55 protein-coding genes (1 of these 55 running past the window's edge) are annotated in these 54,567 nt (G+C 64.1%); 24 read left to right on the forward strand and 31 right to left on the reverse strand.

Annotation, left to right across the window (positions count from 1 at the left end; genetic code table 11):
* The 7 genes from HYN69_RS02520 to HYN69_RS02545 form a co-directional block, all read left to right on the forward strand.
* Positions 1 to 602, forward strand: the 3' portion of a protein-coding gene (locus HYN69_RS02520) for a DUF1285 domain-containing protein (RefSeq protein WP_108434356.1). It extends 22 nt beyond the left edge of the window; the window shows 602 of its 624 coding nt (coding positions 23–624); the start codon falls outside the window, past its left edge; the stop codon is at positions 600 to 602.
* Complete coding sequence (locus HYN69_RS02525) at positions 602 to 1,378, forward strand: hydroxypyruvate isomerase family protein (protein ID WP_108434357.1); 777 nt, start codon at positions 602 to 604, stop codon at positions 1,376 to 1,378. The genes HYN69_RS02520 and HYN69_RS02525 overlap by 1 nt, the downstream gene beginning before the upstream one ends.
* Positions 1,379 to 1,450: 72 nt before the next feature.
* Positions 1,451 to 1,636 carry a zinc-finger domain-containing protein gene (locus tag HYN69_RS02530; RefSeq protein WP_108434358.1) on the forward strand — a complete coding sequence of 62 codons (186 nt, stop codon included), beginning with the start codon at positions 1,451 to 1,453 and terminating at the stop codon, positions 1,634 to 1,636.
* 186 nt (positions 1,637 to 1,822) lie between these two features.
* Positions 1,823 to 2,161 carry a phasin family protein gene (locus HYN69_RS02535; protein WP_108434359.1) on the forward strand — a complete coding sequence of 113 codons (339 nt, stop codon included), beginning with the start codon at positions 1,823 to 1,825 and terminating at the stop codon, positions 2,159 to 2,161.
* Positions 2,162 to 2,456: 295 nt separating this feature from the next.
* On the forward strand, positions 2,457 to 2,867 hold the full coding sequence (locus HYN69_RS21875; RefSeq protein WP_407925240.1) for a 5'-3' exonuclease: 411 nt from the start codon (positions 2,457 to 2,459) through the stop codon (positions 2,865 to 2,867).
* Complete coding sequence (gene polA, locus HYN69_RS02540; RefSeq protein ID WP_407925241.1) at positions 2,864 to 5,257, forward strand: DNA polymerase I; 2,394 nt, start codon at positions 2,864 to 2,866, stop codon at positions 5,255 to 5,257. The genes HYN69_RS21875 and polA overlap by 4 nt, the downstream gene beginning before the upstream one ends.
* Positions 5,257 to 5,832 (forward strand): YdeI/OmpD-associated family protein, encoded by a 576-nt coding sequence (locus HYN69_RS02545; protein ID WP_108434360.1) that lies wholly within the window; start codon positions 5,257 to 5,259, stop codon positions 5,830 to 5,832. Before polA ends, HYN69_RS02545 begins: the two co-directional genes overlap by 1 nt.
* Positions 5,833 to 5,838: 6 nt before the next feature.
* On the opposite strand, the gene HYN69_RS02550 is transcribed toward HYN69_RS02545, so the two are convergent.
* The 3 genes from HYN69_RS02550 to HYN69_RS02560 all read right to left on the reverse strand — a co-directional run bounded on the left by HYN69_RS02550 (position 5,839) and on the right by HYN69_RS02560 (position 8,491).
* Positions 5,839 to 6,297, reverse strand: a complete 459-nt coding sequence (locus tag HYN69_RS02550; protein ID WP_108434361.1) for a DUF1203 domain-containing protein — start codon at positions 6,295 to 6,297, stop codon at positions 5,839 to 5,841.
* A 225-nt stretch (positions 6,298 to 6,522) separates the two neighbouring features.
* On the reverse strand, positions 6,523 to 6,903 hold the full coding sequence (locus tag HYN69_RS02555; RefSeq protein ID WP_108434362.1) for an HIT domain-containing protein: 381 nt from the start codon (positions 6,901 to 6,903) through the stop codon (positions 6,523 to 6,525).
* 10 nt (positions 6,904 to 6,913) lie between these two features.
* A complete protein-coding gene (locus HYN69_RS02560) occupies positions 6,914 to 8,491 on the reverse strand; it encodes a DUF5928 domain-containing protein (RefSeq protein WP_108434363.1) in 1,578 nt (525 codons plus the stop codon).
* Positions 8,492 to 8,665: 174 nt separating this feature from the next.
* Here HYN69_RS02560 and HYN69_RS02565 point away from each other — a divergent pair, with 174 nt between their 5' ends.
* Entirely contained in the window at positions 8,666 to 9,484 is an 819-nt protein-coding gene (locus HYN69_RS02565; protein WP_108434364.1) for a sulfotransferase family protein, read from the forward strand.
* A 303-nt stretch (positions 9,485 to 9,787) separates the two neighbouring features.
* Here HYN69_RS02565 and HYN69_RS02570 read toward each other — a convergent pair whose 3' ends face one another.
* Both HYN69_RS02570 and nth read right to left on the reverse strand, forming a co-directional pair.
* Entirely contained in the window at positions 9,788 to 10,771 is a 984-nt protein-coding gene (locus tag HYN69_RS02570; RefSeq protein ID WP_108434365.1) for an adenosine kinase, read from the reverse strand.
* Complete coding sequence (nth, locus tag HYN69_RS02575; protein ID WP_108434366.1) at positions 10,758 to 11,411, reverse strand: endonuclease III; 654 nt, start codon at positions 11,409 to 11,411, stop codon at positions 10,758 to 10,760. Before nth ends, HYN69_RS02570 begins: the two co-directional genes overlap by 14 nt.
* 113 nt (positions 11,412 to 11,524) lie before the next feature.
* Between nth and HYN69_RS02580 the strand changes: the two genes are divergently transcribed.
* The 3 genes from HYN69_RS02580 (at position 11,525) to HYN69_RS02590 (ending at position 14,053) form a co-directional block, all read left to right on the forward strand.
* Positions 11,525 to 12,361, forward strand: coding sequence for a methylated-DNA--[protein]-cysteine S-methyltransferase (locus HYN69_RS02580; protein ID WP_108434367.1), 837 nt, complete (start codon positions 11,525 to 11,527; stop codon positions 12,359 to 12,361).
* 119 nt (positions 12,362 to 12,480) lie between these two features.
* Positions 12,481 to 13,143, forward strand: a complete 663-nt coding sequence (locus HYN69_RS02585; protein WP_407925253.1) for an OmpA family protein — start codon at positions 12,481 to 12,483, stop codon at positions 13,141 to 13,143.
* A gap of 142 nt (positions 13,144 to 13,285) precedes the next feature.
* Positions 13,286 to 14,053 carry an FCD domain-containing protein gene (locus HYN69_RS02590; protein WP_108434369.1) on the forward strand — a complete coding sequence of 256 codons (768 nt, stop codon included), beginning with the start codon at positions 13,286 to 13,288 and terminating at the stop codon, positions 14,051 to 14,053.
* A 57-nt stretch (positions 14,054 to 14,110) separates the two neighbouring features.
* On the opposite strand, the gene HYN69_RS02595 is transcribed toward HYN69_RS02590, so the two are convergent.
* From HYN69_RS02595 to HYN69_RS02625, 7 genes are all read right to left on the reverse strand, one after another.
* Positions 14,111 to 14,524, reverse strand: coding sequence for a DUF805 domain-containing protein (locus HYN69_RS02595; protein WP_108434370.1), 414 nt, complete (start codon positions 14,522 to 14,524; stop codon positions 14,111 to 14,113).
* Between the two features lie 71 nt (positions 14,525 to 14,595).
* Positions 14,596 to 14,991: a DUF805 domain-containing protein gene (locus HYN69_RS02600; protein ID WP_108434371.1), complete on the reverse strand. Its 396-nt coding sequence runs from the start codon at positions 14,989 to 14,991 to the stop codon at positions 14,596 to 14,598.
* 101 nt (positions 14,992 to 15,092) lie between these two features.
* Positions 15,093 to 15,704 (reverse strand): glycerol-3-phosphate 1-O-acyltransferase PlsY, encoded by a 612-nt coding sequence (gene plsY / locus HYN69_RS02605; protein ID WP_108434372.1) that lies wholly within the window; start codon positions 15,702 to 15,704, stop codon positions 15,093 to 15,095.
* 3 nt (positions 15,705 to 15,707) lie between these two features.
* Positions 15,708 to 16,979 carry a dihydroorotase gene (gene pyrC, locus HYN69_RS02610; protein WP_108434373.1) on the reverse strand — a complete coding sequence of 424 codons (1,272 nt, stop codon included), beginning with the start codon at positions 16,977 to 16,979 and terminating at the stop codon, positions 15,708 to 15,710.
* Positions 16,976 to 17,419: a hypothetical protein gene (locus HYN69_RS02615; RefSeq protein WP_108434374.1), complete on the reverse strand. Its 444-nt coding sequence runs from the start codon at positions 17,417 to 17,419 to the stop codon at positions 16,976 to 16,978. The genes pyrC and HYN69_RS02615 overlap by 4 nt, the downstream gene beginning before the upstream one ends.
* A complete protein-coding gene (locus HYN69_RS02620; protein ID WP_108434375.1) occupies positions 17,416 to 17,946 on the reverse strand; it encodes a hypothetical protein in 531 nt (176 codons plus the stop codon). The genes HYN69_RS02615 and HYN69_RS02620 overlap by 4 nt, the downstream gene beginning before the upstream one ends.
* Positions 17,943 to 18,905, reverse strand: a complete 963-nt coding sequence (locus tag HYN69_RS02625) for an aspartate carbamoyltransferase catalytic subunit (protein ID WP_108434376.1) — start codon at positions 18,903 to 18,905, stop codon at positions 17,943 to 17,945. The genes HYN69_RS02620 and HYN69_RS02625 overlap by 4 nt, the downstream gene beginning before the upstream one ends.
* Before the next feature lie 167 nt (positions 18,906 to 19,072).
* On the opposite strand from HYN69_RS02625, the gene HYN69_RS02630 reads away from it, so the two are divergent.
* From HYN69_RS02630 to moaB, 3 genes are read left to right on the forward strand one after another with little or no spacing between them, the layout of a single operon-like run.
* On the forward strand, positions 19,073 to 19,882 hold the full coding sequence (locus HYN69_RS02630; RefSeq protein WP_108434377.1) for a uracil-DNA glycosylase: 810 nt from the start codon (positions 19,073 to 19,075) through the stop codon (positions 19,880 to 19,882).
* The gene (locus HYN69_RS02635; RefSeq protein WP_108434378.1) at positions 19,879 to 20,502 is read left to right on the forward strand and encodes a LysE family translocator; all 624 of its coding nucleotides are present in this window, start codon (positions 19,879 to 19,881) and stop codon (positions 20,500 to 20,502) included. The genes HYN69_RS02630 and HYN69_RS02635 overlap by 4 nt, the downstream gene beginning before the upstream one ends.
* Before the next feature lie 4 nt (positions 20,503 to 20,506).
* A complete protein-coding gene (gene moaB, locus HYN69_RS02640) occupies positions 20,507 to 21,049 on the forward strand; it encodes a molybdenum cofactor biosynthesis protein B (RefSeq protein ID WP_108434379.1) in 543 nt (180 codons plus the stop codon).
* On the opposite strand, the gene HYN69_RS02645 is transcribed toward moaB, so the two are convergent.
* Entirely contained in the window at positions 20,980 to 21,903 is a 924-nt protein-coding gene (locus HYN69_RS02645; RefSeq protein ID WP_230426466.1) for a protein-disulfide reductase DsbD domain-containing protein, read from the reverse strand. The genes moaB and HYN69_RS02645 overlap by 70 nt on opposite strands.
* Before the next feature lie 139 nt (positions 21,904 to 22,042).
* Between HYN69_RS02645 and HYN69_RS02650 the strand changes: the two genes are divergently transcribed.
* Positions 22,043 to 22,609: a YqgE/AlgH family protein gene (locus tag HYN69_RS02650; protein WP_108434380.1), complete on the forward strand. Its 567-nt coding sequence runs from the start codon at positions 22,043 to 22,045 to the stop codon at positions 22,607 to 22,609.
* Positions 22,610 to 22,764: 155 nt separating this feature from the next.
* Here the strand turns inward: HYN69_RS02650 and HYN69_RS02655 are convergent, their stop codons facing one another.
* The 9 genes from HYN69_RS02655 to HYN69_RS02695 form a co-directional block, all read right to left on the reverse strand.
* A complete protein-coding gene (locus HYN69_RS02655) occupies positions 22,765 to 25,095 on the reverse strand; it encodes an aldehyde dehydrogenase family protein (RefSeq protein WP_108434381.1) in 2,331 nt (776 codons plus the stop codon).
* Between the two features lie 4 nt (positions 25,096 to 25,099).
* Positions 25,100 to 26,098, reverse strand: coding sequence for a deoxyribose-phosphate aldolase (gene deoC, locus HYN69_RS02660; RefSeq protein WP_174213592.1), 999 nt, complete (start codon positions 26,096 to 26,098; stop codon positions 25,100 to 25,102).
* Positions 26,083 to 26,565: a cation:proton antiporter gene (locus HYN69_RS02665; protein WP_230426467.1), complete on the reverse strand. Its 483-nt coding sequence runs from the start codon at positions 26,563 to 26,565 to the stop codon at positions 26,083 to 26,085. The genes deoC and HYN69_RS02665 overlap by 16 nt, the downstream gene beginning before the upstream one ends.
* On the reverse strand, positions 26,562 to 26,846 hold the full coding sequence (locus HYN69_RS02670) for a K+/H+ antiporter subunit F (RefSeq protein ID WP_407925242.1): 285 nt from the start codon (positions 26,844 to 26,846) through the stop codon (positions 26,562 to 26,564). The genes HYN69_RS02665 and HYN69_RS02670 overlap by 4 nt, the downstream gene beginning before the upstream one ends.
* A complete protein-coding gene (locus HYN69_RS02675) occupies positions 26,843 to 27,334 on the reverse strand; it encodes a Na+/H+ antiporter subunit E (protein WP_108436997.1) in 492 nt (163 codons plus the stop codon). The genes HYN69_RS02670 and HYN69_RS02675 overlap by 4 nt, the downstream gene beginning before the upstream one ends.
* Complete coding sequence (locus HYN69_RS02680) at positions 27,331 to 28,797, reverse strand: monovalent cation/H+ antiporter subunit D (RefSeq protein WP_108434382.1); 1,467 nt, start codon at positions 28,795 to 28,797, stop codon at positions 27,331 to 27,333. The genes HYN69_RS02675 and HYN69_RS02680 overlap by 4 nt, the downstream gene beginning before the upstream one ends.
* A complete protein-coding gene (locus HYN69_RS02685) occupies positions 28,794 to 29,141 on the reverse strand; it encodes a Na+/H+ antiporter subunit C (protein WP_108434383.1) in 348 nt (115 codons plus the stop codon). The genes HYN69_RS02680 and HYN69_RS02685 overlap by 4 nt, the downstream gene beginning before the upstream one ends.
* A 2-nt stretch (positions 29,142 to 29,143) precedes the next feature.
* Entirely contained in the window at positions 29,144 to 31,981 is a 2,838-nt protein-coding gene (locus HYN69_RS02690) for a monovalent cation/H+ antiporter subunit A (protein WP_108434384.1), read from the reverse strand.
* Between the two features lie 118 nt (positions 31,982 to 32,099).
* Complete coding sequence (locus HYN69_RS02695; RefSeq protein WP_407925243.1) at positions 32,100 to 33,326, reverse strand: ROK family transcriptional regulator; 1,227 nt, start codon at positions 33,324 to 33,326, stop codon at positions 32,100 to 32,102.
* 254 nt (positions 33,327 to 33,580) lie between these two features.
* Here HYN69_RS02695 and HYN69_RS02700 point away from each other — a divergent pair, with 254 nt between their 5' ends.
* From HYN69_RS02700 to HYN69_RS02710, 3 genes are all read left to right on the forward strand, one after another.
* Positions 33,581 to 34,555 carry a sugar ABC transporter substrate-binding protein gene (locus HYN69_RS02700; RefSeq protein ID WP_230426539.1) on the forward strand — a complete coding sequence of 325 codons (975 nt, stop codon included), beginning with the start codon at positions 33,581 to 33,583 and terminating at the stop codon, positions 34,553 to 34,555.
* A gap of 142 nt (positions 34,556 to 34,697) precedes the next feature.
* A complete protein-coding gene (locus HYN69_RS02705; protein WP_108434386.1) occupies positions 34,698 to 35,795 on the forward strand; it encodes an ABC transporter permease in 1,098 nt (365 codons plus the stop codon).
* Positions 35,795 to 36,565: an ATP-binding cassette domain-containing protein gene (locus HYN69_RS02710; RefSeq protein WP_108434387.1), complete on the forward strand. Its 771-nt coding sequence runs from the start codon at positions 35,795 to 35,797 to the stop codon at positions 36,563 to 36,565. Before HYN69_RS02705 ends, HYN69_RS02710 begins: the two co-directional genes overlap by 1 nt.
* Before the next feature lie 185 nt (positions 36,566 to 36,750).
* Here HYN69_RS02710 and HYN69_RS02715 read toward each other — a convergent pair whose 3' ends face one another.
* Positions 36,751 to 37,665 (reverse strand): DMT family transporter, encoded by a 915-nt coding sequence (locus HYN69_RS02715; RefSeq protein WP_108434388.1) that lies wholly within the window; start codon positions 37,663 to 37,665, stop codon positions 36,751 to 36,753.
* A 109-nt stretch (positions 37,666 to 37,774) separates the two neighbouring features.
* On the opposite strand from HYN69_RS02715, the gene ade reads away from it, so the two are divergent.
* Together ade and HYN69_RS02725 are read left to right on the forward strand one after the other, a co-directional pair.
* Positions 37,775 to 39,478: an adenine deaminase gene (ade, locus tag HYN69_RS02720; protein WP_108434389.1), complete on the forward strand. Its 1,704-nt coding sequence runs from the start codon at positions 37,775 to 37,777 to the stop codon at positions 39,476 to 39,478.
* Between the two features lie 130 nt (positions 39,479 to 39,608).
* On the forward strand, positions 39,609 to 40,271 hold the full coding sequence (locus tag HYN69_RS02725) for an exopolysaccharide biosynthesis protein (RefSeq protein WP_108434390.1): 663 nt from the start codon (positions 39,609 to 39,611) through the stop codon (positions 40,269 to 40,271).
* A gap of 109 nt (positions 40,272 to 40,380) precedes the next feature.
* Here the strand turns inward: HYN69_RS02725 and HYN69_RS02730 are convergent, their stop codons facing one another.
* Positions 40,381 to 41,460, reverse strand: coding sequence for an ABC transporter substrate-binding protein (locus HYN69_RS02730; RefSeq protein WP_174213594.1), 1,080 nt, complete (start codon positions 41,458 to 41,460; stop codon positions 40,381 to 40,383).
* A 198-nt stretch (positions 41,461 to 41,658) separates the two neighbouring features.
* Entirely contained in the window at positions 41,659 to 41,892 is a 234-nt protein-coding gene (locus tag HYN69_RS02735) for a hypothetical protein (RefSeq protein ID WP_108434391.1), read from the reverse strand.
* A gap of 340 nt (positions 41,893 to 42,232) precedes the next feature.
* Here HYN69_RS02735 and HYN69_RS02740 point away from each other — a divergent pair, with 340 nt between their 5' ends.
* The 3 genes from HYN69_RS02740 to HYN69_RS02750 all read left to right on the forward strand — a co-directional run bounded on the left by HYN69_RS02740 (position 42,233) and on the right by HYN69_RS02750 (position 46,371).
* Positions 42,233 to 44,044 (forward strand): ABC transporter ATP-binding protein, encoded by a 1,812-nt coding sequence (locus HYN69_RS02740; RefSeq protein ID WP_108434392.1) that lies wholly within the window; start codon positions 42,233 to 42,235, stop codon positions 44,042 to 44,044.
* 192 nt (positions 44,045 to 44,236) lie between these two features.
* On the forward strand, positions 44,237 to 45,148 hold the full coding sequence (locus tag HYN69_RS02745; RefSeq protein WP_108434393.1) for a class I SAM-dependent methyltransferase: 912 nt from the start codon (positions 44,237 to 44,239) through the stop codon (positions 45,146 to 45,148).
* A gap of 2 nt (positions 45,149 to 45,150) precedes the next feature.
* On the forward strand, positions 45,151 to 46,371 hold the full coding sequence (locus tag HYN69_RS02750) for a glycosyltransferase WbsX family protein (protein ID WP_108434394.1): 1,221 nt from the start codon (positions 45,151 to 45,153) through the stop codon (positions 46,369 to 46,371).
* 78 nt (positions 46,372 to 46,449) lie between these two features.
* Here HYN69_RS02750 and ilvD read toward each other — a convergent pair whose 3' ends face one another.
* Genes ilvD through HYN69_RS02765 form a run of 3 tightly spaced genes read right to left on the reverse strand, consistent with a single transcriptional unit; the run spans position 46,450 to position 49,986 of the window.
* On the reverse strand, positions 46,450 to 48,180 hold the full coding sequence (ilvD, locus tag HYN69_RS02755; RefSeq protein ID WP_108434395.1) for a dihydroxy-acid dehydratase: 1,731 nt from the start codon (positions 48,178 to 48,180) through the stop codon (positions 46,450 to 46,452).
* Positions 48,181 to 48,190: 10 nt separating this feature from the next.
* Positions 48,191 to 49,009, reverse strand: coding sequence for a DUF6671 family protein (locus HYN69_RS02760; RefSeq protein ID WP_108434396.1), 819 nt, complete (start codon positions 49,007 to 49,009; stop codon positions 48,191 to 48,193).
* A gap of 2 nt (positions 49,010 to 49,011) precedes the next feature.
* Positions 49,012 to 49,986, reverse strand: coding sequence for a sodium-dependent bicarbonate transport family permease (locus HYN69_RS02765; RefSeq protein ID WP_108434397.1), 975 nt, complete (start codon positions 49,984 to 49,986; stop codon positions 49,012 to 49,014).
* A 108-nt stretch (positions 49,987 to 50,094) separates the two neighbouring features.
* On the opposite strand from HYN69_RS02765, the gene HYN69_RS02770 reads away from it, so the two are divergent.
* Positions 50,095 to 50,955 carry a LysR family transcriptional regulator gene (locus HYN69_RS02770; protein ID WP_108434398.1) on the forward strand — a complete coding sequence of 287 codons (861 nt, stop codon included), beginning with the start codon at positions 50,095 to 50,097 and terminating at the stop codon, positions 50,953 to 50,955.
* A gap of 166 nt (positions 50,956 to 51,121) precedes the next feature.
* Here HYN69_RS02770 and HYN69_RS02775 read toward each other — a convergent pair whose 3' ends face one another.
* From HYN69_RS02775 to HYN69_RS02785, 3 genes are all read right to left on the reverse strand, one after another.
* Positions 51,122 to 51,667: a YaeQ family protein gene (locus tag HYN69_RS02775; RefSeq protein ID WP_108437000.1), complete on the reverse strand. Its 546-nt coding sequence runs from the start codon at positions 51,665 to 51,667 to the stop codon at positions 51,122 to 51,124.
* Between the two features lie 93 nt (positions 51,668 to 51,760).
* On the reverse strand, positions 51,761 to 52,789 hold the full coding sequence (locus HYN69_RS02780; protein ID WP_108434399.1) for an LLM class flavin-dependent oxidoreductase: 1,029 nt from the start codon (positions 52,787 to 52,789) through the stop codon (positions 51,761 to 51,763).
* 107 nt (positions 52,790 to 52,896) lie between these two features.
* Entirely contained in the window at positions 52,897 to 53,541 is a 645-nt protein-coding gene (locus HYN69_RS02785) for an NADPH-dependent F420 reductase (protein WP_108434400.1), read from the reverse strand.
* Between the last annotated feature and the right edge of the window lie 1,026 nt (positions 53,542 to 54,567).

Here is a 54,567-nt window from a genome sequence, read left to right on the forward strand (position 1 = left end):
TCGGCAAAGGCGAAATCGGCAAGGCCGGTTTGGCCGGACCTCTTGCCGAGGGGCTGGCGTCGGCAGCGGGTGCCGCGTCGAAGCGCGGTTTGCCGCCGGTCCATCTGTGGAACCCGCCCTATTGCGGCGAGATCGACATTCGCATCGCGCGGGACGGGACCTGGTTTCACGAGGGCACGCCGATCGGGCGGGCGGGGCTGGTCAAGCTGTTTTCCGGCATCCTGAAACGCGAGGGGGACCGGTTCTTCCTTGTCACTCCGGTCGAGAAGGTGGGCATCCGTGTGGACGACGCGCCCTTTGTCGCGGTGGATTTCACAGTGCTCGGGGAAGGCGCCGCGCAGGTGCTGCGCTTTGTCACGCAGGTGGGCGACGAGGTGGTCGCCGGGCCGGAAAATCCGATCCGCGTCCAGCGCGACGGGGCCGAGGGGCAACCTGCGCCTTATGTCCATGTGCGCGCCGGGCTGGAGGCGCTGATCGACCGCAAATCGTTCTACCGGCTGATCGAACTGGGAGTGCACGAGAGCCATGAGGGAAAAAGCTGGTTTGGCTTGTGGTCCTCGGGCAGGTTCTTTCCGGTGATTCCAACGAGTGACCTGACCTGATGCCGCGTTTTGCCGCCAATGTGACGATGCTGTTTACCGAGGTGCCCATGCTGGCGCGGCCCGATCTTGCGCGCGAGGCGGGGTTCGACGGGGTCGAGGTGCTGTTTCCCTATGACCATCCGCTGAAGGACTGGCAGACGGCACTGGCGGGGATGCCGCTTGCGCTGATCAACGCGCCGCCGGGCGACTGGGCGGCGGGGGACCGCGGCTATGCGGCGGTGCCGGGGGCGGTGGGCGATTTCCGGCAGAGCTTTCTGCGCGGTGCGGATGTGGCGGCGCAACTGGGCGCTGCGCGGCTGCATGTGATGGCAGGGGTCGCCAAGGGCGAGCAGGCCGAGGCGGTCTACCGCGAGAATCTGGCCTGGGCCGCCGCGCAGGCACCGGACCTGTGCCTGTGCATCGAGCCTTTGAATGCCGACGACATGCCGGGGTATTTCCTGAACGATTTCGATCAGGCGGCACGTATCGTCGACGATCTGGGGATCGCCACTTTGGGGATTCAGTTCGATCTTTGGCACGCGGCGCGCATCCATGGCGATGCCGATGCGGTCTGGGCCAAGCACAAGGGCCGCGTGAACCATATCCAGATCGCGGGCTTTCCCGGCCGGAATGAACCGGGCGGTGGCGGGTTCGACCTGACGGGGCTGTGTTCCGAGTTGGATACGGGGGAGTGGTCGGGCTGGGTGGCGGCGGAATACCTGCCGCAGCGGGCCACGGTGCACGGGCTGATGTGGCTCAATGCGCTGAAAAGCCGGGCGCGGCTGATCGGGGCCTGAGCGCGGTGTCGGGGCTTGCCCCTGCCGTGGGCTGGGGTAAAATGATGCGGCTGTGCCAGAGGAAGACCGAAAATGACGATTGAAGCCCCCGAGACCCAAGTCGTGACCACGTGGAAGGTCGCCTGTGACGGGGGCGAGGGTGCCTTGGGCCATCCCCGTGTCTGGCTGTCGATCCCGCAGGAGACGGGGTTTGTCGAATGCGGCTATTGCGACAAGCGCTATGTGATCGACCGTGATCACGCGCATGACGAGCATTGACCTGACCTGAGCAGTTGTAACCGGCCCCCCCCACCCCATCCCTCCCCCATGGAGGGGGAGGGGGTGATCATTCTTTGGGCGTTGCGCTGCCGCGATTGCGAAAATCCGCCAGGCTTTTGATCGTGATCAACGCAGATTTCTTTAAGTTGTGTTAACTTGCTTTCGGCAACCGAAGGAGAGTGACAGATGGCAAAGCCTTCCCCGACCGACGCGGCAGGCGCAGGCATGTCGCGTGGCGTCATGCAGGCGCAGGTGCGGATGATGGATGCGGTCCTCAGGCAGAACATCGAGGCGCTGGATTTCCTCAAGACCCGTTTCGAAAAGGACCGGGCGATGCTGGGCGAACTCGCCGTAGCGCAGGATGCGACGGCGGCGGGGGCGGTGCTGACCAGCTTTTGGCAAAGGCTGGCGTCGGATTACATGCAGGAAGCCGGACGGCTCGGGTCGCTGATGCAGGCCACCGCGCAGGAAATGGGCGAGGGGATGGCCGACGAGGCGCGGGCTGCGACGGGTACCAAGCTTTAGACGGTTCGTTCGTTCGTGCGGACGTTGGACGGGGGCTGTCTGCCCCCAGCGGCGCATGCCGCGCCGCCCCCCGAGGATATTTTTCCAGCGTGAAAGCTTGATGGCGGCTTCGCTTTCATGCTGGTCCAAATATCCTCGGGGGAGCCCCGCAGGGGCGAGGGGGCGGAAAGCCCCCTTTGTCCGCAGGTGGCCAAGGGTGGTTCTGTCTGGGCGATGAACCCGTCGGTACGTGCCATCCGCCCTTTGCCCTGTCCGCCTGCCGTGCCATAACCTGCCCAAGCAGAGGAGACGCGGCATGGCTTTCGGCAAGGGTTGCCATCTACACCTGATCGACGGATCGGCTTTCATCTTCCGCGCCTATCATGCGCTGCCGCCGCTGACGCGGAAATCTGACGGGCTGCCTGTGGGGGCGGTTGCCGGTTTCTGCAACCTTTTGTGGAGCGAGTTGACGACGACCCGGTCGCAGGAAGCGCCGACCCATCTTGCGGTGATCTTCGATGCGGGATCGGTGACTTTCCGGAACGATATCTACCCCGAATACAAGGCCAACCGTCCCGAATTGCCCGAAGACCTGCGCCCGCAGTTCATTTTCACGCGGGAAGCCACCCGGGCCTTCAACGTGCCCTGCATCGAGATCGACGGATACGAGGCCGATGACATCATCGCCACCCTGTCGCGCCGTGCGCGCGAGGCGGGGGGACGGTGACGATCATCAGTTCCGACAAGGACCTGATGCAATTGGTTGGCAACGGGGTCGACATGCTCGACCCGATGAAGAACAAGCGGATCGGGCTGGACGAGGTGTTCGAGAAGTTCGGCGTCACTCCCGACCGCGTGGTCGACGTGCAGGCACTGGCGGGGGATTCGGTCGACAACGTGCCCGGCGCGCCGGGGATCGGGATCAAGACCGCCGCCTTGCTGATCAACGAGTTCGGGTCATTGGAGGCCTTGCTCGAGCGGGCGGGGGAAATTCCGCAGCCCAAGCGGCGCGAGGCTTTGGTGAACAATGCCGAGTTGATCCGTATTTCGAAGCGGTTGGTTTCACTCGACGGGGATATGCCGCTGGATGTGGCGCTGGAGGCGCTGGAACTGAAGGAGCCGGAGGCGGAGACGATCCTCGGGTTCCTGAACGATATGGAGTTTCGCACCCTGACGCGGCGGGTGGCCGAGCGGTTGAAGGTCGACGCGCCGGTTCTGGCGGCGGAAAAAGGGACCGAGGTTCACGAAAAGAGCCATCAAGCGCCGACGCTGCCGTTCCCCTATGACGATTACCAGACGGTGCGGGATGCGGCGGCGTTGCAGGTCTGGGTCGGGCATATCCGCGAGCGGGGCTATGTCGCGGTCGATACCGAAACCACCAGCCTGGACGAGATGCGCGCGGGTCTGGTGGGCATTTCGCTTTGCGTCGAGGCGGGGGTGGCCTGCTACATACCGGTCGGGCATCGCAGCGGCGTGGACGATCTGTTCGGGTCGGCACAAAGGGCCGAGGGGCAGATGACCGAGGACGAGGCGCTGGCGATCCTGAAGCCGGTGCTGGAAGACCCGTCGATCCTGAAGATCGGCCAGAACATGAAATATGACGCCAAGATTTTCGCCCGCCGTGGCGTGCATGTGGCGCCGATCGACGACACGATGCTGATGTCTTACGCGATGCATGCGGGCATCCATAACCACGGGATGGATGCGCTGTCGGAGGCCTATCTGGGCCATGTGCCGATTCCGATCAAATCGCTTCTGGGCACGGGCAAGGCGCAGGTGACATTCGACCGCGTGCCCGTCGATCAGGCCACGCGCTACGCGGCGGAAGATGCCGATGTGACGCTGCGGCTTTGGCTGCGCTTCAAGCCGATGCTGCACAAGGCGCGGGTGACCACGGTCTACGAGACGCTGGAACGCCCCTTGGTGCCGGTGCTGGCCGAGATGGAGATGGCGGGGATCATGGTCGACCGCGATACGCTGTCGCGCATGTCTAACGCCTTCGCGCAAAAGATGGCGGGGCTGGAGGCCGAGATACACGAGCTTGCGGGCGGATCGTTCAACGTGGGCTCGCCCAAGCAGTTGGGTGAAATCCTGTTCGACCGGATGGGTCTGGCGGGCGGCGAAAAGGGCAAGACGGGGGCCTATGCGACGGGGGCTGACATTCTGGAAGACCTCGCCAGCGAGGGGCATGCCCTGCCTGCCCGCGTGCTCGACTGGCGGCAGTTGGCCAAGCTGAAATCGACCTATACCGATGCGTTGCAGGACCATATCAACCCCGAGACGGGGCGGGTGCATACGAGCTATTCGATCACGGGGGCGGTGACGGGGCGGCTGTCGTCGAACGATCCGAACCTGCAGAACATTCCCGTGCGGTCCGAGGAAGGGCGGCGCATCCGCGAGGCCTTTGTCGCGCCCAAGGGGCGGGTGCTGGTCAGCCTCGACTACAGCCAGATCGAGTTGCGTATCCTCGCGCATGTGGCCGATATCGCCGAATTGCAGCAGGCGTTCCGCGAAGGTGTCGATATTCACGCGCTGACGGCTTCGGAAATGTTCAACGTGCCCTTGGAGCAGATGACCCCCGATATCCGCCGTCAGGCCAAGGCGATAAACTTCGGGGTGATCTACGGGATTTCGGGCTTTGGTCTTGCGCGCAACCTGCGGATACCGCGGGCCGAGGCGCAGGGGTTCATCGACCGCTATTTCGAGCGGTTTCCGGGGATACGCGGCTATATGACCGATACGGTCAAAAGGGCGCAGGCGACGGGCTATGTAGAGACGCTGTTCGGTCGCAAGATCAACACGCCCGAGATCAACGCCAAGGGGCCGACCGCAGGCTTTGCCAAGCGTGCCGCGATCAACGCGCCTATTCAGGGCACGGCCGCCGATGTGATCCGCCGCGCGATGATCCGGATGCCCGCGGCGATTGCGGACCTGCCCGCGAAGATGCTGTTGCAGGTGCATGACGAACTGCTGTTCGAGGTCGATGAGGACGCAGCCGACACGCTTGCCGCCCGCGCCCGCGAGGTGATGGAGGGCGCGTCGCATCCTGCGGTGAGTTTCAAGGTGCCGCTGGTGGTGGAAGCCGGCATGGGCCGCAACTGGGCAGAGGCGCATTGATGAGACCCCAAGCCCCCGCCCCGATGACATTCGCAACGCCCGACGAATGGAACGCATGGCTTTCGGTCAAGCATGACAAGGCACGCGAGCTTTGGCTGCGCATCGGCAAGAAGGGCAGCGGCACCGTATCGATCGACTGGGAGCAGGCGGTGGAAGAGGCCTTGGTCTGGGGCTGGACCACGGCGCAGAAAAAGCCTGATGGGCCGGACCACTGGCTGCACCGCTTTACCCCGCGCAAGGCGGGTGCTCCTTGGACGCCGAAGGATCGCGCCACTGCAGAACGTCTGATCGCGGGCGGCTGGATGGAAGATGCGGGGCTGGCTGAGGTGGAAAAGGCCAAGGCGGACGGGCGCTGGGCAGCGGCGGCGGCAGGCGAGAAGACTGCCGACATCCCGGACGAATTCCTGACTGCGCTGGAAGCTGCGCCCGAGATTGCGACGGTGACCTTCAACGCCATGCCCGCCACGGCCAAGGCGGCGCTGGGCTTCCGGCTGACCACGGCGAAAACGCCCTCGGCCCGCGCGAAGAGGATGGCCGATTACATCGCCGCCCTGTCGCGGGGCGAGCGGCCCTAGGCAGGGTCACGCACGGTCGATCCTGACCTGAAAGCAGTTGTTGCGCGCCGAGCGGACATGCAGATAGGCGATGCGCGCGTCTTGCAGGCGGCTGGCGGCTTCGTCCATCAGGCGGGCGGTGGGCACCACCGCGCCGCTGCCATAGACGATGCGGTTGTCGGCCGAATAGCCGCGCAAGATGTAATCGGGCGAGGACAGGATTTCGGGCAGACCTTTCCCGCCCCCCGCAGGGCAGGCATCGGCACAAAGAAAGACCGGTCCGGTTTCGGCATAGGGCTGCAGATCGGGAAAGGGGCGGTGGGCAAGGATCAGCATCCCCGCGCCTGCGGGAATATGGCGCAGACAATGACGGCAGGGGTTGCCAGTGCCATCGCTGACACCCCGTTCAGGGGGCAGGCCGTAGGCATCGGCCCCGCCCAATTGATAATGCCGCGCAAGGTCGGTCGGAATCGGTGTAAAGCGCATGGGGGGCCTCTTGTCGCTGTCCTGCCGCAGATTGCCGACTTGCCCTGCGCCATGCGACCCGATTCCTGCTGTTTTTGCCGCTTTCACGCTGGCACAAATATCCTCAGGGGGGAGGGTCGCGCCCTTGCGCGGCCCGCTGGGGGCGGAACGCCCCCTCAGCCCCGGATCCGCGCCCCTGCGCGGAACCGGGAGAAATGGCTTGCGGCGGGACGCCGCTCCGCTGGATCAGGCCTTGGCCAGCATCGGCCCCAAGGGGCGACCGGCAAGGATGTGCAGGTGGTAATGCGGCACTTCCTGCCCGCCGTGATCGCCGGCGTTGGTGATTGCGCGGTAGCCCGGCCCGCCCGAGGCAAGGCTGGCGCCCAGCATGTCGCAGATCCTGGCAGCGGTGCGGTGGAAATCGACCAGTTCCGCCTCGGAGGCTTCGGCGCAGAAATGGTCGAAGGTGGCGTAGGCACCCTTGGGAATCACCAGAATATGATCGGGCGCTTGTGGTGCTATGTCGTGGAAGGCCAGCGTGTGGGGCGTTTCCAGAACGGTCTTGTTGGGGATTTCACCGCGCAGGATGCGGGCGAAAATGTTGGTCGGGTCGTAAGCATGCGCCATGATCGGGCCTTTAGTCGGTGAAGAGATGCGGGGTCGCTGCGAGTTCGCGCGCCTTGACTATCGGAATACCAAGGAAATGCGCCAGCGGCACGGCGTTTTCTTCAGGCTCGGCCTGTTCGCGGATGCGGTGGTAGCCGCCAAAGCCCGCGTCGCGGATACGGTCGCTTTCGAAGCGCACGTCGTAGCGGATGGTGGGCAGAAGCCGGTCCAGCGTCTCGCGCGGGGTGTTCTCGCCCGCCAGCCCCACGCGGCGGGCATGGCCTATGATATAGTCGTCGGTGAAGTCGCAGTCGATTTCCAGCAGGCGCACCACGGCGCGGTCGTTGTAGAAATCCTGCATCAGGTCGATGTTGGCAGGATCGATGCAGAAGAGAAGATGATCGGTCTTCCAGTAATCGAACAGCATCCTGACCAGCGCCCTGCGGTGGCGTGTGCGCTTTTCCAGCGTGGTCTGGATGCCACCCAGATCGGGAAGCTCGGTCGCGGTTTCGTTGAACAGGTAGTTCATCGCCGGAATATCCGTCACTTCGCGCACACGTTCGACCAGACGCTTGGCGACATGCCATTTCTTGCAGGTCACCATCAGAAGCGTCCGCTCGCGCCCGACCGAGGTTTCCCGCTCCCAGAAGCGGGGCGCGAAGCGGCGGCCGATGCGGCCACGCCCCGTGAGGAAGCCGAACAGGCTGCGCCCTTCGTTCGAGATGGAAAACCGCACGCCGGTTGCGGCGTAAAGCTTGCCGAGCCGGTCCTTGAGCTCTTTCGCATCGGGCGAGATCTTGCGGGCGAAGATATAGTCCTGCGACAACAAGAGGTCGTAATGGTCGTTGTAGAAGGTCAGCGGCATCCCGTAATCGGTGAACATGAGGAAGGTCGGCGTACGCGGCCTGATTTCATGTTCGGGCACCAGATGGCGCACAAGCGTCTGGAAAAAGGTCTCGTCCGGAATCCACGTGGTCTTGAAAAAGCGCACGATGTCGGGGCGCGTCCGGCACAGATCGAGGATCGCCTCGACCGTGCGGCGGCGCAGGCACCACCACTGGCTGCCGATCTGGATTTGCAGGTCGGCGGGGATGGCGCGGTCGAGATGCAGTTTCTTTTGCAGCCGCATCGAGGCGTAGAACAGCGATTTATGCGTGCGCTCGTTGAACCAGTGGCGGTAGATCAGGCGTTCTTCCTTGATGCCGGTCTTGATCCAGTCGGAATTGAAGAAATCGAAGCTTTCGATGTAGTCGGCTTCTTCGCGGTCGAAGAAGGCATGGGCGTATTCGGCCGATTTGATCGGCATGCAATCGCCCGAGAGCATGTAGAAATGCGTGGCGCGTGGGAAGGCTTCGACGGCGGCGCGCACGGCAAGAAGGGTGGCGGCGACAAGGCTCCATTCGCCCCAGCCGCATCTGACGCGGCGTCTGGCGAAGGTCACGCCGGGGTTGTCGGCAAGCACGCTGCGGATGCGGTCGAAGGCGTCGCGCGGGGCGCGCTGGTCGAAATGGATCGACACGTAATCGCCTGCAGCCGTCAGCCGTTCGGACTGGGCGATGATCCCTTCGGGATCTTTGTGGCACAAGAGAATGTAGGCGATCTTGGCCATGAAAAACCAGTTGGGACAGGGGCAAACAGACGGACGCGGCGCGCCGGACCGGGCGCTTGGTGACAAATAACGGCAACAGTCATTGAAAAGACAGTCTTTCTTTGCTTCTTTATGCGCGAAAGATCGCGGCAGCGGGCAAAAGGCCGGACAAAGCGCGGCGAGTGGAGGCGAGTTATGGGTTTTCCGGGCACCTGGATGACGCAAAGCGAGAGTGTGGTTTACCGTGTGGTGCCGAAATGCGCCTGCTCGACCATAGGGCAGGTCATGTATTATTCGGACCACGGGCGGTTTTTCGACGGTGATATCCACGATTCGACGAAGGGCCTGCACAAATGGGCGCAGGAAGAAAGCCAGCCATTGATCGAGGCGAATGTGAAGGCGCATAAATCCTATGCCTTCACCTGCGTGCGGAACCCCTATACCCGCGTCCTGTCGTCGTTCTTCGACAAGATCTGCGGGATCCAGAGGAACGGGAAACGCTACCGTGGCAACCTCGTGCCTATGCTTGTGCAGAAATACGGTGTCGAGGTGGGCGGCGACGACGGTCAGGCCGAATTCGACCAGATCGCCAGCTTCCGCCGCTTTTTGTTGTTCGTGCGCGATACGATCCGCTTCCGCAAACCGATGGAGCCGGACATCCACTGGTCGGCGATGGCAGGGCATATCTCGACGTTCATCGTGAATGGCGGGCGCTACGACCACATCTTCTTCACCGAAGATTTCAATGACGGCATGCAGGTCGTGCTTAACAACATGAAGATGAAGCACAAGGTCGACCTCAAGACGATCCCGCGCTTCAACGAGAGCGAAGGGCATGGGCCCAAACGCCTGCATCCGGTCGAGGATTATTTCGACGACCTGTCGCGGCATCTGATGTGGGAAATCTACAAGCGCGATTTCCAGCTGTTCAAATACGACTTCGAAAATCCGGCCAACAAACTGCCCAAGGGGCCGGTGGATCTGGATGAGGTCCACGCCAAGCTTGGTGACTGACACCGGGCGGGCGGCTTGCTCAAGCTCCCCAAGGGGAGCCATCGCGCGCCGCCTGCTGCCGCGAAACCGACCTGCAAAGGGCTGAACGGGGGGCCGTCTGCCCCCCGCGCCCCCCGAGGATATTTGCGCCAGCGTGAAAACACGATCTGTCCCGCTTTCACGCTGGGGTAAATATCCTCCGGGGGTCCGGGGGTGGAAAACCCCCGATCGGTGCAGCACGTGCTGGCTTGTCAGGATTGCTGCCGGCAGGGGCGGGGTGCGATGGCTCCCCTTGCGGGGAGCTTGAGCGCGCCGCCAACCTGTTCAGATCAACGATTCGGTGCGGAAGAGCGCCTTGAGGTCGGTTTCGGGGCGGGCACCGAAATGGCTGATGACTTCGGCTGCGGCGGTGCAGCCCATGCGGCCTGCGGTGGCGAGGCCCTGACCGGTGGCGAGCCCGTAGAGGAAGCCCGCGGCGAACTGGTCGCCTGCTCCGGTGGCATCGACCGGCACCACGCGGCGGACGGGGACTGTGACTGTCTCGGTGCCGCGCACGAGGATGACTTCGTCGCCCGAGCGGGTGCAGACGACGGTGCCTGCGTCCTGTGCTGCCTGTTCGAGGGCCGAAGAGAGGTCGGTCTGGTAGAGGGACGACCATTCGTGTTCGTTGCCGATCACGTAGTCGAGTTCCTTGACGAGGCGGCGGAAATCGCCCCGGTGGCGGTCGACACAGAAGGGGTCTGAGAGGGCGATGCCTGCCTTGCCGCCGGCCTGCTGGCAGAGTTTGGCTGCACGTTCGAAGGCCTGTTTGCCCTTGGGCTTGTCGTAGAGATAGCCTTCGAGGAACAGGAACGCGGCCTCGCCTGCCACATCGTCCGCCACGTCTTCGGGGCCGAGTTCCGACGAGATGCCGAGATAGGTGTTCATCGACCGCTCGCCATCGGGCGAGACGAAGATCATCGAGCGCGAGGTGGGAAGTTCGCCCCCCGCGACGGGCGGGTTGGGAAAATCGGTGCCCGCGTCGGCCATGGTGCGGGCGTAAAAGCGCCCCAGCGCGTCGTCATGCACCCGCCCGATAAAGGCGGTCCGCAGACCGAGGTTGCCCAAGCCCGCGATGGTATTGGCGACCGACCCGCCCGGTGCCTGCACACGGTCTTTCATCGCCCCATAGAGCACCTCGCCGCGTTCGCGTTCGACGAGCTGCATGATGCCTTTTTCGATGCCCATCATCTCGATGAAGCTGTCGTCGGCTTGGGTGAATACATCGACGATGGCATTGCCGATGCCGATCACGTCATACTTTTTCATCGGTCTTGTCCTCGTACAAACAAAGGTCACGGATCGGGCAGATGCCGCATTTGGGGCTGCGCGCCACGCAGATATAGCGGCCGTGCAGGATAAGCCAGTGGTGCGCGTGCAGTTGGAATTCGGCGGGGACGTTGTCTTCGACGGCGCGTTCCACCGCCGTCTCGTCCTTGCCCGGGGCGATGCCCGTGCGGTTGCCGACGCGGAAGATATGGGTGTCGACCGCTTGGGCGGGTTGGTGGAACCACATGTTCAAGACCACATTTGCGGTCTTGCGCCCCACGCCCGGAAGCGATTGCAGAGCCGCGCGCGAGGACGGCACCTGCGATCCGTAGCTTTCCACAAGGATGCGCGAGAGCTTGATGACGTTCTTGGCCTTGTTGCGGAAAAGGCCGATGGTCTTGACATACTCGGTCAGACCTTCTTCGCCCAGGGCCAGCATCTTTTCGGGCGTGTCGGCGATCTGGAACAGCGGCCCCGTCGCGCGGTTCACGCCCGCATCGGTGGCCTGTGCCGACAGAGCCACGGCGACAAGCAGGGTAAAGGCGTTGGTGTGGTGCAATTCGCCCTTCGGTTCAGGCTCGATCGCCTGAAACGTGGTGAAGACGGCCTTCATCTCGGGGTATGTGAGTTGGCGCACCATGCGTTCGGGATTAGGCGAGCACTGGCTGCGAGGCAAGCGCGAAGGTGAAAGCGCAGAATTCGGGTCGCGGGGGTGTCACGCTTTCGCTTATGGTCGGGGCAAGGAGACCTGCCATGAACGACCAGAGCCCCGGATACCACTACGCCGTCATCGAGCGTGCGCTGCGCGAGATCGATGCGGGCGGCCCTGCGCTGACGCTTGACGAATTGGCGGCGCGCATGGGGATGAGCGTGGCGCATTTCCAGCGGGTTTTTTCGCAATGGGTGGGTGTGTCGCCCAAGCGCTACCAGCAATATCTGACGCTGGATCATGCCAAGCGGCTGCTGGCCGAGCGGTTCACGGTTCTGGATACCGCGCTGGCGTCGGGCCTGTCGGGCGGCGGGCGGCTGCATGACCTGTTCCTGCGCTGGGAGGCGATGTCGCCGGGGGATTATGCGCGGGGCGGCGAGGGGGTGGTGATACGCTGGGGGTGGTTCGACACGCCCTTCGGTCGCGCGATCGTCATGGGAACCGAGCGGGGCATTTGCGGGATGGGCTTTGCCGCCGAGATGGGAGAGGCAGAGGCGGCGGACGATTTGCGGCGGCGCTGGCCGCGGGCGCGTTTCGTCGAGGATGGGGCAGCGCTGGCCGGATGGGTGGCGGCGGCATTTGGCGGCGGCGGCGGCGAGGTGCCGCTTTACCTGATCGGCGCGCCGTTCCAGATCAAGGTCTGGGAGGCCCTGTTGCGGGTGCCCGATGGCCATGTGACCAGCTATTCGCAATTGGCGGGGGCGGTCGGTTTGCCCAAGGCGGTGCGGGCTGTGGGCACGGCGGTGGGGCGCAATCCGGTGTCGTTCCTGATCCCCTGCCACCGCGCCTTACGCAAGACTGGCGAGTTGGGCGGGTATCACTGGGGGCTTCCGGTCAAGCGGGCAATCCTTGCGTGGGAGGCGGCCCGCACCCAAATGTGATGGGCGGAAACCTGCCAGTCGCGGGCGCGGGCTATCTGTTGCCCGTCATGGCTGGTATATCCTTCGCCCGAGCCCGAAACACGGGCCAGAAAAACAGTCGAGGCGCGAGAACGATGAGCATCAAAGTTTCCATTTCCCTTTCCGTGTTGGCCGTATTGGGCCTGACTGCCTGTACCGACCCGAACATGGGCGTGCCCTCGGCCGGATCGGTGGCTACGAACCCGAACGCCAACCGCAACGCGGGCGCGGTGATCGGCGGTTTGCTGGGCGCTGCTGCGGGGGCCAATGCAGACAACGACTCGTTTGCCAAGGCTGTCGTGGGCGGTGCCCTCGGCGCGGCTGTCGGCGGTGCGATCGGCAATTCGCTTGACCAGCAGGCGGCGGAATTGCGCGGGATCAACGGGTCGTTCAGCGTGACGAACATGGGCGATTACCTGATCGTCAACCTGCCGCAGGACGTGCTTTTCGCGGTGGACAGCGCGTCACTGCGGCCAGATCTGGCCGAGGATATCGGCGCGATTGCGGGCAACCTGCAACGCTATCCGAACAGCCGGATCGAAGTGATCGGCCATACCGACAACAGCGGCACGGCGGCTTACAATCAGGACCTGTCGCAGCGCCGCGCCGTTTCGGTGGCGGGCGTGTTGCGCGCCAATGGCGTGCCGAGCCCGCGCATCACCGCCTATGGCCGTGGCGAGGATCAGCCCGTTGCGTCGAACCTGACGCCGCAGGGCAAGGCGATGAACCGCCGCGTGGAAATCATCATCCGCCCGACGCGCTAAGCCTTTGCAAGGGTAGGGGAAGGCCGGGCCTGCGGGTCCGGCCTTTTCCTTTGCGGGTTTCGGTTTGTGAAGCGGCGGTTTTGGTCATAGTTTCAGACCAGATTGCCAAAGTGCAATGCCGGGGTGCAATGCCGGGGGTGCCATGCCGTTCCAGAAGGTCCAGACCGAGAAGCTGTCGCAAAGCGTGGTGCGGCAGATCGAGTTGTTGATCCTGCGCGGCATTTTGCGGCCCGGCGAGCGGCTGCCGTCTGAACGCGAATTGGCCGAGCGGATGGATGTGTCGCGCCCCAGTCTGCGCGAGGCGGTGGCCGATCTGTCCGAGCGGGGGCTGCTTGTCGCGCGGCCCAATGCGGGGATCTATGTGGCTGATGTGCTCGGGTCGGCCTTTGCGCCTGCGCTGGTCGATCTGTTCGCGCGTCATGACGAGGCGGTGTTCGACTATCTTGCCTTTCGCCGCGATATGGAGGGGTTGGCCGCCGAGCGCGCGGCACGACTGGGGTCGGATACCGATCTGGCGGTGGTCGATGCGGTGTTTCGCAAGATGGAGGCCGCGCACGGCAAGCGCGATCCATCGGACGAGGCGGGTCTGGATGCCGAATTCCACATGGCGATCATCGAGGCGAGCCACAATGTGGTGATGCTGCATATGCTGCGGTCGATGTTCGATCTGCTGCGGCAGGGGGTGTTCTACAACCGCCAGATGCTGTTTCGCACCCGCACCACGCGCGATGTGCTGCTGGACCAGCACCGCGCGATCAACAGCGCCTTGCAGGCGCGTGATCCTGCGGCGGCGCGCGCGGCGGTCGAGGCGCATCTGGGTTTCGTCGCGGGCGCGCTGGAGGACCAGTTGAAAGCCGACCGCTTCGAGGCGATCGCGCTCCAGCGGCTGCAGCATGAACGGGGAAGGTAGGGCTGGTTGCCCCCCCCCCCGTCCCTCCCCCACCGGGGGGAGGGAGACGCTTTTGCTTTAGGTCGTTGTAATAGGGTCGGCGCCGAAGCGGTTGGTGCCTGCGCTGCCGCGTTTGCAGGTAAAGACCAGCAAGACGATCCAGCCGAGCAGCGGTACGATGGAGAGGAGAAGCATCCAGCCGGATTGGCCGACATCGTGCAGGCGGCGTGCGCCAAGGGCAATGGCGGGCAGGACCGTGGCAAGGGTCCACAGCCCTCCGAGAAGGCCGAGGTTCAGACTGAAGCCAATCCCGCCGTCGCCCGCTGTGGATTGCAGATCGCCCGAGCCCAGTAAGGTAAGGTCGATATAGGTCAGAATCCCCGAGACGATGATCGAGAAAAGCACCCACCACCAGAATTCCGAGCGCGATGCGCGGCCCGAGAAGGTGGCGTAGTTCGAAAAGACGGATTTGACCGCCTGTATCATGTTCATTATGTGTCCGATTACTGGCTACGAAAGGCGATCTGCCTGCCCGAAGGGTTGGAGCAGAACAGCACGTTCGGTCAAGCGGTTTGCGGTTCGGTCACCGGATCGGGGCCGAAGCGGTTGGGGCCAATCGTGCCGCGGGTGCAGGCCCAGACCAGAAGCAGGATCCAGCCGATCAGGGGCAGGAAAACGATCAGCAGCCACCAGCCGGTGCGGTCGATGTCATGCAAGCGGCGCACGCCGACCGCGATGCTTGGAAGCAGGGTAAGCAGCGTGAAGACAGCAGAAAGCGGGCCGCTTCCGTCCATATGCTGCATCATGTTCCGCCCGAAGATCGCGCCGTCAAGGATGCCGAGGGCGAGGTTTGCCAGCACGCAGAACAGCGCCCAAAACCAGTATTCGGCGCGGCGGGCGCGACCGGAGAAGGTGACGTAATTGAAGAGGACGGACCTGACAGCGTGTTGAAAGTTCATTCCGGTTCTCTCTCGTCTTCTTGTACGATGCCGATTGCTGTGACTGCGCTAAACCTGCCGCAGATGATGGGGCCGGTCAACGTTACGGGTGGAACGAAAGTTCAGCCCTTTTTCGCGCCGATCTTCGGTTCGGTCCCGTCGCGCAAGCGGCGCAGGTTGGCCGCGTGGCGCAACCAGACGAGGGCGGCGAGCAGCGTGCCGAGGATGACCATTTCGCCCTGGTCGAACAGGATCAGCCAGACGGGGGCGAGAGCGGCGGCGACGAGGGCCGAGAGCGAGGAGATGCGCGATATGGCGGCGGTGGCGGCCCAGGTGGCGCATACGGCAAGGCCAGCGGGCCATGCGAGCGCGAGCAGCGTGCCGAGACAGGTTGCAACGCCCTTGCCGCCCTTGAACCCGAGCCAGACGGGGAAAAGGTGGCCGAGGAACGAGAAAAGAGCTGCGATCTGAGCGGCGTCTTCGCCCACCAGCGCGCGGGCGACGAGCACGGCGATACCTCCCTTGGCCGCATCAAGGAGAAGCGTGGCGAGGGCTGCGGGCTTGTTTCCGGTGCGCAGGACGTTGGTTGCGCCGATATTGCCCGATCCGATCTGGCGCAGGTCGCCAAGGCCCAGAAGGCGCGTGATCACAAGGCCGAAGGGGATGGAGCCGAGCAGGTAGGCAAGCGCCGCGGTCAGGGCCAAGGCCAGGGTCGCACTGGTGAAATCGGGCATGGGTCAGGCCTTGAATACTTGGGCACCGGCGACGAAGGTCGCGAGCACCTTACCCTCCATCCGCTGGCCGTCAAACGGGGTGTTCTTCGATTTGGAGCGCAGGGTGAAGCGGTCCATTACAAAGGGGGCGTGGGGGTCGAACAGGATCAGGTCGGCGGGGGCGCCTGCCTGCATCCGGCCTTGGGGCAGGTTCAGGCGGCGGGCGGGGTTCAGTGCCATGGCGCGGAAAAGGTGGGGCAGGTCGATGTGACCTGCGTGAAACAGGCGCATGGCGGCAGGGAGGAAGGTTTCGAGCGCCACGGCGCCGGAAGCGGCTTCTTCGAAGGGCAGGCGCTTGGATTCTTCATCCGCCGGGGTGTGCATCGAGCTGATGGTGTCGATCAGGCCCGAGCCTACGGCTTCGACCATGGCGAGGCGGTCTTCTTCCGACCTGAGCGGGGGGGTGAACTTGAAGAAGGTGCGATAGTCGCCCACGTCGATTTCATTCAGCGTCAGATGGTGGATCGAGGTACCTGCGGTGACATCGAGGCCTGCCGCCTTGGAGCGTTCCAGCGCGGGTAGCGCGTGGCGCGTGGTGATCTGGTCGGCGTGGTAGCGCGCGCCTGTCATTTCCACCAGCGCAAGGTCGCGGTCCAGCCCCATGCGTTCGGCGATGGGCGATACGGCGGGCAGGCCGCGCAAGCTGGCGAATTTGCCCGAGGTGGTGGCGGCGCCCTTGGACAGGCCCGGTTCCTGCGGGTGGCCGATGACCAAGGCCCCAAGGCTGCGGGCATAGGTCAGGGCGCGCGACAGTGCCTTGGTGTCGGTCGAGACGTGGAAGGCATCGGTGAAGGCCACGGCGCCCGCGTCGAGCAGAAAGCCGATCTCGGTCATCTCGCGCCCTTCGCGGCCCTTGGTCAGGGCTGCCATGTGGCGGATGCGGACGGGTGACGCCTCGGCTGCACGGCGGGTGACGAATTCCAGCGTTTCGGGGGTGTCGATGGCGGGGGTGGTGTCGGGGCGGGCGATGATTGTGGTGACGCCCCCTGCGGCGGCGGCAAGGCCCGCCGAGCGGAAGGATTCGCGGTGACGTTCGCCCGGTTCGCCGATCTTGACGCCGATGTCGACGATGCCGGGCGCAAGGTAATGGCCGCCGCAGTCGATTTCGGTGGCGGTTTTCGGGCGCGGGCCGTTGATCGCGGCGATCAGGCCTTTGGACAGGGTGACCGAGCCTGTGGTGACGGTGCCCGCTTCGGGGTCGATCAGCTGCGCGTTGGTCAGGTGAAGCGTGGTCATGCGCGATTGCCCGATAGGGTTGCGGCGACGCGTGATGCATCGGCCATGTATTTCATCAGGTGTTTGTCACCCGAGTGGGTGATGATCTGCACGTCGCCGAGGAAGGGACGGGCGGCGGCGATATCGGCCAGCGGGATGCTTCGCAAGGCGGGGCCGAGCAGACGGAGGTCGGTCAGGCGCCAGCGCTGGGCCATGGCTTCGGACCGCAGATAGAGGGCGCGGAGGGCGATGGCGGGGACAGCGGCGACGGGGCCTGTCCAGGCGTAGGGATTGCCCATGGCCGTCAATGCGAGGCCCGCGATAAGCCCGCCGACGAGCGCAAGGATGCCGTGGCCGCGCCAATAGGCGGCGGGGTCGGGGCTGAATTCGCGGAGCAGGGTTTCGCCGGGCTGAAGCGGTGCTTCGCCGCCAAGGATCGGGTCGCGGGTGATCGTGGTCATGACGCGAGCCAGACGAAGAGGGCCGTGAAGACGAAGATCAGGATCAGGACGACGGTTGCGATGCGGCCCGACATCGCAGCATCCGACGGTCCGGCGCGGGGGCCTTCCAGCACGCCACTGGCCGAGGGGGTTTCAGGCATGGGCAAAGGCAGGGCGGGGGCGGGTTCGGCGTAATGGCCGATGAAGCGCAAAGGCGGGCGCGGGGTAAGGGTGGTGCCGCCCGCCCCCAAGGCCGCGCGGAACACCATGAGAAGTCGGCCCCTAAGGCTGTCGAGCATGGCAGTATCGGGGGCGACGGTGGCATCGTCCATGCCGTTCGCCTCGGACAGGTATTTTGCAAGGCCGATGACGCGGATGGTGTCAGTGTCGATCACCTCGATCTGGCCGGCGTCGACGGTGTCGGTGCCGAGGGCGGCGGCGAGGTCGCCGGCAAGGAAGGCGTCGATTTCCGTATCAAGCAGGTCCACGGCGAAAAGCCAGACCGCGCGGTCACGGGTCAGCGGGATGCGGAGCGGATCGGTCGTCATGGCATCGCACCCGCAAGGGCGCGGCCGCGCTCGGCGCGCAGGTTGCGGGCCAGAAGGTCCATGCAGGCCATGCGGACGGCGACGCCCATTTCCACCTGCTCCTGAATGACCGAACGGTTGATGTCATCGGCCAACTCGCCGTCGATTTCCACCCCGCGGTTCATCGGGCCGGGGTGCATGACGATGGCATCGGGCTTGGCGAAGCCGAGCTTTTCGGCGTCGAGCCCGTAGCGGTGGTAGTATTCCCGTTCGGACGGGATGAAGCCGCCGTCCATGCGTTCCTTTTGCAGGCGGAGCATCATCACCACATCGGCGCCTTCGAGGCCTTTCTTCATGTCGTCGAAGAGTTCGCAGCCGAAATCCTGCACGCCTGCGGGCATCAGCGTGGGGGGGGCGATCAGGCGGATGCGGTTTTCCATCTTGCCGAGCAGGATCAGGTTCGAGCGGGCGACGCGGCTGTGGGCGATATCGCCGCAGATCGCCACGGTCAGGCGCTGGATGCGGCCCTTGGCGCGGCGGATGGTCAGCGCGTCGAGCAGGGCTTGCGTAGGGTGTTCGTGGCGGCCGTCGCCTGCGTTCAGGACGGCGCAGTTCACTTTCGACGCCAGCAGGTTGACCGCGCCGGACGCGCCGTGGCGCACCACCAGAAGGTCGGGGTGCATGGCGTTCAGCGTCATGGCGGTGTCGATCAGGGTTTCGCCCTTTTTCACCGACGAGGCGGCGACCGACATGTTCATCACATCCGCGCCGAGGCGTTTTCCGGCCAGTTCGAAGCTGGCTTGGGTGCGGGTCGAATTCTCGAAGAACATGTTGATCTGCGTCATGCCCGACAGAACGTCGGACTGTTTCACCGTACGGCGGTTGAGGTCGACGTAGCGGTCGGCAAGGTCGAGGATGGTGGTGATTTCGAGCGGGGACAGCTGTTCGATGCCGAGAAGGTGACGGGCGCGGAAGGTCATGGCTGTCCTTTGTCGTCGGCTAAGCGGTCCTTGGGCTTATAGGTAGGTGCGCGGCTTGCGACAAGCGGGCACTGTGCGCGGCGCGGGCGGGCGTTTTCTTCGTAAGAAAACGGCCTGCGCCGGAATGGCGGTTGTCGCATCAGGGGGCAGGCCCTAGGATTTGCAGCATGGGAATCGATATGGACATGAGCACGCCGGAAGGCTGGCACGCGGCGCTGGCGGCGCTGGCGTGGCAGGTCGATCTGGGCGTGACCGAGGTGATCGGCGATGCCCCAGTGAACGCCTATGTCCTGCCCGACAAGACCAAATCGGCAGCCCCGGCGGCGGCTGTGATGCCGGTCCTGACCCCCGCGGCGCGGGCCGAGGCCGAGGCGGGGCAATCGGTTGCGGCCGCAAAGATCGCTGCGGCTGCAGCCGGTTCGGTCGAGGCACTGCGCGAGGCTTTGGCAGCCTATGACTATTGCGAGGTGAAGCGGGGTGCGCGCAATCTGGTCTTTGCCGGCGGGCGGATCGGGGCGCGTGTACTGGTGCTGGGCGAAGCGCCGGGGCGGGAAGAAGACCTTGAAGGGCGGCCCTTTGCCGGGCAGGCGGGCCAGTTGTTCGACGCGATGTTCGCAGCCATCGGGTTGAGCCGCGAAAGCCCGGACACCGCGACCGGTCTTTATGCGCTGTGCGTGATGCCATGGCGGCCTCCGGGCGAGCGCGAGCCTACGGCCGAGGAATTGGCCATGATGCGCCCGTTTGTCGAGAGGCACATCGAATTGGCAGCCCCCGATCTGATCGTGGCGATGGGCAATGCGCCCTGTGCGATGCTTTTGGGGGCCAAGGCCGTGCTGAGGCTGCGGGGCAATTGGGGCGAGGCGCTGGGCAAGCCGGTCATGCCTATGGTGACGCCGCGGCACCTTTTGCGCAACACCGCGCAGAAGCGCGAGGCCTGGGCGGACCTGTTGGCGATCAAGGCGCGGCTGGCGCGATGATCGTTGAACCTGCAGTCCTGCTTGCCTTTGCCGGTGCCGGTCTGGCGCTTAACCTGACGCCGGGTGCGGATATGATGTTTACGCTGGGTCAGGGCCTGCGCTCGGGGCGGCGGGCGGCCATGGCGGCCAATGCGGGGATTGCCGTGGGCGGCCTTGTTCAGACGCTGATTGCCGCCTGTGGGCTGGGGGCGCTGGTCGCGGCGCATCCGATGGCGTTCGACCTGATCCGCTGGGCGGGGGTGGCCTATCTGCTGGTGCTGGCAGTTCAAGCGCTGCGGGCGGGGCCGGTTTCGGGGCGCGAGGTGGCCTTGCAGGGGGCGGGGCGCGTCTTCGTGCAGGCAATGGTGGTGAACCTTTTGAACCCCAAGGTGATCTTGTTCATCCTTGCGCTTTTGCCGCAGTTCATCGATCCGGCGCGGCCGGTCTTGGCGCAGTTCATGGTGCTGGGCCTTGTCTTTGCGACGGGCGGGTTCGTGGTGAACGGGCTGGTCGGGTTCTTTGCCGGGTCCATCGGGCAGCGCCTGGCGCGATCGGCTGTGCTGGCGCGCTGGCTCGGGCGGGCGAGTGCCTTGATTTTCACGGGGCTGGCGGTTCGGTTGGCCATGTTGCAGCGGGGGTAGGGCCATGAGCCGGATCGACGAGAGCCGTGATTTCATACCGATGCGGATCGCGGTGTTGACGGTCAGCGACACGCGGACGCCAGCCGACGACAGATCGGGCGACACGCTGGTCGAGCGGTTGACGGGGGCGGGTCACGTGCTTGCGGCGCGGGGGATCGTGCCAGACGACCGCGCGGTGATCGCGGGTCGGTTGCGGGAGTGGATCGCTGACCCTGCGGTCGATGTGGTCTTGAGCACCGGCGGCACCGGGCTGACAGGGCGCGACGTGACGGTCGAGGCGCATCGGGACGTTTATGAGAAAGAGATCGAGGCCTTCGGGACGGTCTTTACCATCGTCTCGATGCAGAAGATCGGCACCAGCGCCGTGCAATCGCGGGCCTGTGGCGGTGTGGCGGGGGGGACCTACCTTTTCGCTCTGCCCGGATCGCCCGGCGGCTGCCGCGATGCGTGGGATGAAATCTTGAGCTTGCAGTTCGATTATCGGCACAGGCCCTGCAATTTCGTCGAGATCCTGCCGCGTCTGGAGGAGCACCGTCGCAGGAAGTGACGGCTTCGACCACGATTTTTCTGCGAAAAATCTGGCGCCCTTGGCCGATGCGTGGTGCTAGGGGCCGGGCAGCCGTTGATCTCGACAGCGCTGTTTTCGGCTATCACGGTGACAGTGACGCCCGAGCGGTCAAGCGCAAAGGGCGTTCCCCCGGGCGGGACGAGGTCCGAGGTGGCGGTAAGGAGTGCACCTTTGCGGGCCGAGTTGGACTGGCTGACCCAGACGCCGCTTGTGGCGGTTTCGAACACCACCACTTCCTTGCTGCCCGGATCGGGCAGGCCGATATCGGCGGTCAGCCGCAACCCGTCGGCGATCGGGTCGACGGTGCAGCCGATGCCGGTCATGCCTGCGGCCTTGGCTGCCGTGGGAACCGAGGCGAGGGCAGACCGTATCGCGCCGGTCTCGCCCTGTTGCGAAAGATCGGCGCTCAGGGTGACCGAGGCGGGGATGCAGATGTCCTTGCACACGCCAAGATCGACCGTGGCGCGCAGGGTGACGGGCATCGTGGCGTCGAGCGGCGTCACCTCGACCGGCAGGACGAGGTGGTCATGGTAGCCGATGGTCTGCATGCCGTTCAGATCAAAGACGGCAGGGCGCGGCCAATGGAAGCGAACCGATTTGAGGTTGGTCGAGGCGGAAAAGTCGAAGCTCGGGGGGATACCCGCCTCGCCCGGGGCGCGCCAATAGGTCTTCCAGCCGGGGGCAAGTTTCAGGTCGAGCGCGGCCATATGGGTGCCGGTTGCGGTTTGCCAGCCGGGCAGCATGCGGGCAGAAAGCACCTCGTCCTGCGTCAGGGCCTGCACGGGCATGGCGAGGCAAAGGGCAAGGGCGAAGGAGAGGGCGTGCATCATCATGCGATGGACGATAGGCGATGGGCGGAAAATGGGAAATCACTTTGACGAGACGTTTTGGCGCGGGAATCGGGCTTGAGCGGGCGAGGTTCGGGCTCCACATTGAGAGGGTGCGCCAGACCTGTGCGAAAGGAGTGCCCCGATGGATGACGTGACCGATCTTGACGGCAAGCTGTTGATTGCAATGCCCGGCATGGGCGATCCGCGCTTCGAGCGGGCGGTTATTCTGGTCTGCGCCCATTCCGAGGACGGGGCGATGGGGTTGATCGTCAACAAACCCGTCGCGGATCTGAGCTTTGCGGGGCTTCTGGAGCAGCTTTCCATCCCGCAGGCGCCCGAGGGGCGCGACATCCGCGTGCATCTGGGCGGTCCGGTCGAGCGGGGGCGCGGCTTTGTGCTGCATTCGACCGATTATGCGGGCGGGCCTGCGACGATGTGGATCGACGGGCGCTACGGGATGACCGCGACACTGGATATCCTGGAAGCCCTGGCGCAGGGCGGGGGGCCCGCGCGGGCGCTGCTGGCGCTAGGCTATGCGGGATGGGGGCCGGGGCAGCTCGAGGACGAGATCAGGGCCAATGGCTGGCTGATCGGGGACGCGCCGGACGATCTGGTCTTTTCGCGTGACGATCCGGGTAAATGGGTAGGCGCGCTGAAGGAGTTGGGGATCGATCCCTTGTCGCTGTCGGCAAGCGCGGGGCGGGCCTGAGGCAGGGGGCCTTCTGCCCCCTCTTGGCCTTTGGCCAATTCACCCCCGAGGATATTTGCGCAAGCGTGAATGGCAAAGCGGGTTCGCGGCTTTCATGCTTGCGCAAATATCCTCGGGGTGAGCCCGCAAGGGCGAGGGGGGCGAGCCCCCCTTCTTCATTCGCCGTAGGGGATCCAGATGGTTTTCACCTCGGTCGCCTGGGCGAGGATGGTTTGGGCCTTGATCGGGAAAGCGGTTGTCTGGCCATGGTTGACCCATGTCCGCTTGAGGTTGGTGGCACTTTCCTCTTCGACCAGTTTCGAGACAGGGGACGAGGAGAAGGACCAGAGCGCGTCGACGTCCATGTGGCCAGCCAGCGGTTTGGCCAGTTCGACGTGGCTGCCGGTGACGATGTTCACCACGCCTGCGGGCAGGTCGGAGGTCTCGAAGACCTGATAGAGGTCGGTCGCGGCCAGCGGGAATGGGTCGGAGGGGGCAAGGACGCAGGTGTTGCCCATGGCGATCGCGGGAGCCATGAGCGAGACGAGGCCGAGCAGCGGTGCGTCATCGGGGCAGAGGGCGGCGATGACGCCGCAGGGTTCGTGCATGGCGACAGCTATGCCGCGGATCGGCACCGATTTCACCGCGCCGTCGTATTTGTCGGCCCATGCCGCATAGGTGAACAGCGTGTCGATTGCGGCTGCGACCTCGGCATCGCCCGAAGCGCCGGTCAGGTCTTTCAGGCGGCGGGCGAATTCTTCGGCGCGGGCTGAAAGGTTCTCGGCCAAGTAGAACAGGATTTGTGCGCGCATGTGGGCGGATGCTTTGGCCCAGCCTTTGGCGGCATGGGCGGCTTCGACCGCGTTCCTGATGTCCTTGCGGTTGCCAAGGCCTGCGTGGCCGAGGAGTTTGCCCTTGGCCGACCAGACGGGGCGAGAGTAGCCGCCATCGGGGCGGGCCTGTTTGCCGCCGATGAACAGTTTGGCCGTGCGGTCGAGCGCAGGGGCTTCGGGGTTTGCGGGTTCCGCGACGGGGACCACGGGTTTGAGGGGCTTGGTCTTGGCCTTGGGCCTGAGGTAGGCCATCAGCCCTTCCCAGCCGCCTTCGCGGCCGAAGCCGCTTTCGCGTACCCCGCCAAAACCTGCCGCCGCGTCAAAGAGGTTGGTGGCGTTGACCCAGACCACGCCCGCCTTCAGCTTGGGCGCGATGTCGAGGGCGAGGTTGACGTTTTCGGTCCAGACCGTGGCAGCAAGGCCGAAGCGGGTGTTGTTGGCGAGGTCGACCGCCTCGGTCGGGGTGCGGAAGGTCATCGACACGAGGACGGGGCCGAAGATTTCTTCCTGCATCAGGCGCGAGGCGCTGCCGAGGCCGGTGATGAGAGTGGGCGGATAGAAGCAGCCCTGCGCGGGAAGGGGGGTGGCCGCGCGGTAGATTTCGCCTTCGCTTGCGTTGACCATCTCGGTGATGGTGGCAAGCTGGACGGGGTCGACCACTGCGCCGATGTCGATGCATTTGTCCAAGGGGTCGCCAATGCGGAGGCCATCCATCCGGCGTTTCAGCTTTTCGTGGAAGCGGGGGGCGATGCCTTCCTGCACCAGAAGGCGCGAACCGGCGCAGCAGACCTGACCCTGATTGAACCAGATGGCGTCGACGAGGCCTTCGATGGCGCTGTCGATATCGGCGTCGTCGAAGACGATGTAGGGGGATTTGCCGCCGAGTTCGAGCGTCAGCGCCTTGCCCGTGCCGGCGGTGGCGCGGCGGATCGCCTTGCCCACGGGGGTAGAGCCGGTAAAGGCGATCTTGTCGACGGGGGCCGCGACGAGGGCGGCGCCGGTTTCACCGTCACCTGTGACGATGTTCAAAACACCTTTTGGCAGGCCCGCCTCGCGGCTGATTTCGGCAAACAGCAGCGCGGTCAGGGGGGTGTATTCGGCGGGTTTGAGGACGATGGTATTGCCTGCCGCAAGGGCGGGGGCGACCTTCCATGCCAGCATCAGGAGCGGGAAGTTCCACGGGATCACCGCGCCCACCACGCCAAGGGGGGCGTGGTCGGGCAGTTCGGCGGGGGCGAGTTGGGCAAGCCCCGCGTGGTAGTAGAAATGGCGGGCGACGAGGGGCAGGTCGATGTCGCGCGATTCGCGGATGGGTTTGCCGTTGTCCATGGTTTCCAGAACCGCCAGCAGGCGGGCGTGTTTCTGGGTCAGGCGGGCCAGCGCGTAGAGGTATTTCGCGCGTTCGTGTCCCGAGAGTGCTGCCCATTTCGGCTGGGCGCGGCGGGCGGCGGCGACTGCGGCGGCTACGTCATCGGCGGTGCCTTGGGTGACGGTGGCGAGGGTTTCGCCCGTGGCGGGGTTGGCGGTCGAAAAGCCCCGCGCGGGGGTGCGGAACGCGCCGTCGATGAAATGGCCGAAGGCGTGGTTGTGCTTGGTAAGCCATGCGCGGGCCTCGCCGTTCGATTCGGGGGCGGGGCCGTAGGACATGGCGTCGAAGATTTCCTTGATCGTCATGATCTTAACCCATCGCGTGGCGGTTGGCGGCGGAGTAGTGGCCGGTCAAGTGGTGTTCAAGCTGGCGTTCGATGTCGCCCAGAAGGGACGAGGCGCCGAAGCGGAAGAGGTCGGGTTGCAGCCACGGGTGGCCGAGTTCGTCTTTTAGCAGCGAAAGGTAAAGCAGCGCGTCTTTGGCCTTGGCGATGCCGCCTGCGGGTTTGTAGCCGACCTTTATGCCGGTGCGGTCTTGGTAGTCGCGGATCGCGCGGATCATCACCAGCGACACGGGCAGGGTGGCGTTGACGGGTTCCTTGCCGGTCGAGGTCTTGATGAAATCGGCGCCTGCCATCATGCAGACGAGGCTGGCGCGGGCGACGTTGCGGAGCGTGCCGAGTTCGCCTGTGGCGAGGATCGCTTTGACATGCGCGTCACCGCAGGCTTCGCGCATTTCGCGCATTTCGTCGTAGAGGGCCTGCCAGTTTTGCGTCAGCACATGGCGGCGCGAGATGACGATGTCGATTTCTTTCGCGCCTGCGCGGACGCTTTCGCCGATTTCCGCGATGCGGAGGTGAAAGGGCGATAGGCCCGCGGGAAAGCCGGTCGAGACGGCGGCGACGGGGATGCTCGTGCCTTCGAGCGCGCGGACGGCGGTTTCGACCATGTCGTGATAGACGCAGACCGCGCCCACGGTCAGGCCGGTCATCCCGAGCTTTTCCAGAACCCAAGGCGAAACCGGCTGGCGGGCCTTGGCGCAAAGCCGTTCGACACGGCCCCATGTGTCATCGCCCGACAGCGTGGTCAGGTCGATCAGCGATACGGCCTTGCACAGCCACGCGGCCTGATAGTCTTTTTTTACCGAGCGGCGGCCGCCCAAGCTGGCGGCGCGGCGTTCGATGGCCGAGGTGTTGGCCTGCACCGAAGCGACCCAGTCAAGGTCAAGCGCCATGCCCGGATTGCGGGCATGGGTGACTTGGGGCAGCTGCGTTTTAGCGGGGGCAAGTGTGGTCACGCCGTATTCCATGCTTCAGGGGCCTTCCCTTTGGACGGGGAAAGGATGCACGGGGGGCGGCGGGGTTGCAAGCCCTGCCGGCGGCGATATTTGACCAAACGGTCAGGTTTATGCGTCGCGCTTGGGCAGGTTGGGCTGTTCGTCGTCGAGCGTGGGATCGAATGTCGCCCAAGGACGGTCGGTGCCGCTGGGGGCGGGGCGTAGCGGCCAGACCAGAGGTGGGTTTTGGACAGGTAATTGGCGGTGATGGGGGCTGTGACGAAGATGAAGACCATCACGATGATCTCTTGCCAGCTGAAGCCGCCGAGGCCGATGCCGTGCAGCATCGAGGCAAGCAGTGCCGCGCCGAGGCCGACGGTCGAAGCCTTGGTCGGTGCGTGCAGGCGTTGCATGCCGTCTTTCAGCCGGATCAGGCCGTAGCTGCCGATCAGGCCGAAGGCTCCGGCGATGACGAGAAGGGCTGCGAGGACATAGGTCATTCGATCACACTCCCCCGCAGCAGGTATTTGCAAAAGGCCACGGTCGAGACAAAGCCTGTCATGGAGAGCAGCATCGCGGCTTCAAAGTTGAAGCCGAGGCCCGTCTTGATGCCGTAAAGCACGATCAGGGCGATGGCGTTGACCACCATCGTGTCGACGGCAAGGATGCGGTCGGGCATGGTCGGGCCGATCAGCAGGCGTGCCAGCGTCAGCAGGAAACCCGCGCCGAAGCAGGAAAAGGCGAAGGCGAGGGCATAGGTCAGGATCAGGGATTCGGTCATTCGAAGATCCTTTTCAGGCGGGCCTCGTAGCGGTTCAGGATGTCGTCGCGGATCGCGTCGGGGTCGGGGGCGTGCAGCGAATGGATCAGAAGCGCGGTGCCGTCGCCGTTCATGTCGGCGGTCACGGTGCCCGGTGTCATGGTGATGGTGCCTGCGAGCAGCGCGATGGCCTCGGGCGATTTCAGGGTGATCGGGACGGTGATGAAGGCCGATCTGATCTGGTCGCGCGGCATGAAGAGCACAATCTTGGCGACCTGTATGTTGGCGATGATCACATCCCAGACCACCAGCCCGACATAGGCGGCAAAGAGCGGCAGGCTGTTGATGCGCGGTTTCTGCGGCCAGTAGGCTTGGGTTGCCAAGGGGATCAGCGTGGCGAGGATCAGCGCCATGACGAGGCTGCCGACGGCCAGTTTGTTGACCAGCAGGAACCATGTCACCACCAGAAGCAGCGACAGGACGGGGTGGGGGAACAGGCGGCGCATCAGTTGGCCTCCAATCCGTTGGCAGCGATATAGGGCTGCGGGGCGTGCAGGCCTTCGGCCGTGAGGGTAAGCCAGCCGGTGACGGGCCCTGCAAAGACGGTGAGGGCAAGGAGCAGGGCGAGCAGGCTGGCGATGGCGGCAAGGGCTGCGGGTTCGGGCTTGGCTGTGGCCTGATCGGTGGTGTTCCAGAACAAGGTCGAACCGGCGCGGGCAAAGCCGAGGATCATAAGAAAGGAGCTGAACAGGATCAGCGTCCAGAGGATGGCATGGTCGCGCAGGCTGTCGAGGACCAGCAGTTTGCCGATGAAGCCCGACAGGGGTGGCAGGCCCGCCATGGCGATGGCGGTGGCAAAGAACAGCGCCGCATGCAGGCCCGACAGGCGAGGGCCGGACACCAGTGCTGCGCTGCGGCGGGCGGTGATCTGGTCGGCGATCAGGAAAAGGGCCGCGGTCGCGAGGGTCGAGTTGATCATATAGTAAAGCCCTGCCGCCGTGGCTTGGGGCGTGTTCGCCGCCAGTGCGATGAACAGCGTGCCGATCGAGGCGATTGCGGCAAGGGCGGCAAGGCGGGGCAGGGTGCTTGCGCCAAGGGTGCCGATTGCCCCGACCAGCAGGGTCAGGCCCGCTGCGGGCAGCAGCAGGTCGGTCAGCAGCGGGCCGATTGCGGGGCTGGAGGCGGGCAGGATCAGGGTGATCGTGCGAAGGATGGCGTAGGCGCCGACCTTGGTCATGATGGCAAAGAGTGCGGCCACAGGGCCGGGCGCATTGGCATAGGTGCCCGGCAACCAGAATTGCAGCGGCACCAGCGCGCCCTTGATCGCGAAGACCCCGATCAGCAAGATCGCGGCCACGCGGATCAGGGCGTGATCGCCCGCAGGCAAAGCCGCAATCTTGACCGCGAGGTCTGCCATGTTCAGCGTGCCCGTCACCGCATAGATCAGCCCCAGCGCAAACAGGAACAGCGTCGAGGCGATGAGGTTGAAGGCGACATACTGGATGGCTGCGCGCAGCCGGTCGCGCCCCGCGCCATGGACCATCAAGCCGTAGGATGCGATCAGCAGGACCTCGAAAAACACAAAAAGGTTGAACAGGTCGCCGGTCAGGAAGGCTCCGTTCAGGCCCATGAGCTGGAACAGGTAAAGCGCGTGGAAGTGGCGGCCGCGCCGGTCCCATCCGGTCGCGATGGCATAGACCTGCACGATCAGCGCAAGGAGCGCGGTCAGGACCAGCATCAGCGCGGCGAGGCGGTCGAGCACCAGCACGATGCCAAAGGGCGCGGGCCAGTCGCCAAGGCGGTAAAGCTGCGGCTCGGCCGAGATTGCCAGCAATACAAGCGCAAGCCCGAGGAGGGCAGCGGTTCCGGCAAGGCCGAGGATGCGTTGCACGGTCTGGTCGTGGCGCAGCAGCAGCAACAGCGGGGCCAGCATCGCGGGCAGGACGACGGGGGCAATGATCCAATGGGTCATGCGTCGTCTCCCTCGGCCGTGTTGGCGGTCATGTCGGTGCGGTCATGGCCCGCGGTCAGCCAAGCGCCGAGCGCCATGAGCACGATCACCGCCGTCATGCCGAACGAGATCACGATAGCCGTCAAAACCAGCGCCTGCGGCAGCGGGTCGGTATAGGCGGTCGCGGTTTTCGAGATGATCGGCGGCAGGCCGGGGGCAAGGCGGCCACTGGCGAAGAGGAAGAGGTTGACCGAATAGGACATGAGCGACAGCCCCACGATCAGCGGCCATGTGCGCTGGCGCAGGACGAGGTAGAGGCCGCAGGCGGCAAGCAGGCCGATGGCAATGGCGATCAGGATTTCCATGGTCAGATCCCCTCGCCCATGTCGATGTCATAGGGGGTGCGGGCCGCGCCGTGGCCCGCGCGCCCTGCAAGCCGCCCCAGCGAGTTCAAGGCCAGCATCACCGCGCCAAGCACGGTGAGGTAGACGCCGAGGTCAAAGAGCGCGGCGGTGGCCCATTCGAACTCTTCCAGCGGCCAGAGATGGATGTAGCCATAGTCCGAGGTCAGGAAGGGCAGGCCGAAAGCCCATGCCCCCGCACCGGTAAGGGCGGCGATCAGGATGCCGCTGGCGATCAGGCTGTGAAAGGCGAAACGCTGCCGCGCCTCGGTCCAGCCAAGGCCCGAGGCCATGTATTGCAGCACGAAGGCGATGGCGGTCACAAGGCCCGCGACAAAGCCCCCGCCCGGCAGGTTATGGCCGCGGAAGAACAGGAAGACCGCGACGATCAGCGCAAAGGGCAGCAGGAAGCGCGTGGCCATGACCATCAGCAGCGGGTGGCGGTCGCCCGCCGGTTCGGGGCGGGATGCGCCAAGCGTCGCAAGGCTGCGGCGGACGGCGGGGGTGGCCAGAAGCGCCTCGGTCAGGGCAAAGAGGATGATCGCGGCGATGCCAAGGACGATGATCTCGCCAAAGGTGTCATAGCCGCGGAAGTCGACGATGATGGTATTGACCGCGTTGGTGCCGCCCGCGCCCGGTTTGGACTGGGCGAGGTGATATTCCGAGATCGGCGCAAAGGCCGGGGCGCGGGTCATCATGGCGTAGGACAGTGCTGCAAGGGCGGCGCCTGCGGCCCCTGCAAGCGCGATGTCGCGCCAACGCCGGAAGGACGAACTTTCGCGTGGGGTTTCCTTGGGCAGGAAGTTCAGCGCGACCAGCATCAGCACCGCTGTCACCACCTCGACCGTGATCTGGGTCAGCGCAAGGTCGGGGGCGGACAGCCATGCAAAGGCCGCCGAAAGCGTCAGGCCGATCACCCCGACCATAAGCAGCGACAGGATGCGGTTGCGGTGCAGGATGGTGGCAAGGGCGGTGGCTGTCACCAGAAGCAGCCAGCCGATAGCGGGCACGGGTTCGATGGCCAGAAGCGCGCGGCTTCCGGCCATGTGCGTGCCGCTGGCAAAGGCGAAAACGGCGGCGGCGGTCAGCACGGCGGTGGCTATGGCGGTGGCGCGGGTGAACGACCCGTCGTGCAGCGCATCGGTCACGCGGCGCGCTGCGCGGGCGGCGGCGGTGACGGTGGCGTCGAAGATTGCCTTGGCGTCGGGCTTGGGGGTCGCGTCCCACAGGGTGCGGAGCGGGCGGTAGGCGAGCAGCACCAGCGCCCCGCCAAGGACCGCCGCGACCGACATCCAGAGCGCGGGGGCGTAAAGCCCGTGCCAATGGACGATCTTTACCGTCACGGGCGTGCCGGTGGTGGCGCTGGCGGCCACGTTGACCAGCCATGCGGCGGCGGTCATCGGGATCAGGCCGATGATGACGACCAGCGCCGACAGGATCGCGGGGGAAAGCCACAGGCCAAGCGGCGGGTCATGCGGTTTTTGCGGGGTCGGTTTGGCCGTGCCGAAGAAACCGTGGACCAGAAAGCGCAGGCTGTAGGCGACCGAGAAGAGCGCGCCGAGCGTGGCAAGGACGGGCAGCAGCCAAGCGGGGCCGTAGCCTGCGTGCAGCGTTTCCTCGAGCATCATTTCCTTGGACAGGAAGCCGTTCAGCGGCGGAATGCCCGCCATGGAGAGCGAGGCGGTGGCGGCGATGGCGAAGGTGACGGGCATGGCGCGGCGCAACCCGCCGAGCAGACGCAGATCGCGCGTGCCGGTTTCATGGTCGACGATGCCTGCGGTCAGGAAGAGTGCGGCCTTGAAGGTAGCATGGTTGAGGATGTGGAACAGCGCCACGGTGGCGGCGGCCGGTGTGCCGAGGCCCAGAAGCATGGTGATCAGGCCAAGGTGGCTGATGGTGGAATAGGCAAGCAGCGCCTTTAGGTCATCCTTGAAAATCGCGACCTTGGCGCCGACCAGCAGCGTGGCAAGCCCCGCGCCGGTGACGATCCAGAACCATTCGGGCGACCCGGCGAGCACCGGCCAGAGCCGCGCCATGAGGAAAATGCCCGCTTTCACCATCGTGGCCGAATGGAGGTAGGCCGAAACGGGGGTGGGTGCCGCCATGGCGTGCGGAAGCCAGAAGTGGAAGGGGAACTGCGCCGATTTGGTGAAAGCACCGATCAGGATGAGCAAAAGCGCAGGCACATAAAGCGACGAAGCGCGGATCGCCTCACCCTGCGACAGGATCACCGACAGCTCGTAGCTGCCCGCGATATGGCCGAGGATCAGCATCCCCCCGATCAGGGCAAGCCCGCCGCCGCCCGTGACCGCAAGCGCCATGCGCGCGCCTTGGCGGCTCGCGGGCAGGTGGCTGGAAAAGCCGATCAGTAAGAAAGACGACAGCGAGGTCAGTTCCCAGAAGACCAGCAGAAGCAGGATGTTTTCCGACAGCACGATGCCGGTCATCGCGCCCTGAAACAGCAGAAGATACGTGTAAAACAGGCCCATCCGGTCGCCGCGCGACAGATAGAAGCGGGTGTAAAGGATCACCAGCATCCCGATCCCGAGGATCAGCCCCGCAAAGAAGAGGCCCAGTCCGTCGAGCCGGAAACTGGCCGTCAGGCCAAGCGCGGGCAGCCATTGCAGGCTGTAGACCAGCGTCTCGCCGCGCAAGACGGCGGGGGCCTGCGTGGCCAGCAGCACGAAGGCGAGAGCGGATGTGGCGAAACTTGCCGACGCACAGACAGTGCGGCCCGACCGGATCGCCAGTCCGGGAAGGAGCGCCCCCAGAAAGGGCAGCGCCGCGATCAGGGCGAGTATCATTGCTGGTCGTATCCCTTGCCTGTGGTCTGTCCGGCGCGTTGCTTATGGTCCGCCATTTGTGAATCGCGGTAAAGCGTTCAAGGCGTCACGGGCAAGAAACGACGAAATGCGACGATTTTTAGCTGTCGCGGGTCAGGGCGTTCGGATCAATCAGGTAGCGCTGGGCCAGGGGAATGGCCGCAGCGCCCAAGGCGCGGGCATCGGCCCCGACCGTGCCTTGCCGCACCTGTGGCGGCTCGACACCCGAAAGGTCAAGCCGCATCAGGGCGTTACGGGTGCGCTCTGTCAAATCGGCGCGGATGCATGCGGGCATCCAGCCGTCGATCATCACGGCTTCAAGCTCGATCAACGCGGCAGCAGAAAGGGCGGCATAAGCGATGCCTTCGGCAGCCTGATCGAGCCAGTCGTTCAGGATCGGCGTGGAAACGCGCCATTCGGCGTGCTGCTGCCACAGGTGGTCCGAGCTTTCGCCCGCCGCCTCCATCGCTTCGGACAGGCGCGACATCGAGGCGACATCGAACAGGCGTTGTAGGGTGCCATCGGGTCCGGGAACCGGCATGGGCCCCACGCCGCCCGCGTTGCCGGTGCGTCCGGTGAAAAGCTGGCCGTTGAGCACAAGCCCGCCGCCGATGAAGGTTCCAAAGTAGAAATACAGGAAATCCTTGGGCTTTTCGCCGGTGCCGAACACGAGTTCCGCGCCGCAGGCGGCGGTGGCGTCGTTTTGCACATGGACGGGCATTCCGGCGATGGCGGCGATTTCGGCCTGCACGTCGCGGTCGCGCCACTGGTCCATCTCGGATTGCGGTGCGCCGATGTAGCGCACCCAGTTCCAAAGCTGGAAAGGCATGGCAATGCCCATGCCGCCGACCCGGTCGCGGTGTGCGGGGGGAAGGGTTGCCAGAACGGCGGGTAAGGCGCGGGTGACGAAGGCCACGACATTGCTGGGGGTGGGGTAGCGGTAAACCTCGCGACGGGTGGCGCGGACCTGACCGAGGAAATCGACCAGCATCAGGTCGGCCGAGCGGCGGCCGATCTTGAGACCAAGGAAAAACGCCCCTTCGGCGGCAAGCGACATGGGCACCGACGGCTGGCCGATGCGGCCGCGCACCGGTTCGCCGCGCAACAAGAGGCCCTCGGTTTCGAGGCTTCGCATGATCACGGAAACGGTCTGGTTCGACAGGCCGGTCATCCGCGCGATATCGGATTTCGACAGCGCCCCCTGCTGGCGCACCAGCGAAAGCACCAGCCGTTCGTTGTGCGCCCGCATGCCGGACTGGTTCGACCCCCGCAGGCTGCCAGCCTCGGGTGCCGGACGATCCGTCACCGGTTCGGCCACCTGTCTCAATTGTCCTCCCAAGGGCTATGCCGCCCTTTCTCCATCCTCAAATTGAGGTGGAAACCGGCGGGCTGTCAATAATAATTCAGAGTGATTTAATTATCTTGACGCAAGCGGGGGAATCAGGTTTCCTTCCGCTTGTCGCTGTGGGGGCCCGCGCCTCTGCCGGCATTCAACATAGGGGTGAACCCCTGATTTTCTTGGGAGGAAAATCGATGAAATTCAAAGCGCAAGCCCTTTGGGGCGTAGCTACGCTTGCCTTGATGTCGGCCGCTCCGGTGATGGCTCAGGACGTTTCGGCCTGCCTGATCACCAAGACCGACACCAACCCCTTCTTCGTGAAAATGAAGGAAGGCGCCGAGGCCAAAGCGGCCGAGCTGGGTGTGACCCTGAAGTCCTATGCCGGCAAGGTTGACGGCGACCACGAAAGCCAGGTCGCTGCTGTCGAAGCCTGCGTGGCTGACGGCGCCAAGGGCATCCTGATTGCTGCTTCGGACACCAAAGCCATCGTCGACTCGGTCAAGGCCGCCCGCGACGCAGGCGTTCTGGTGATCGCCCTCGACACCCCGCTCGACCCGATCGACTCGGCCGACGCGACCTTTGCGACCGACAACTTCAAAGCCGGCCTGCTGATTGGCCAGTGGGCCAAAGCCTCGCTCGGCGATGCTGCCGCGACGGCCAAGATCGCCATGCTCGACCTGTCGATCAGCCAGCCGTCGGTTGACGTTCTGCGCGACCAGGGCTTCCTGACCGGCATGGGCATCGACACCGTCGACATCAACAAGTGGGGCGACGAAACCGACCCGCGCATCGTCGGCAACGAAGTGACCGCCGGTAACGAAGAAGGCGGCCTGAAGGCCATGGAAGCCCTGCTGGCCAAAGACCCGGAAATCAACGTGGTCTACACCATCAACGAACCGTCGGCTGCCGGTGCTTACGAAGCGCTGAAAGCTGCTGGCAAGGAATCGGGCGTTCTGATCGTTTCGGTCGACGGCGGTTGCCCGGGCGTCGCAGACGTCAAGGATGGCGTCATCGGTGCCACCTCGCAGCAATACCCGCTGCTGATGGCGTCGCTTGGCGTCGAAGCCATCGCCAAGTTCGCTGCTGACGGCACCAAGCCCGCACCGACCGAAGGCAAGGACTTCTTCGACACCGGCGTGGCGCTGATCACCGACAAGCCCGCCGAGGGCGTCGAGTCGATCGACACCGCCAAGGGTCTGGAACTCTGCTGGGGCTGATCCCTGCCTGACTGCGGCAGTTTTGCATCGCGGTTGATCGCGAAGCGGCTTGCAGCCATGATCTAACGCAAGGGCGGCCATCGCGCCGCCCTTGTCTTAACCAAGACTCGGAACTGACGGGTCTTTCGGGAGGGGAAAACGGATGGCATCGGAAGCCAAGGCGGCGACCAGCTACGAAGACGGCCTAAAGGGCGCGTCCGACAAGGTTGCAGAGTTCCACGAAGACACGAGTGCACTGAAGAAACTGCAGCATTGGCTGCACAAGACGCCCTCGGCGGTGCCGCTGATCGTGCTGGTTGCAGCACTGATCATCTTTGGCGTCGTTGCGGAGAACTTCTTCAAGGCCGGGACGCTTTCGGTCATTTTGCAGCAGATCGCCATCGTCGGCATCCTCGGCTGCGCGCAGACCATCGTGATCCTGACGGCGGGTATCGACCTGTCTGTAGGTGCCATCGCGGTCTTCTCGTCGGTGCTGATGGGGCAGATGACCTTCCGCTACGGTATTCCTGCGCCCGCCTCGATTGCCATCGGCCTTGCGCTGGGCACGGCAATGGGCGCTGTGAACGGCTGGCTGATCGCCAAGATGAAATTGCCGCCCTTCATCGTGACGCTGGGCACGTGGCAGATCCTGCTCGCATCGAACTTCATCTATTCCGCGAACGAGACGATCCGATCATCGGATATCGAAAAATCCGCTCCGGCGCTGCGCTTCTGGGGCAACGACGTGGTCTTCTTCGCCGACGAGGCCGTTAAGAATTCGGGCGTGAAGATCCTTTACGCCGTGTTTCTGATGATCGTTCTGGTGGCGATCATGGCCTATGTGCTGCGATCGACGGCTTGGGGCCGCTATGTCTACGCTACGGGCGACGATCCGCAGGCGGCGGAACTGGCCGGTGTGCCGACGGGCAAGGTGCTTATTCAGGTCTATGCCTTGGCAGGGCTGTTCTGCGCCATCGCGGGCTGGGTGATGATCGGGCGCTTCGGGTCGGTCTCGCCCACCGCATCGACGGGGCAACTCGGGAATATCCAGTCGATCACCGCCGTGGTGATTGGAGGCATCTCGCTCTTTGGCGGTCGCGGGTCGATCGTCGGCATGTTCTTCGGGGCGCTGATCGTGGGCGTTTTCGAAATGGGGCTGCGGCTTGTCGGTACCGACCCGCAATGGACGTTCTTCCTTATCGGCGCGTTGATCATTTTTGCCGTGGCCGTGGACCAATGGATCAGAAAGGTGGCTGGCTGATGGAACCGATCCTCAAAGGCACTGGCCTCGTTAAACGCTATGGCAGGGTTACGGCGCTCGACCATTGCGACTTCGACCTTTACCCCGGCGAGATCCTTGCGGTCATCGGCGACAACGGTGCGGGCAAGTCGACACTTATCAAGGCGATATCGGGGGCCGTGACACCCGACGAGGGCGAGATCCTGCTGGAAGGCAAGCCGATCAGGTTCGCAAACCCGATCGAGGCGCGTCAGGCAGGGATCGAGACGGTCTACCAGACCCTCGCCATGTCGCCCGCACTGTCGATTGCCGACAACCTGTTCATGGGGCGCGAGTTGCGCAAACCCGGGATCATGGGATCGGTGTTCCGCCAGCTCGACCGTCCAGCGATGGAGAAGTTCGCGCGCGAGAAGCTGAACGAGCTGGGTCTGATGACGATCCAGAACATCAATCAGGCGGTGGAAACGCTTTCTGGTGGCCAACGCCAAGGCGTGGCCGTGGCGCGGGCGGCGGCCTTCGGGTCGAAGGTCGTGATCATGGACGAACCGACCGCGGCGCTGGGCGTCAAGGAAAGCCGCCGCGTGCTGGAACTGATCCAGGACGTCAAGAAACGCGGGCTGCCGATCATCCTGATCAGCCACAACATGCCCCATGTTTTCGAGGTGGCCGACCGCATCCACGTGCACCGTCTGGGCAAGCGGCTCTGCGTGATCGACCCCAAGAAGCACACGATGTCGGACGCGGTGGCCTATATGACGGGCGCTAAGGTGCCCGACGAGGTCATGGCCTGAGTCCTGAGGCCTGAGGGCTTTGGCGGTATTGCAGGGGTGAAGGGGGGCGTCGGCCCCCCTTTGCCGTTGCCCCAGCCCAAGATTTTTCGGACGAAAAATCTTGGGCGGCGAGAAGATTTTTCGGTCGAAAAATCTTCGGGTGATGCGGGCGGGGGCCAAGATTTTTCTGGAAAAATCTTGGCGGGTCAGGGCGTCAGCGCCTTGCGCTGGGCGGCGCGGTCCTTGCCGAGTTTGCGTTCGCGCAGGATGATCAGGATGCCTGCGGTCACGACCAGCGCCGCCCCTGCCAACATGGTGCCGCTGGGCACTTCGGCAAAGACGAAATACCCGATGCCGATGGCAAAGAGCATCGAGGCATATTCGAAAGGTGCGACGAGCGAGGCATCGGCCTCGCGGTAGCTTGATGTCAGCAGGATCTGCCCGATCCCGCCAAGGATGCCGCAGCCGACCAGAAGTGCTGCCTCTTGCGGGGTGGGGATGACCCAGCCGAAGGGCAGGGTGACGAGCGAGAGGCCAGATGCGGTGACCGAGAACCAGAAGACCACCGTCGCCGTACGTTCGGTCTGCACCAGTTTACGGACGAAGACCTGCGCCAGCGCCGCAAAGACCGCGCCGCCGAGAACAAGCATCGCGCCGAGAGCCTCGGTCTGGCCCGCGCCGTCGCGCAGCACGGTCAGGCGGGGCGAGAGGACGACGAGCACGCCGGTCAGTCCTAGTGCGACGCAAGAGATGCGGAAGGCGCGGACCTCTTCGTTCAGGAACATTGCGGCGAAGACCACGGTCAGCAGCGGGGCTGCGTAACCGATCGCCGTGACTTCGGGCAGCGGCAGATAGGCGAGGCCCGCAAAGCCGAGGCCCATCGCAACGGTCCCGGCGAAGCCGCGCCAGACATGGCCCAAGGGGTTTGCCGTGCGAAACCCGGTCGAAAGCTCGCGCCGCAGGGCAAGCCACGCGACGATCACGGGTATGGCGAAAAACGAGCGGAAGAACACCGCCTGCCCTGCCGGAACGTGCTGGGCTGTGGCCTTGATCATCGACGACATGACGATGAAAACAAGGACCGAGGCGATTTTCAGGGCGATGCCGCGCAGGGGGCGCATTGAGAGTCTCGCTTTGGGTGTTTTCTCTATAGGGCCTATCCCGCCGCGCCGATAGGGCTGGACCGGTTGGAGCACGCAGGTCATCCTGTGCGAAAATGGAGAAACCGCGATGCGACCAACCGCCCCTCTTGCCGACCGTATCGATCAGGGACGTGGCCTTGTGCCCGCCGATCTGGTGCTCAAGGGCGGGCGGGTGTTCGATCTGGTCACGGGCGAGCTGGTCGAGACCGATGTGGCGATTTGCGGCGATACGATCGTCGGTGTGTTCGGCGGCTACAGTGGGCAGCGCGAGGTCGATGTGTCGGGGCGCGTGCTGGTGGCGGGGTTCATCGACACGCATCTGCATATCGAAAGCTCGCTGGTCACGCCTTTCGAATTCGACCGCTGCGTCTTGCCGCGCGGCGTGACCACGGCGATCTGCGATCCGCATGAAATCGCCAATGTCTGCGGGCTGGACGGGATCAGGTATTTCCTCGATGCCTCGGAACGCACCTTGATGGACATCAGGGTGCAGTTGTCGTCCTGCGTGCCCTCGACCCATATGGAGACGGCGGGGGCGCGGCTGGAAGCGGCGGACCTGATCCCGCTGATGGATCATCCCCGGGTGATCGGGCTGGCCGAGTTCATGAATTTTCCCGGAGTGCTGCACAAGGATGCAGGGTGCATGGCCAAGCTTGAGGCATGGCAGGGCCGCCATATCGACGGGCACGCGCCGCTTTTGCGCGGCAACGACCTGAACGGCTATATCGCGGCCGGGATATGGACCGAGCACGAGGCGACGAGCGCCGGGGAGGCGCTGGAAAAACTGCGAAAGGGAATGCGGGTGCTTATCCGTGAAGGGTCGGTATCGAAAGACCTGCACGCGCTGGTGTCTTTGCTAACGGAACGCCACGCGCCCTATCTGTGCCTGTGCACCGATGACCGCAATCCTTTGGATATCGGCGAGCATGGGCATCTGGATTACATGATCCGCACGGCGATTGCGCTGGGGGCACCGCCCTTGGCGGTCTATCGCGCGGCCAGCCTTTCGGCGGCGGAAGCCTTCGGGCTGAAGGACCGGGGTTTGATCGCGCCGGGCAAGCGGGCGGATATCGTGGTGATCGACACGCTCGAAGGGTGCAATGCAAGCGCGGTCTTTGCGGGCGGGGTCGAGGTGACGGATGCGGCCTTTGCCGCACGCAAGACGATTGAGCCGGTGGCGCGCCATTCGGTCAAGGCGCAGCGGGTCGAGCCGCACCATTTTCGCTGCGGTGGCAACAGGGTCGAAACACCGGTGATTGGCATCTTGCCCGGCAAGATCATCACCGAGCATCTGACCCATGAGATCGCGCCGACCGATGGCGACAAGCGGCCGGACCTTGCGCGTGACCTGCTGCGGATCGCGGTGATCGAGCGGCACGGGGTGAACGGCAATATCGCAACGGGCTTTGTCAAAGGGTTCGGGTTGAAGCGCGGGGCGATTGCTTCGACCGTGTGCCATGACCATCACAACATCGCCGTGGTCGGGGCCGATTACGCCGACATGGCGCTGGCGGCGAACCGTCTGGGTGAAATCGAGGGCGGGTTCGTGGTGGTCGAGGGCGGGCGCGTGCTTGCCGAACTGGCGCTGCCGGTGGCGGGGCTGATGAGCCTCGAGCCGTTCGAGGTGGTGCGTGACGGGCTGGTCAAGCTGCGTGCGGCGGCGGCGGGCTTGGGCGTCGTGCTGGAGGAGCCGTTTTTGCAACTGGCCTTCCTTGCACTGCCGGTCATACCGCATCTCAAGATCACCGATTACGGCATGGTCGATGTGGACAGGTTCGAGGTTATCCCCTGACACGCAGGCGTGATCGCCCCCGACCAAAGGGGGTGATGCGAAACGGTCATGCATCCGGCATAGGGTAAGAGCCACGGATTGGGCGGCGCGGGCAGACGCGCCGCGAAGCTGAGCTGAAGGACGACGCCAGATGGCGAGAGGCAGATCGATCGCGAAACGGTTCCGCAAGGGGGTCAATGGACCGGTTCCCGAGGGGAAGAAGCGGTTTTCACAAATCCTCGACGCGATCGGGGCCGATGAACGGCGCGACCGCGTGTCGGTGTCCGACCTGATGCGGGCGATGGACGCGCGGGCAGTGGCGGCGCTGATCCTGCTTTTTGCCTTGCCCAACGTCATTCCGGCGCCACCCGGCACATCAGCGATCCTTGGCTTGCCGCTGCTCTACCTCACGGCGCAGATGATGCTGGGCAAACTGCCGTGGTTGCCGGCCTTTATCGCCGATAGGTCGATGCTACGCAGCGATTATGTGTCATTCGTCGGGCGGGTCACGCCGCTGCTCGCGCGGGCCGAACGGCTGCTGAAACCGCGCTTCCTGTTCCTGACTTCGGTCAATGCCGAGCGTGTGGTCGGTGGCTTTTGCCTGTTTCTGGCCGTGGTGCTGGCCTTGCCGATTCCCTTGGGCAACATGCTGCCTGCGCTGGCGATATCGCTGATGGCGCTGGGCGTGCTGGAGCGGGACGGCGTCTGGGTCGTGCTGGGGGCGGCGGTGGGCGTGGGGTCGCTGATGATCGTCTGGGGCGTCGTCTACGCGCTGACCAAGGCCGCGATCTTTGTGCTTATGAACGCGTTCTGACCAAAAGTGCCCCCGCAAGCCGGGCTTGGGGGGCAAGTGCGGGATGATCATGGGAGCATCCCGGGTCGTCAGGTGGCGCGGCCCGCTTTCGGGGGCCGCGCAAGCTGCGTCAGTTCGCGGCGAGCCAGGAATTGAAACGCTCGTTCAGTTCCGAGTCGTGATCGACCCAGAATTCGTAGGACGAGGCGAGCGCATTGGTCAGGTTTGCCGCCGCCGTGGGCATGTGCGGGGCCATTTCGGTCTTGCCATCGTTGAACAGGCCGACAAATTCGCCCGAGGATTTGCGCGCCGGGCCATAGCTGATCCATTTCGCCTGTTCGGCCAAGGGCTTGGTGCCGGTCGCATAGGCCAGATACTTCTTGGCCGCTTCGAGGTTCGGCGTGCCCTTCGGGATAACGAACATGTCGTATTCATAGACCTGACCATCCCAGATGACCTGAAACGGTTTGCCCTCGTTCACGGCCGCCGCGAAGATGCGACCGTTGTAGGCGGTGGTCATGGCCACTTCGCCATCGGCGAGCAGTTGCGGCGGTTGCGCGCCCGCTTCCCACCAGATCGTGTCGGCCTTGATCGTGTCGAGCTTGGCGAAGGCGCGGTCGACCCCTTCGGGCGTGTCGAGCGTTGCGTAAACCTCGGCTGCGGGGACGCCATCGGCCATCAACGCCATTTCGAGGTTGGCTTTCGCGCCCTTCCTCATGCCGCGCTTGCCGGGGAATTTCTCGGTGTCGAAGAAATCGGCGATGCCGGTCGGGGCGGTGGGGAATTTGGTGGTGTCATAGGCGAAGACGGTCGAGAAGACGATGTTTGCAACGCCACAATCTGTCAGCGCGCCGGGCAGGAAATCTTCGGCGGCGGGCGTGCCATCGGGGGCTGCGGGCAGCGCGGAATGGTCGATGGTTTCGAGAAGCCCTTCGTCGCACATCCGCACGGCATCGGCATATTCGACATCGGCGATATCGATGGTGACGTTCTTGGCCTCGACCATCGCCTTGACCGGGGTGGCGGGGTTGTCGGCGTCGACCATGTTGACGGTCACGCCGGTTTCGGCGGTGTAGGGCTTGTTGTAGCCTTCGATCTGGCTGGTGGCATAGGCGCCGCCCCATGACATCAGCGTCACTTCCTCGGCCTGCGCGGCAAGCGACAGGCTGGACAGGGCTGTGGTCAGGACGATCAGTTTCTTGATGGACATATGGTTGCTCCCCTGAAGCGGTGATGACGAGACCTGAACGGCCTACTGATTCCGCAGACAGAGTTTGGAGCGGCGGCAGTGGAGGGCAGAGCATTGCACGCGCCCTGCGCCCTGCATTCATGCATAGTGCCTGCCATTAAGCCGGAATCGAAGCCAAGCGCACAACTTTTCCGCGAAACTTGGCTTCGCGGCAAACGGTCAGTGCAGGTCGAGCTTGGGCAGGCTGTGCGTGCTTTGGCGGTAGCGGCGCTCGGGCAGGGGCGAGTGAATCACCTGTACGTCGACGTTGTGCAACGCCTCGTAGGAGGCCGTAATGCGGGCAGAGGCGGGAAAGCCGGGCGCTTCGTCGACGAATTCGAACATCGCGCCGAAGGGCACACCGGGAAACGCGGGCACATCATAGCTGATGACGATCCGGACATAGACGTGCATCGAACAAGCCCTTTGCAAAGAAACCTTTTGCCGCTGGTCTTGACAGTCTAGGGCGCGTCGATGCTGCGCGCGATACGGCCAAAGGGCAGGCCGGGGTGTGCTTTCGACAGAGTGTCGCTGCGGCAGGGAAGGGTGGCAAGGGATCGCTTGGCGGGAAAATGCGTGTTGCAGGCGGGAAGGGCGCCACTTATCTTTCAGCTTGTTTTAAGGGAGTTGCTGATGGGTAGCGGCACGAGGCTTGCGGATGATCGTCCCGGGACGATCGTTTTCGGCACGTTGCTGTTGCCATGATGGCATTGGTTATATGAATTTGAAATCAGTGTTCTCCTTTCGTCGGGGCATGGCCGCAGGCGTGGCAGAGCCGTCCCAACCGGCGCAAGAGCTTACACCCTCCCACCTGATCAAGCGCGTCTTGCGCGAGAACGTCGGCAAGCAGCGGTGGCTTTATGCCGTGGCGATCTGCGCGATGGTTCTGGTTGCGGCCACCACCTCGGCAACGGCATGGATCATGGAGGCGATCTTCGACGTGCTTTCGGGCGCGACGGGGGCGCATGATCCCTTTGCCGTGTCCGTCGTCGTGCTGCTGATCTTTGCGATGAAGGGCATCGCCGGATATGTCCAGCAGGTCGCGCTAAGCCATGCGGGGAACCGCGTCGTCTCGCGCATCCAGAACAAGGTTTATACCAAGCTTCTGCGTCAGGACGCCGGATGGTTCGACGTGACCGAGTCTTCCACCATCATGATCTATGTGACGCACGGCGCCCAATCGGCGCGGCAGGTCATCGATATCGTCGTCACCTCGGCGACGCGCGATCTGTTGACGCTGATCGGGCTGGTGGCCGTCATGGTCTGGCAGAATGCACTGCTGTCGCTGGTCTTCCTGTTCATCCTTCCGGTGGCGCTGCTTGGGGTGCGGGCAGTGCTGGGGCAGGTCCGCAAGATCGCTGCTGCGGAACTCGGGTCTTTGGCCGAAATCACCAAGATCGTCGCCGAAACGTCGGCAGGGTTGCGGGTGGTCCGCAGTTTCGGTCTGGAGCGCATCCTTTCGCTGCGGATGAGCAAGGCCGTCAGGGATGTCGAAAAACGCTCGAATGCCATCGTGCGGCTGGAAAGCATCACTGTGCCGATGATGGATATCCTTGCAGGGGCGGCAATCGGGGCGGTCATTCTGGTCAACACACTGGGCGCCCAAACCGAAACGCCGGCGACGGCGGGCGAGGTCATGTCGTTCATAACCGCGCTTCTGATGGCCTATGAACCGGCAAAGCGGCTGTCGCGGGTGCGTGTCACACTCGAGGCGGCCTTTATCGGGGTGCGGTTGATGTTTTCGATTCTCGACCGGCCCGATGCGATTGCCGATGCGCCGGATGCGACCGGATTGGTGGTCACAGAGGGCAGCGTTGCGCTGCGCGGGGTGACTTTCCATTACGCTGCGAAACCGGTGCTGGACGGTCTTACGCTGGTTTTCCCGGCGGGCAAGGTGACTGCCATCGTCGGGCCCTCGGGCGGGGGGAAGTCTACGATCATGAGCCTGCTCTTGCGGCTTTACGATCCGCAAGCGGGATCGGTCGAGATCGACGGAACCGATCTGCGGGGTGTCACCCGCGGCTCGTTGCGGGCGAACCTGTCCTATGCGGGCCAGAACACCTTTCTTTTCTCGGCCAGCGTGCGCGACAACATCCGCATGGGGCGCGAGAACGCGACCAATGAAGAGGTCGAAGCTGCAGCCGCCAAGGCGCAGGCGCATGATTTCATCATGGCCCTGCCGCAGGGTTACGACACGCAGGTCGGGGAAAACGGAGCCTTCCTGTCGGGCGGGCAGCGGCAGCGTCTGTCGCTGGCGCGGGCGATGCTGAGGGATGCGCCGATCCTCTTGCTGGACGAGGCGACGAGCGCGCTCGACAACCACTCGGAGCGTCTGGTGCGCGATGCCATCGCAGCGACAACGGCAAGCCGGACCACAATCGTCATCGCGCACCGGCTTTCGTCGGTGCTGGTGGCGGACGAGGTCATGTATATCGAGGGCGGGCGTCTGGTCGAGCAGGGGCCGATCCAGCAGTTGCTTGCGGGCGACACGCGCTTTGCGCGACTGTTCCGGTCGGAACTCGATGGCGCGACGCCGGAACCGGATATTCTGGATGTCGCTTCGTGACCGGCGGTATCATCCGGGAACGCGTGAAACTTTACATTCGAACCGAACAAATTTAGGCATTGGAGAGACGGATGGGGTGTTTCGAAAGACACTGGTTTTCGGGCATCGCCAATCGCGGCAAAGACGGCAATCCATGCCGGACGTTCCGCGTGACCGGTTAATGAGTGAACGTTTTATGGAGTCCGCGCGGTCATGAGTGAAAAGAGACACACCTACGAGTACGAGATCGACAGGGACTCCGACACCGCACCCGCGCGTGTTTTGTCGATGGTCAAGCCGGGCAGCAAGGTTCTGGAAATCGGCGCGGGACCTGGGTCTATCACCCGGGTTCTGGTGAACGAAAAGAAGTGCACGGTCGTCGCACTCGAGGTCGAAGAGACCGCGCTGGAAAAGCTGCGCCAGATTTGCGGGACGGTCTATGCGTCGGACTTGAACAAGCTGGGCTGGAGTGCCGAGATCGAGGCCGCGCATGGCAAGTTCGACTATGTCATTGCCGCCGATGTGCTGGAGCATGTCTACAACCCCTCGGGCGTGCTTTCGGAAATGCGCGACCTGCTGAACGACACCGGGTCGGTCATCCTGTCCTTGCCGCATGGCGGGCATTGTGCAGTGCTGGGCTGTCTGGTGGACGAGGATTTCGAATATCGCGACTGGGGTCTTCTGGACCGGACGCATGTGCGCTTTTTCGGGATCAAGAACGTGCAAGAGCTTTATCGCGGGCAGGGGATGGCCATCGAAGAAGCGCAGTTCGTGGTCCGCACGCCCGAGATGACCGAATTCGTCGCTCGTTGGAAGCGGCTGCCCCAAGACGTGCGCGATGCCTTGCGGCGTAACCGCTTTGCCGATGTGTATCAGGTGGTAAGCCGTGCGCGGCCTGTTTTGAAGGTGGCCGCGCCGGTCGATCTGATGGAACAGACCGTGCCGCCGACCGCGCCCGCGATCGGGGATTACTGGGTTTCGGTCATGTCGGGGTTGCCGGTCGATCCGGCGCGCGACCTGCGGACGACCATCGTCGACTTTACGCCGCCTGCGCCTCCGCGCCGCAAACGGTTTCGCGGGTTGCGCCGGCTTTTTGCCAAGCTGCGGCTCAAGGTGAGTGGCTGAGCATGGGACAGGATGTCAAGGCGATTGCCTATTTTCTTACCCAGTTCCATCCGTTCCCCGAGAATGACGCATGGTGGGGCAAGGGTTTTACCGAATGGACCAATTCGTCCAAGGCCAAGCCGCTTTTCAAGGGGCATTATCAGCCGCATTTTCCGGCTGATCTGGGATACTACGACCTGCGGCTGAAAGAGACGCGGCACGAACAGATCAAACTGGCCAAGCAATACGGAATTCACGGGTTTTGCTATTACTACTACTGGTTTTCGGGCAAACGACTGCTTGAACAACCGCTCGATGCGATGTTCGACGACCCCGAGTCGGATTTTCCCTATTGCCTGTGCTGGGCCAATGAAAACTGGACGCGACGCTGGGATGCCGGATCGACCGAGATATTGATGGAGCAGAAATATCTGCCCATCGACGACACGCTGTTTATCGAGTCGATCGCCAAATACCTTGCCGACCCGCGCTATATCCGCTTCGAGGGAAAGCCGCTGCTGATCGTATATCGGCCGCAGCAGATGCCCGATGCCAAGCGCAGCGTGGCAGTCTGGCGCGAATATTGCCGCAAGGCGGGGATCGGCGAGATCCATGTCCGCGCCGCCCTGACGCATCGCAACCACACCTACAAGCAGTTCGATTTCGACGGGTCGGTAGAGTTTCCACCCCATAGCATGAACTGCGAGAACCTGTCGTCGCAGATCAGCTTTCACGGCCACTTCACCGGATATTGCCCCGATTACAAGGACGTGGCCGAGCAGTATCTGGAATACAGGTACGGCGAGACTGCGCTCGGGTTCCGGTCGGTTTTTCCGTCATGGGACAATACGGCGCGGATGGGTGATCGGGCGACGACGATCCTGAACGGGACGCCGGAAAACTATGAATACTGGCTGAAGCGGGCGGTCGAGGCGAGCCAGCGGGATTTTCCCGACCGCGAAAAGTTCGTGTTCATCAACGCATGGAACGAATGGGCCGAAGGCGCGCATCTGGAACCGGATCAGAAATACGGCCACAGGTTCCTCGAAGCGACAGCACGGGTGCTGCGCGGGGAATCGACCGTGTCGGGCTGGACGCACGTCGGGGTGCAAGATGACATGCGCCCCACGCCGGCCGAGGTCGAGGCGGTGGTTTACGTCCAATCGCAAAGCCGCAAGAAAAGCAAACTGAGCCGCGCCTTCCGCAAGCTGCGCGATACGCTGAACGGGCGCCGTTTCCGCTAGGTTTACGTGCCCGAGGTTCGAGTGAAATCCCGCCGCGCGGTTGACCGCGCGGCGGGGTTTCCATTGGAAGCCGTAGTTTTACTGGTCCATGTAGATGTGTTTTTCGGCCTTTGCGCCGGGATGGGTCACGGCACCCCAGCGGGCGCCACCGACGAGTTTGGCGAATTTCCAGATTGCGCCGGTTGCATATTGCGTGGGGCGGGGGCCTGACCATGCGACATGTCGGGTGGCGAGTTCACCGTCGCCCAGTGCGACCGAGATTTCCCCTTTGATCGCGTCGATGGTAACAAGATCACCGTTTCGCAACAGGGCGATGGGGCCGCCGTGGGCGGCTTCGGGGCCGACATGGCCGACGCAGAAGCCGCGCGTTGCACCCGAGAAGCGGCCATCGGTGATGAGTGCCACCTTCTTGCCCATGCCTTGGCCCGAAATGGCGGCGGTGGTTGCCAGCATCTCGCGCATGCCAGGGCCGCCTGCGGGGCCTTCGTTGCGGATGACGATGACTTCGCCTGCCTCGTAGGCGCGGGCGCGGACGGCTTCGAACGCCTCTTCTTCCGACTCGAAGACGCGGGCGGGGCCGGTGAAGACCTGCTCTTCTTCGGTCATTCCGGCGACCTTGACGATGGCGCCATCAGGGGCAAGGTTGCCGCGCAAACCGACGACGCCGCCGGTTGCGGTCAACGGCGTGGCGGCGGGGTAGATCACGCGGCCATCGGCATCGCCGCGGATGTCGTCAAGCTCTTCGCCCAAGGTGCGGCACGAGGCGGTGATGCAGTCTTCGTGCAAGAGGCCGAGTTTGCGCAATTCCTTGAGCACGACGGGGACGCCGCCCACTTCGTAAAGGTCTTTGGCCACGTATTTCCCGCCGGGGCGCAGGTCGCAGAAATAGGGCGTGTCGCGCATGATGTCGGTCACGTCGAAAAGGTCGAAGTCGATCCCCGCCTCGTGCGCGATTGCCGGAAGGTGCAGGGCGGCGTTGGTGCTTCCGCCGGTGCAGGCGACGATGCGCGCGGCGTTTTCAAGGCTTTTGCGGGTGACGATGTCGCGGGCGCGGATGTTCTTTTCGATCAGGCGCAGCACGGCCTCGCCCGAGGTGCGGCCGTAATGGTCGCGGCTTTCGTAAGGGGCGGGTGCGCCTGACGAATTCAGCAGCGCAAGACCCATCGCCTCGGAGACGCAGGCCATGGTGTTGGCGGTGTATTGCGCGCCGCAAGCGCCCGCGCCGGGGCAGGCAACACGTTCGAGGATGGCAAGTTCGGCATCGGACAGGTTGCCCGCCTGATGCTTGCCCACGGCTTCGAACACGTCCTGCACGGTGACGTCTTCGCCATGCAGGCGACCCGGCAGGATGGAGCCTCCGTAGATGAAGACCGAAGGCACATTCAGGCGGACCATCGCCATCATCATGCCCGGCAGGCTTTTGTCGCAGCCCGCCAGCCCTACAAGCGCGTCGTAGCAATGGCCGCGCATCGTCAATTCGACCGTATCGGCGATGGCATCGCGCGAGGCGAGCGAGGAGCGCATGCCCTCGTGCCCCATGGCGATGCCGTCGGTTACGGTGATGGTGGTGAATTCGCGCGGCGTGCCGCCTGCAGCTTTCACCCCCGCCTTTACCGCCTGCGCCTGCCGGTTCAGTGTGATGTTGCAGGGCGCGGCCTCGTTCCAGCAGGTGGCGACGCCGACCCATGGCTGATGGATCTCCTCCTCGGTCAGGCCCATGGCGTAGAAATAGCTGCGATGCGGGGCGCGTGCGGGGCCTTCGGTGACGTGGCGGCTCGGCAGGCGGGATTTGTCGATGCGTGCGGTCATATGGTCCTCTTTATGGGTTGCAAGCGGGGCAATGGGCGGGATCGGCTTGGCCGCTGCGGGGCTTGCGGGTAAGGAAGCCACATGCTGTGCAGCAAAGAAGATCGGCGGCGACAAGGCCTGTCGGAGTGCCGCAATCGCCGCAGGGCAGGCCGGGTTCGTTGCCGGTGCGGCCGAAGCCTGCGGCGGTGCAATCGGGGCAGGGGGTGGCAAGGCGGGCGGCGAGGCGTCGCGCAAGGCCTTCGATCACGGCCATCCGATGCGGGTTCATATGGGCGCGCATGTCGGTTTGCAGAAAGGCGCGGCCAGAGGTGGCATAGGCAAGGGCCATCGCCTCGGCCAGTGCCTGCGGATCGCGCAGACCTTTCGCGACGGGCACTGCGCCCATGGTCGGGGCGACGATGACCGCCGTGGCGGGAAAGCCGATACGGGTCAGGAAGCTTTCGGCCTCGGGCAGGGTGTGGGCGTGGCACTGGTCGTAGTTGGTGGCCGGATCGGTGACATGTTCGACGATTTCCCGCCCGCTTCCGGTGTCGAGCCAGAGCAGGATTTCCTGACCGAGGGGCAGGAAGGGCATGTGGGGATGCGGACCGTAAGAGCCTTCGCTGGCGATGGCGACAGGCAGGCCGGTCGCTTCGGCGGCGGCGCGGGCCTTGGCTCGGGCGGCGTCGAGCATCGTGCCCGTGCGTGCCACTTCGCTGGAGAATGTGCCGAAGCGGTCGGTGTCGATATCGGCACGGGTCAGGGCGATGCCAAGCGCCGCAAGCGGTAGCGCGACTGCCGTCTCTTTGCCGTGCATCGTTCCCAGCGCCACGCGACGCGGCAGTGCCATCGTCACAGCCCGTGCCAAAAGGCGGTCATCTGCCAGACCAGCGGAACGCCCGCCAGCAGCATGAAGGGAAAGGTGATCCCCAGCGAGGCCGTCAGATAGACCGACGGGTTGGCATCGGGAAAGGTCGCCCGCACGGCGGCCGGTGCGTCGATATAGCTGGCCGAGGCCGCGACGGTACCAAGCACGAAGGCCGAGCCCATCGGCAATCCCGCCAAGGTGGCCAGACCACTGACGACGAAGCCGTTCGCCATGGGCATCGCAAGGCCAAAGGCCAGCATCCGCCCGCCGACCCGCGCGAAATCCTTGAGCTGCCGCGCGGCGGTCATGCCCATTTCGAGCAGGAACAGCACGAGGACACCGCGGAAGAGATCGACGAAGAACGGCTCAACCTTGGCGAAATTAGCCTCGCCCGATGCCGCCCCGATCACCAGACCGCCGCCCAGCAACAGAAGGCCGCGGCCCCGCAGCGTCTCCATCAGGATCGAAGACAGGGCCACGCCTTGCGCCCCCTGCGCCCGTGACAGGGCAATCCGCCCGTAGAACAACGCGACGAGGATGCCCAGTTCCATCAGCGCGACAAGGCCGGTTACATAACCTTCCATCGGGAAGCCCGCAGCTTCGGCATAGGCCCGCGCCACGACGAAGGTGACCGAAGAGACCGAGCCGTAAAGTGCTGCCACCCCGGCGGCGTCGACGATCGACAGACCGATGATGTAGCGCGCGGCAAGAAAGGCCAGAAGCGGGATCAGCAAGACGATCGCTGCGGTCACGGTCACCGCGCCCATGACGTTGGACAGGTCCGCCGTCGCCAGTTCACGCCCGCCCTGGAGGCTGATGGAGAACAGAAGGAAGATCGCGAAGATGCGGATTACGGGTTCGGGGATTTCCAGATCGGACCGTATCAGGGTGGCGATGATGCCGAGGATGAAAGCCAGGGTGATGGGCGATACGAGATTTTCGATCAATATGGCATCCATGGTACGCCGCGCTCCGCTTAGGTGTCGCGCCCTTGTGCCGAAACGGGTTTGAAAAGAGAAACGCGAAGTTTACATTTGATTTATCATTTTTTCCGATAGGTTGCCGTGATGCATGATGTCGATACCGCTGTTCTACGCACCTTTCTCGCGCTAGCCGAAACCGGCAGCTTCTCGCGCGCGGGGGTAATGGTGGGGCGGTCGCAATCCGCCGTGTCCGAACAGATCCGCAAACTGGAAGAGTTGTTCGGGCGCACCTTGATCGAGCGGACCACGCGCAGCGTCCGTCTGACCGCCGAGGGCGAGCATCTGATGGCCCATGCCCGCGCAATGGTGGCACAGGCCGATGCGATGCTGGCCCGTTTCCGTGCCCCCGACATCGCGGGCGAAGTTCGCTTCGGCAGCCCCGAGGATTTCGCCTCGGTCTATCTTCCGGACATTCTCGGTGTATTTGCGGCGGCCCATCCGGCAGTGGAATTGCACGTCACCTGCCAGCTGACCCTACCGCTGGTCGAGGAATTCGAGGCCGGCGAACAAGACCTGATCATCGTCAAACAAGACCCGGAACGGCGCTATGCCGCTTCGCGCCCGTTGTGGCGCGAACGGCTTGTCTGGGTGGCGGCGACGTCGCTCGGGCAGGAGTTTTCCGGCGCGACGCGGGGGCCGTTGCCGCTGGTGCTTAGCCCTGCGCCCTGCGTCTATCGCGGCCGCGCCACGCGCACCTTGGAGGGCGCGGGCGTGACATGGAGCGGAATCTTCACCTCGCCTTCGTTTGCCGGACAGGTGGCGGCGGTGCGGGCGGGGTTGGGCTATGCCGTCATGCCCCGCGCGATGGTGCCGCCGGAACTGATCGTCCTGCGTGACTGGCCGGAACTCGCCGAGGTGGAAATCGCCCTGCTCGGGCAGGCGCGACTGTCGCCGGCAGCCTCGGCTTTGGCAGGCTTCATCGAGGAACGCGTGGCGCGACGGTAACTCGGGCGGTCCGGAATGCTTGGCTGCCGCGTTCGCCCCGAGGAATGCAAGCTATCCGCATGCGTCGGGATCGCGACAGGGTCAGGCCCCGTCCAATGGCATCATTGCGGCCAGACAGAGCAAGAGCTTTCACCCGTACCGCGCGTGTAGCTGATCTTACCGTGAATTACGCCGCGCTCTTCCATTTGAGCGGGTTGAGGTAAACGATCCGGTCACCGACACTTACCATGACTTCGCCATCCTGGACGTTGACCTGAAGTTTCATCGTACGGTTGGCCATTCCGGAAAGCGCGCCGGTGTCCTTTTCCGAGAAGCTGACCACCTCGAGGTTTCCGAAACGCGCAGCGCCGCCCTTCATCTTTTCCCACCAGATCTCGGCGGTTCTGCCGCCATAGGGATAGACGACCACCCTTTCGGCTTTGCTGCAGGACTGGCGCATCACCTTTTCGCTGGGAAGGCCGAGGGCGACCCAGACATCCAACTCGCCGCTCAGGCTTTTCTGCCAGATATCCGGTTCGTCATCCGTCGACAGGCCCTTGGTCATCTCGAGGCTTTCATGCGCGTTCAGCGCAAAGGCTATGATCCGCACCATCAACCGCTCGTCCGTTTCGGACGGGTGTTTGGCGACGGTCAGCTTGTGGGTTTCGTAATAGTGGCGGTCCATGTCCGATACGGACAGCTCGACCTTATAGATGGTTGCATTCTGCGCCATGTTCATCCCCGAAACCCGCAAGGCCCGGTGCTTATCCGGTCTTGCGGCATCTGGAAAGCACGAAGCCCTGCCGGGGGCGCAACGGCATCGGTCTTATGAGGCCCTGAAGGCCGGTGCAACCTCGTGTCCCAGCAACTCGATCGACCGTTGCATGGCACCCGTTTCCAGCATGGCCGAGCTCATCTGGAAGGTCAGGCGTGCGATGCCGCCGAGGGATTCGTTGGCGGCGCGTATCTTGTCGCGGACCGTTTGCGGGCTGCCGATCAGGAAGGCGCCGTGCGGGCCAGTCATCGCGTCGAACTGGGCGCGGGTCGCAGGGGGCCAGCCGCGTTCGCGGCCGATTTCGGTGAACATATGCGCCCAGCCGGGGAAGAAGGCGTCACGCGCCGCCGCGTCCGTGTCGGCGACGAAGCCCATCGCATGGATGCCGACCCGCAGGCTTTCGGGGGCATGACCTGCCGCGCGTCCGGCTTCGCGATAAAGCTCGACCAGCGGGCGGAAGCGGTCGAAACTGCCGCCGATGATGGCGACCATCAGCGGCAAGCCCAAGGTGCCGGCGCGCACGAAGCTTTGCGGGGTGCCGCCCACGCCAAGCCAGACGGGCAGCCGCGCCTGATGCGGGCGCGGGTAGACGCCTTGGCCCGTCAGCGCGGGGCGGAATCGTCCCTGCCATGTAATGTCGGTGCTGTCGCGCAGCTGCAAAAGCAGGTCCAGCTTTTCGGCAAAGAGCGCGTCGTAATCCTCAAATGCGAAGCCGAACAGGGGATAGGCCTCGCCGAAAGAGCCGCGACCGACGACGATTTCGGCACGCCCCTTCGAGATCAGGTCGATGGTGGCGAATTCCTGAAAGGTCCGCACGGGGTCGGCCGCACTCAGCACCGTCACGGCACTGGCAAGCCGGATCGTCTTGGTTCGCGCCGCTGCCGCGGCAAGCAAGACGGTGGGGGCGGAATCGAGAAACTCCTTGCGGTGATGCTCGCCGATCCCGAAAACGTCGAGACCCACGCGATCCGCCGTTTCTACCTCGTCCAGCAAGGCCGCGATGCGGTCAGCCGGAGCGACGACTTCCCCCGTCGCGGGGTTGGGTATGGTTGCTGCAAAGCTGTCGACGCCGATTTCCATAGGTTATCCTTGCACTGTCTACTTGCCTCGGGCCATTGGGCATCGAAGCTGTCGTTTCGCAAAAGCGAGCCACCGCATCATGGCGATGGCTCGCAGGTCTACCTGTATCAGACCTTGACGAAAGCCCCGGCCGCAAGCGGGCCGAAGGGCAGTTCGGCAAGCGGGGCGCCCACATCCAGCGGGCCGAGGTCGACGGCAAAGAAGCCCATCTTCCCGAGCAATCCGCCGACCTGCGCCTTGGCATCGGCATCGTTGCCCGAATAAAACAACACGCGCTGCCCGCCGCCCGTTTCCGGTTCGACCAAGGCGCTTGTGTCGAGGTGGTTGAACGCCTTTACCACGCGAGCACCGGGCAGCAGGTCGACGATCACCTCGCTCGAATGGCTGCGGCCATGGGCAACGGGCTTGATGCCATAGGCTGCCAGCGGGTTGTTCGGGTCCGACCGCTCCGGCGAATCCGGCGCAAGGAAGGCGACGGGGTTCGTCGCGTCGATCACGATCCGCCCCTGCCAAGCGGGCAGGGTTTTCAAGACCGCCTCGGCATCCGACCAGCGCAGACCAAGTACCACGATATCCGCGCTGGCCACTTGGGCCAGCGTGCCCGCCGTCAGGGTCGGCCCGACCTCGGCGACGAGTCCGGCAAGCGAGTCCGGCCCCCTGCTGTTCGCGATGGTGGCCGCGATTCCCGCCTTGGCAAAGGCCCGTGCGACGTTGCTGCCAAGTGCGCCTGCACCGATGATTCCGATTTTCATGTTACTCTCCGTGTTGCAAAGCAGGGCGATCTTGGCCGTTCCGACAGCGCCCTGATTGCTGCCGTTCCGGATTAAGTATATGTGTACAAGGCACACTTACATTTATGAGCGAAAGATAACCGGCGTTGTCATGTGTCGACGCTCGGGTTCACCGACGCGGCAGTATTTTCCGGCCTGACGTCGATGACGCCCAGCGCGGTCAGGATATGCGAGGCGATGATGAAGCGGGTGCAGATGGGCATGGCGTTAATCCGTTTATGTGTCAGCATCACTATGACATATATTTGGTACCGTCAACACCATTCGACGAGAATTTTCAAAAATCTGAAAATTGTCCGGTCAAGCCGCTTCGCGGGGTCGACACTTGCCGATCACTCTCCCCGACGACCATCTTCGAGATGCGTCGACTGCCAGTTTGCCTGTTTACAGAAGTTCGAGCAGCGACTTGGAGTAATGCTACACCTTGTTATCCCGACCGAAGAGCCGACATTCTTGCCGGAGCGCGTTCAGGCAGTGAGGATCGCTGATCATGAAGCGATTGAAGTCGCCGGCGTCGATGTTGTGCTTGGCGAGCATCTCGAAGAACCTTCGTCGCCAAGGCTGTCATGACCCTTGCGGACCGAGTCACGGGCGCCGTGGGTTCAAGCCCATAGGCAAGGGATGGGCTTTGTCGCCAGCATGATCCTCACCCGGTTCGACCGGAAAATCACGAGCAGGCCCGAAGTGCCATGGCCAGTTCTGCAACCCGGGCTGTTGGTGTGGCACCATCCAGCCTGTGCCGCCACAAACTCCACAATTCCCACGGCCTCCAAACTGCGCTCCCGATGCATTCCAAACGACACCTCCCGTGAAAATCTCCACATGAGGGCGCATCGCAGCTTACGGATCCATCGGGAAGGTGGTGTCAGAACAGGGCTTACCAAGGCGTGATCCTGCTATCCATGCACAGTTTGTGCTGCAGACGCTGAATGCACGCCGAAGCTAAGGTTGAAAACAGGCCGTAGTGGCCATCATTCCATCACACAG

The sequence above is a fragment of the Gemmobacter aquarius genome, from assembly GCF_003060865.1.
Taxonomy (GTDB): Bacteria; Pseudomonadota; Alphaproteobacteria; order Rhodobacterales; family Rhodobacteraceae; genus Paragemmobacter; species Paragemmobacter aquarius.

What these genes read in the sequence shown, in the direction of transcription:
- HYN69_RS02525 (WP_108434357.1), top strand. Translation starts at nt 602, where the DNA reads ATGCCGCGTTTTGCCGCCAATGTGACGATGCTGTTTACCGAGGTGCCC.
- HYN69_RS02530 (WP_108434358.1), top strand. Translation starts at nt 1,451, where the DNA reads ATGACGATTGAAGCCCCCGAGACCCAAGTCGTGACCACGTGGAAGGTC.
- HYN69_RS02535 (WP_108434359.1), top strand. Translation starts at nt 1,823, where the DNA reads ATGGCAAAGCCTTCCCCGACCGACGCGGCAGGCGCAGGCATGTCGCGT.
- HYN69_RS21875 (WP_407925240.1), top strand. Translation starts at nt 2,457, where the DNA reads ATGGCTTTCGGCAAGGGTTGCCATCTACACCTGATCGACGGATCGGCT.
- HYN69_RS02545 (WP_108434360.1), top strand. Translation starts at nt 5,257, where the DNA reads ATGAGACCCCAAGCCCCCGCCCCGATGACATTCGCAACGCCCGACGAA.
- HYN69_RS02550 (WP_108434361.1), bottom strand. Translation starts at nt 6,297, where the DNA reads ATGCGCTTTACACCGATTCCGACCGACCTTGCGCGGCATTATCAATTG.
- HYN69_RS02555 (WP_108434362.1), bottom strand. Translation starts at nt 6,903, where the DNA reads ATGGCGCATGCTTACGACCCGACCAACATTTTCGCCCGCATCCTGCGC.
- HYN69_RS02560 (WP_108434363.1), bottom strand. Translation starts at nt 8,491, where the DNA reads ATGGCCAAGATCGCCTACATTCTCTTGTGCCACAAAGATCCCGAAGGG.
- HYN69_RS02565 (WP_108434364.1), top strand. Translation starts at nt 8,666, where the DNA reads ATGGGTTTTCCGGGCACCTGGATGACGCAAAGCGAGAGTGTGGTTTAC.
- HYN69_RS02570 (WP_108434365.1), bottom strand. Translation starts at nt 10,771, where the DNA reads ATGAAAAAGTATGACGTGATCGGCATCGGCAATGCCATCGTCGATGTA.
- nth (WP_108434366.1), bottom strand. Translation starts at nt 11,411, where the DNA reads ATGGTGCGCCAACTCACATACCCCGAGATGAAGGCCGTCTTCACCACG.
- HYN69_RS02580 (WP_108434367.1), top strand. Translation starts at nt 11,525, where the DNA reads ATGAACGACCAGAGCCCCGGATACCACTACGCCGTCATCGAGCGTGCG.
- HYN69_RS02590 (WP_108434369.1), top strand. Translation starts at nt 13,286, where the DNA reads ATGCCGTTCCAGAAGGTCCAGACCGAGAAGCTGTCGCAAAGCGTGGTG.
- HYN69_RS02595 (WP_108434370.1), bottom strand. Translation starts at nt 14,524, where the DNA reads ATGAACATGATACAGGCGGTCAAATCCGTCTTTTCGAACTACGCCACC.
- HYN69_RS02600 (WP_108434371.1), bottom strand. Translation starts at nt 14,991, where the DNA reads ATGAACTTTCAACACGCTGTCAGGTCCGTCCTCTTCAATTACGTCACC.
- plsY (WP_108434372.1), bottom strand. Translation starts at nt 15,704, where the DNA reads ATGCCCGATTTCACCAGTGCGACCCTGGCCTTGGCCCTGACCGCGGCG.
- pyrC (WP_108434373.1), bottom strand. Translation starts at nt 16,979, where the DNA reads ATGACCACGCTTCACCTGACCAACGCGCAGCTGATCGACCCCGAAGCG.
- HYN69_RS02615 (WP_108434374.1), bottom strand. Translation starts at nt 17,419, where the DNA reads ATGACCACGATCACCCGCGACCCGATCCTTGGCGGCGAAGCACCGCTT.
- HYN69_RS02620 (WP_108434375.1), bottom strand. Translation starts at nt 17,946, where the DNA reads ATGACGACCGATCCGCTCCGCATCCCGCTGACCCGTGACCGCGCGGTC.
- HYN69_RS02625 (WP_108434376.1), bottom strand. Translation starts at nt 18,905, where the DNA reads ATGACCTTCCGCGCCCGTCACCTTCTCGGCATCGAACAGCTGTCCCCG.
- HYN69_RS02630 (WP_108434377.1), top strand. Translation starts at nt 19,073, where the DNA reads ATGGGAATCGATATGGACATGAGCACGCCGGAAGGCTGGCACGCGGCG.
- HYN69_RS02635 (WP_108434378.1), top strand. Translation starts at nt 19,879, where the DNA reads ATGATCGTTGAACCTGCAGTCCTGCTTGCCTTTGCCGGTGCCGGTCTG.
- moaB (WP_108434379.1), top strand. Translation starts at nt 20,507, where the DNA reads ATGAGCCGGATCGACGAGAGCCGTGATTTCATACCGATGCGGATCGCG.
- HYN69_RS02645 (WP_230426466.1), bottom strand. Translation starts at nt 21,903, where the DNA reads ATGATGATGCACGCCCTCTCCTTCGCCCTTGCCCTTTGCCTCGCCATG.
- HYN69_RS02650 (WP_108434380.1), top strand. Translation starts at nt 22,043, where the DNA reads ATGGATGACGTGACCGATCTTGACGGCAAGCTGTTGATTGCAATGCCC.
- HYN69_RS02655 (WP_108434381.1), bottom strand. Translation starts at nt 25,095, where the DNA reads ATGACGATCAAGGAAATCTTCGACGCCATGTCCTACGGCCCCGCCCCC.
- deoC (WP_174213592.1), bottom strand. Translation starts at nt 26,098, where the DNA reads ATGGAATACGGCGTGACCACACTTGCCCCCGCTAAAACGCAGCTGCCC.
- HYN69_RS02665 (WP_230426467.1), bottom strand. Translation starts at nt 26,565, where the DNA reads ATGACCTATGTCCTCGCAGCCCTTCTCGTCATCGCCGGAGCCTTCGGC.
- HYN69_RS02670 (WP_407925242.1), bottom strand. Translation starts at nt 26,846, where the DNA reads ATGACCGAATCCCTGATCCTGACCTATGCCCTCGCCTTCGCCTTTTCC.
- HYN69_RS02680 (WP_108434382.1), bottom strand. Translation starts at nt 28,797, where the DNA reads ATGACCCATTGGATCATTGCCCCCGTCGTCCTGCCCGCGATGCTGGCC.
- HYN69_RS02685 (WP_108434383.1), bottom strand. Translation starts at nt 29,141, where the DNA reads ATGGAAATCCTGATCGCCATTGCCATCGGCCTGCTTGCCGCCTGCGGC.
- HYN69_RS02690 (WP_108434384.1), bottom strand. Translation starts at nt 31,981, where the DNA reads ATGATACTCGCCCTGATCGCGGCGCTGCCCTTTCTGGGGGCGCTCCTT.
- HYN69_RS02700 (WP_230426539.1), top strand. Translation starts at nt 33,581, where the DNA reads ATGTCGGCCGCTCCGGTGATGGCTCAGGACGTTTCGGCCTGCCTGATC.
- HYN69_RS02705 (WP_108434386.1), top strand. Translation starts at nt 34,698, where the DNA reads ATGGCATCGGAAGCCAAGGCGGCGACCAGCTACGAAGACGGCCTAAAG.
- HYN69_RS02710 (WP_108434387.1), top strand. Translation starts at nt 35,795, where the DNA reads ATGGAACCGATCCTCAAAGGCACTGGCCTCGTTAAACGCTATGGCAGG.
- HYN69_RS02715 (WP_108434388.1), bottom strand. Translation starts at nt 37,665, where the DNA reads ATGCGCCCCCTGCGCGGCATCGCCCTGAAAATCGCCTCGGTCCTTGTT.
- ade (WP_108434389.1), top strand. Translation starts at nt 37,775, where the DNA reads ATGCGACCAACCGCCCCTCTTGCCGACCGTATCGATCAGGGACGTGGC.
- HYN69_RS02725 (WP_108434390.1), top strand. Translation starts at nt 39,609, where the DNA reads ATGGCGAGAGGCAGATCGATCGCGAAACGGTTCCGCAAGGGGGTCAAT.
- HYN69_RS02730 (WP_174213594.1), bottom strand. Translation starts at nt 41,460, where the DNA reads ATGTCCATCAAGAAACTGATCGTCCTGACCACAGCCCTGTCCAGCCTG.
- HYN69_RS02735 (WP_108434391.1), bottom strand. Translation starts at nt 41,892, where the DNA reads ATGCACGTCTATGTCCGGATCGTCATCAGCTATGATGTGCCCGCGTTT.
- HYN69_RS02740 (WP_108434392.1), top strand. Translation starts at nt 42,233, where the DNA reads ATGGCCGCAGGCGTGGCAGAGCCGTCCCAACCGGCGCAAGAGCTTACA.
- HYN69_RS02745 (WP_108434393.1), top strand. Translation starts at nt 44,237, where the DNA reads ATGAGTGAAAAGAGACACACCTACGAGTACGAGATCGACAGGGACTCC.
- HYN69_RS02750 (WP_108434394.1), top strand. Translation starts at nt 45,151, where the DNA reads ATGGGACAGGATGTCAAGGCGATTGCCTATTTTCTTACCCAGTTCCAT.
- ilvD (WP_108434395.1), bottom strand. Translation starts at nt 48,180, where the DNA reads ATGACCGCACGCATCGACAAATCCCGCCTGCCGAGCCGCCACGTCACC.
- HYN69_RS02760 (WP_108434396.1), bottom strand. Translation starts at nt 49,009, where the DNA reads ATGGCACTGCCGCGTCGCGTGGCGCTGGGAACGATGCACGGCAAAGAG.
- HYN69_RS02765 (WP_108434397.1), bottom strand. Translation starts at nt 49,986, where the DNA reads ATGGATGCCATATTGATCGAAAATCTCGTATCGCCCATCACCCTGGCT.
- HYN69_RS02770 (WP_108434398.1), top strand. Translation starts at nt 50,095, where the DNA reads ATGCATGATGTCGATACCGCTGTTCTACGCACCTTTCTCGCGCTAGCC.
- HYN69_RS02775 (WP_108437000.1), bottom strand. Translation starts at nt 51,667, where the DNA reads ATGGCGCAGAATGCAACCATCTATAAGGTCGAGCTGTCCGTATCGGAC.
- HYN69_RS02780 (WP_108434399.1), bottom strand. Translation starts at nt 52,789, where the DNA reads ATGGAAATCGGCGTCGACAGCTTTGCAGCAACCATACCCAACCCCGCG.
- HYN69_RS02785 (WP_108434400.1), bottom strand. Translation starts at nt 53,541, where the DNA reads ATGAAAATCGGAATCATCGGTGCAGGCGCACTTGGCAGCAACGTCGCA.